The sequence below is a fragment of the Oliverpabstia intestinalis genome (assembly GCF_009696065.1).
GTDB classification, from domain to species: domain Bacteria; phylum Bacillota; class Clostridia; order Lachnospirales; family Lachnospiraceae; genus Oliverpabstia; species Oliverpabstia intestinalis.
In genome coordinates this window covers 55,601-113,271 of the sequence record NZ_VUMS01000009.1, presented here as the reverse complement: position 1 = coordinate 113,271, position 57,671 = coordinate 55,601, and the positions used below count along the sequence as shown (strand labels likewise).

At 45.1% G+C, this 57,671-nt stretch carries 53 protein-coding genes (2 of these 53 running past the window's edge); 2 read left to right on the top strand and 51 right to left on the bottom strand.

Annotated features, from left to right (window positions below):
* From rlmD to gpr, 15 genes are all read right to left on the bottom strand, one after another.
* Nucleotides 1-1,030 carry the 5' portion of a 23S rRNA (uracil(1939)-C(5))-methyltransferase RlmD gene (gene rlmD / locus FYJ57_RS06465; protein WP_154432081.1) on the bottom strand. It extends 131 nt beyond the left edge of the window, so only the first 1,030 of its 1,161 coding nucleotides appear in the window; the start codon lies at nucleotides 1,028-1,030; its stop codon lies beyond the left edge, outside the window.
* Between the two features lie 2 nt (nucleotides 1,031-1,032).
* The gene (locus FYJ57_RS06460; protein WP_022172357.1) at nucleotides 1,033-1,296 is read right to left on the bottom strand and encodes an HPr family phosphocarrier protein; all 264 of its coding nucleotides are present in this window, start codon (nucleotides 1,294-1,296) and stop codon (nucleotides 1,033-1,035) included.
* A gap of 12 nt (nucleotides 1,297-1,308) precedes the next feature.
* A complete protein-coding gene (locus FYJ57_RS06455) occupies nucleotides 1,309-2,595 on the bottom strand; it encodes a CdaR family protein (protein WP_154432080.1) in 1,287 nt (428 codons plus the stop codon).
* On the bottom strand, nucleotides 2,573-3,433 hold the full coding sequence (gene cdaA / locus FYJ57_RS06450) for a diadenylate cyclase CdaA (protein ID WP_154432091.1): 861 nt from the start codon (nucleotides 3,431-3,433) through the stop codon (nucleotides 2,573-2,575). Before cdaA ends, FYJ57_RS06455 begins: the two co-directional genes overlap by 23 nt.
* 43 nt (nucleotides 3,434-3,476) lie before the next feature.
* Nucleotides 3,477-4,442 carry a hypothetical protein gene (locus tag FYJ57_RS06445; protein ID WP_154432079.1) on the bottom strand — a complete coding sequence of 322 codons (966 nt, stop codon included), beginning with the start codon at nucleotides 4,440-4,442 and terminating at the stop codon, nucleotides 3,477-3,479.
* A gap of 22 nt (nucleotides 4,443-4,464) precedes the next feature.
* Nucleotides 4,465-4,854, bottom strand: coding sequence for a hypothetical protein (locus FYJ57_RS06440; protein WP_154432078.1), 390 nt, complete (start codon nucleotides 4,852-4,854; stop codon nucleotides 4,465-4,467).
* A 119-nt stretch (nucleotides 4,855-4,973) separates the two neighbouring features.
* Complete coding sequence (locus FYJ57_RS06435) at nucleotides 4,974-5,687, bottom strand: ComF family protein (protein WP_022172352.1); 714 nt, start codon at nucleotides 5,685-5,687, stop codon at nucleotides 4,974-4,976.
* The gene (recD2, locus tag FYJ57_RS06430; RefSeq protein WP_154432077.1) at nucleotides 5,677-7,938 is read right to left on the bottom strand and encodes an SF1B family DNA helicase RecD2; all 2,262 of its coding nucleotides are present in this window, start codon (nucleotides 7,936-7,938) and stop codon (nucleotides 5,677-5,679) included. Before recD2 ends, FYJ57_RS06435 begins: the two co-directional genes overlap by 11 nt.
* A gap of 3 nt (nucleotides 7,939-7,941) precedes the next feature.
* The gene (gene mreB / locus FYJ57_RS06425; protein ID WP_106491965.1) at nucleotides 7,942-8,931 is read right to left on the bottom strand and encodes a rod shape-determining protein; all 990 of its coding nucleotides are present in this window, start codon (nucleotides 8,929-8,931) and stop codon (nucleotides 7,942-7,944) included.
* A 125-nt stretch (nucleotides 8,932-9,056) separates the two neighbouring features.
* Entirely contained in the window at nucleotides 9,057-11,894 is a 2,838-nt protein-coding gene (gene uvrA, locus FYJ57_RS06420; protein WP_154432076.1) for an excinuclease ABC subunit UvrA, read from the bottom strand.
* A gap of 207 nt (nucleotides 11,895-12,101) precedes the next feature.
* Nucleotides 12,102-13,235, bottom strand: coding sequence for a radical SAM family heme chaperone HemW (gene hemW, locus FYJ57_RS06415; RefSeq protein ID WP_154432075.1), 1,134 nt, complete (start codon nucleotides 13,233-13,235; stop codon nucleotides 12,102-12,104).
* A gap of 92 nt (nucleotides 13,236-13,327) precedes the next feature.
* Nucleotides 13,328-14,647, bottom strand: a complete 1,320-nt coding sequence (locus tag FYJ57_RS06410) for a glycosyltransferase (protein ID WP_154432074.1) — start codon at nucleotides 14,645-14,647, stop codon at nucleotides 13,328-13,330.
* A 5-nt stretch (nucleotides 14,648-14,652) separates the two neighbouring features.
* Nucleotides 14,653-16,467, bottom strand: a complete 1,815-nt coding sequence (gene lepA, locus FYJ57_RS06405; protein ID WP_022172345.1) for a translation elongation factor 4 — start codon at nucleotides 16,465-16,467, stop codon at nucleotides 14,653-14,655.
* Between the two features lie 148 nt (nucleotides 16,468-16,615).
* Nucleotides 16,616-17,986: a stage II sporulation protein P gene (locus FYJ57_RS06400; RefSeq protein WP_235904457.1), complete on the bottom strand. Its 1,371-nt coding sequence runs from the start codon at nucleotides 17,984-17,986 to the stop codon at nucleotides 16,616-16,618.
* 181 nt (nucleotides 17,987-18,167) lie between these two features.
* Nucleotides 18,168-19,073 (bottom strand): GPR endopeptidase, encoded by a 906-nt coding sequence (gene gpr, locus FYJ57_RS06395; RefSeq protein WP_022172343.1) that lies wholly within the window; start codon nucleotides 19,071-19,073, stop codon nucleotides 18,168-18,170.
* A 278-nt stretch (nucleotides 19,074-19,351) separates the two neighbouring features.
* On the opposite strand from gpr, the gene rpsT reads away from it, so the two are divergent.
* On the top strand, nucleotides 19,352-19,615 hold the full coding sequence (gene rpsT, locus FYJ57_RS06390) for a 30S ribosomal protein S20 (RefSeq protein ID WP_154432072.1): 264 nt from the start codon (nucleotides 19,352-19,354) through the stop codon (nucleotides 19,613-19,615).
* Between the two features lie 199 nt (nucleotides 19,616-19,814).
* Here the strand turns inward: rpsT and holA are convergent, their stop codons facing one another.
* The 23 genes from holA to FYJ57_RS06275 all read right to left on the bottom strand — a co-directional run bounded on the left by holA (nucleotide 19,815) and on the right by FYJ57_RS06275 (nucleotide 48,928).
* Nucleotides 19,815-20,804 (bottom strand): DNA polymerase III subunit delta, encoded by a 990-nt coding sequence (holA, locus tag FYJ57_RS06385; RefSeq protein WP_154432071.1) that lies wholly within the window; start codon nucleotides 20,802-20,804, stop codon nucleotides 19,815-19,817.
* 107 nt (nucleotides 20,805-20,911) lie between these two features.
* A complete protein-coding gene (locus tag FYJ57_RS06380) occupies nucleotides 20,912-23,161 on the bottom strand; it encodes a DNA internalization-related competence protein ComEC/Rec2 (protein WP_408636462.1) in 2,250 nt (749 codons plus the stop codon).
* Nucleotides 23,162-23,202: 41 nt separating this feature from the next.
* On the bottom strand, nucleotides 23,203-24,123 hold the full coding sequence (locus FYJ57_RS06375) for a GerMN domain-containing protein (protein WP_154432069.1): 921 nt from the start codon (nucleotides 24,121-24,123) through the stop codon (nucleotides 23,203-23,205).
* Nucleotides 24,124-24,140: 17 nt separating this feature from the next.
* Nucleotides 24,141-25,577: a sensor histidine kinase gene (locus FYJ57_RS06370; protein ID WP_154432068.1), complete on the bottom strand. Its 1,437-nt coding sequence runs from the start codon at nucleotides 25,575-25,577 to the stop codon at nucleotides 24,141-24,143.
* A 113-nt stretch (nucleotides 25,578-25,690) separates the two neighbouring features.
* Nucleotides 25,691-26,380, bottom strand: coding sequence for a response regulator transcription factor (locus tag FYJ57_RS06365; protein WP_106491853.1), 690 nt, complete (start codon nucleotides 26,378-26,380; stop codon nucleotides 25,691-25,693).
* 10 nt (nucleotides 26,381-26,390) lie between these two features.
* Nucleotides 26,391-27,020 (bottom strand): ComEA family DNA-binding protein, encoded by a 630-nt coding sequence (locus FYJ57_RS06360; protein WP_205839928.1) that lies wholly within the window; start codon nucleotides 27,018-27,020, stop codon nucleotides 26,391-26,393.
* 103 nt (nucleotides 27,021-27,123) lie between these two features.
* Entirely contained in the window at nucleotides 27,124-27,555 is a 432-nt protein-coding gene (locus FYJ57_RS06355; protein ID WP_154432064.1) for a DMT family transporter, read from the bottom strand.
* Nucleotides 27,556-27,635: 80 nt separating this feature from the next.
* Nucleotides 27,636-29,903, bottom strand: coding sequence for a glycogen/starch/alpha-glucan phosphorylase (locus FYJ57_RS06350; protein ID WP_022399955.1), 2,268 nt, complete (start codon nucleotides 29,901-29,903; stop codon nucleotides 27,636-27,638).
* A 32-nt stretch (nucleotides 29,904-29,935) separates the two neighbouring features.
* The gene (locus tag FYJ57_RS06345; RefSeq protein ID WP_022172333.1) at nucleotides 29,936-30,964 is read right to left on the bottom strand and encodes a LacI family DNA-binding transcriptional regulator; all 1,029 of its coding nucleotides are present in this window, start codon (nucleotides 30,962-30,964) and stop codon (nucleotides 29,936-29,938) included.
* Between the two features lie 20 nt (nucleotides 30,965-30,984).
* Nucleotides 30,985-32,460, bottom strand: a complete 1,476-nt coding sequence (gene malQ / locus FYJ57_RS06340; RefSeq protein WP_022172332.1) for a 4-alpha-glucanotransferase — start codon at nucleotides 32,458-32,460, stop codon at nucleotides 30,985-30,987.
* A gap of 167 nt (nucleotides 32,461-32,627) precedes the next feature.
* Nucleotides 32,628-33,497: a DegV family protein gene (locus FYJ57_RS06335; protein WP_106491848.1), complete on the bottom strand. Its 870-nt coding sequence runs from the start codon at nucleotides 33,495-33,497 to the stop codon at nucleotides 32,628-32,630.
* A gap of 68 nt (nucleotides 33,498-33,565) precedes the next feature.
* The gene (locus FYJ57_RS06330; RefSeq protein ID WP_235904455.1) at nucleotides 33,566-34,819 is read right to left on the bottom strand and encodes a S41 family peptidase; all 1,254 of its coding nucleotides are present in this window, start codon (nucleotides 34,817-34,819) and stop codon (nucleotides 33,566-33,568) included.
* Between the two features lie 162 nt (nucleotides 34,820-34,981).
* Nucleotides 34,982-35,899, bottom strand: coding sequence for a permease-like cell division protein FtsX (gene ftsX / locus FYJ57_RS06325; RefSeq protein ID WP_154432062.1), 918 nt, complete (start codon nucleotides 35,897-35,899; stop codon nucleotides 34,982-34,984).
* The gene (gene ftsE / locus FYJ57_RS06320; protein WP_022172328.1) at nucleotides 35,889-36,572 is read right to left on the bottom strand and encodes a cell division ATP-binding protein FtsE; all 684 of its coding nucleotides are present in this window, start codon (nucleotides 36,570-36,572) and stop codon (nucleotides 35,889-35,891) included. Before ftsE ends, ftsX begins: the two co-directional genes overlap by 11 nt.
* Before the next feature lie 187 nt (nucleotides 36,573-36,759).
* On the bottom strand, nucleotides 36,760-37,845 hold the full coding sequence (locus tag FYJ57_RS06315; protein ID WP_154432060.1) for a PucR family transcriptional regulator: 1,086 nt from the start codon (nucleotides 37,843-37,845) through the stop codon (nucleotides 36,760-36,762).
* Between the two features lie 153 nt (nucleotides 37,846-37,998).
* Nucleotides 37,999-38,874 (bottom strand): YitT family protein, encoded by an 876-nt coding sequence (locus tag FYJ57_RS06310; protein WP_154432059.1) that lies wholly within the window; start codon nucleotides 38,872-38,874, stop codon nucleotides 37,999-38,001.
* Nucleotides 38,875-39,042: 168 nt separating this feature from the next.
* Nucleotides 39,043-39,381, bottom strand: a complete 339-nt coding sequence (locus FYJ57_RS06305) for a PqqD family protein (RefSeq protein ID WP_118576045.1) — start codon at nucleotides 39,379-39,381, stop codon at nucleotides 39,043-39,045.
* The gene (locus FYJ57_RS06300) at nucleotides 39,381-41,324 is read right to left on the bottom strand and encodes an OPT family oligopeptide transporter (RefSeq protein WP_154432058.1); all 1,944 of its coding nucleotides are present in this window, start codon (nucleotides 41,322-41,324) and stop codon (nucleotides 39,381-39,383) included. Before FYJ57_RS06300 ends, FYJ57_RS06305 begins: the two co-directional genes overlap by 1 nt.
* A 137-nt stretch (nucleotides 41,325-41,461) precedes the next feature.
* Nucleotides 41,462-43,240 carry a cobaltochelatase CobT-related protein gene (locus FYJ57_RS06295; RefSeq protein ID WP_205839927.1) on the bottom strand — a complete coding sequence of 593 codons (1,779 nt, stop codon included), beginning with the start codon at nucleotides 43,238-43,240 and terminating at the stop codon, nucleotides 41,462-41,464.
* Nucleotides 43,241-44,155 (bottom strand): AAA family ATPase, encoded by a 915-nt coding sequence (locus tag FYJ57_RS06290; RefSeq protein WP_154432057.1) that lies wholly within the window; start codon nucleotides 44,153-44,155, stop codon nucleotides 43,241-43,243.
* 658 nt (nucleotides 44,156-44,813) lie between these two features.
* Nucleotides 44,814-46,928 carry a glutamine synthetase III family protein gene (locus FYJ57_RS06285; RefSeq protein WP_154432056.1) on the bottom strand — a complete coding sequence of 705 codons (2,115 nt, stop codon included), beginning with the start codon at nucleotides 46,926-46,928 and terminating at the stop codon, nucleotides 44,814-44,816.
* Nucleotides 46,929-47,110: 182 nt separating this feature from the next.
* Complete coding sequence (fba, locus tag FYJ57_RS06280; protein ID WP_022172320.1) at nucleotides 47,111-47,974, bottom strand: class II fructose-1,6-bisphosphate aldolase; 864 nt, start codon at nucleotides 47,972-47,974, stop codon at nucleotides 47,111-47,113.
* A gap of 63 nt (nucleotides 47,975-48,037) precedes the next feature.
* Entirely contained in the window at nucleotides 48,038-48,928 is an 891-nt protein-coding gene (locus FYJ57_RS06275) for a diacylglycerol/lipid kinase family protein (protein WP_154432055.1), read from the bottom strand.
* Between the two features lie 262 nt (nucleotides 48,929-49,190).
* Between FYJ57_RS06275 and trxA the strand changes: the two genes are divergently transcribed.
* Complete coding sequence (trxA, locus tag FYJ57_RS06270; protein ID WP_117523987.1) at nucleotides 49,191-49,502, top strand: thioredoxin; 312 nt, start codon at nucleotides 49,191-49,193, stop codon at nucleotides 49,500-49,502.
* Nucleotides 49,503-49,711: 209 nt separating this feature from the next.
* Here the strand turns inward: trxA and FYJ57_RS06265 are convergent, their stop codons facing one another.
* From FYJ57_RS06265 to FYJ57_RS06205, 13 genes are all read right to left on the bottom strand, one after another.
* Nucleotides 49,712-50,383 carry a Crp/Fnr family transcriptional regulator gene (locus FYJ57_RS06265; protein ID WP_154432054.1) on the bottom strand — a complete coding sequence of 224 codons (672 nt, stop codon included), beginning with the start codon at nucleotides 50,381-50,383 and terminating at the stop codon, nucleotides 49,712-49,714.
* Between the two features lie 263 nt (nucleotides 50,384-50,646).
* Nucleotides 50,647-50,838 (bottom strand): hypothetical protein, encoded by a 192-nt coding sequence (locus tag FYJ57_RS06260; RefSeq protein WP_022172315.1) that lies wholly within the window; start codon nucleotides 50,836-50,838, stop codon nucleotides 50,647-50,649.
* Between the two features lie 52 nt (nucleotides 50,839-50,890).
* Complete coding sequence (locus tag FYJ57_RS06255; protein WP_154432053.1) at nucleotides 50,891-52,054, bottom strand: glycoside hydrolase family 27 protein; 1,164 nt, start codon at nucleotides 52,052-52,054, stop codon at nucleotides 50,891-50,893.
* 300 nt (nucleotides 52,055-52,354) lie between these two features.
* Nucleotides 52,355-52,891: a bL17 family ribosomal protein gene (locus tag FYJ57_RS06250; RefSeq protein ID WP_022172313.1), complete on the bottom strand. Its 537-nt coding sequence runs from the start codon at nucleotides 52,889-52,891 to the stop codon at nucleotides 52,355-52,357.
* Between the two features lie 130 nt (nucleotides 52,892-53,021).
* Nucleotides 53,022-53,981, bottom strand: a complete 960-nt coding sequence (locus FYJ57_RS06245; RefSeq protein ID WP_022172312.1) for a DNA-directed RNA polymerase subunit alpha — start codon at nucleotides 53,979-53,981, stop codon at nucleotides 53,022-53,024.
* An 89-nt stretch (nucleotides 53,982-54,070) separates the two neighbouring features.
* Complete coding sequence (gene rpsD, locus FYJ57_RS06240) at nucleotides 54,071-54,664, bottom strand: 30S ribosomal protein S4 (protein WP_154432052.1); 594 nt, start codon at nucleotides 54,662-54,664, stop codon at nucleotides 54,071-54,073.
* A gap of 18 nt (nucleotides 54,665-54,682) precedes the next feature.
* The gene (gene rpsK / locus FYJ57_RS06235) at nucleotides 54,683-55,075 is read right to left on the bottom strand and encodes a 30S ribosomal protein S11 (protein WP_022172310.1); all 393 of its coding nucleotides are present in this window, start codon (nucleotides 55,073-55,075) and stop codon (nucleotides 54,683-54,685) included.
* Between the two features lie 52 nt (nucleotides 55,076-55,127).
* Nucleotides 55,128-55,496 (bottom strand): 30S ribosomal protein S13, encoded by a 369-nt coding sequence (gene rpsM / locus FYJ57_RS06230; protein WP_154432051.1) that lies wholly within the window; start codon nucleotides 55,494-55,496, stop codon nucleotides 55,128-55,130.
* 347 nt (nucleotides 55,497-55,843) lie between these two features.
* A complete protein-coding gene (gene rpmJ / locus FYJ57_RS06225; protein ID WP_003497809.1) occupies nucleotides 55,844-55,957 on the bottom strand; it encodes a 50S ribosomal protein L36 in 114 nt (37 codons plus the stop codon).
* Nucleotides 55,958-56,362: 405 nt separating this feature from the next.
* Nucleotides 56,363-56,581: a translation initiation factor IF-1 gene (gene infA / locus FYJ57_RS06220; protein WP_106491835.1), complete on the bottom strand. Its 219-nt coding sequence runs from the start codon at nucleotides 56,579-56,581 to the stop codon at nucleotides 56,363-56,365.
* A gap of 16 nt (nucleotides 56,582-56,597) precedes the next feature.
* A complete protein-coding gene (locus FYJ57_RS06215) occupies nucleotides 56,598-56,864 on the bottom strand; it encodes a KOW domain-containing RNA-binding protein (protein ID WP_022172088.1) in 267 nt (88 codons plus the stop codon).
* A 10-nt stretch (nucleotides 56,865-56,874) separates the two neighbouring features.
* Nucleotides 56,875-57,630 (bottom strand): type I methionyl aminopeptidase, encoded by a 756-nt coding sequence (gene map, locus FYJ57_RS06210; RefSeq protein WP_022172087.1) that lies wholly within the window; start codon nucleotides 57,628-57,630, stop codon nucleotides 56,875-56,877.
* A gap of 3 nt (nucleotides 57,631-57,633) precedes the next feature.
* Nucleotides 57,634-57,671: the final stretch of an adenylate kinase gene (locus FYJ57_RS06205; protein ID WP_117523995.1), read on the bottom strand. The gene runs 607 nt beyond the window's last position; only the last 38 of its 645 coding nucleotides appear in the window; the start codon falls outside the window, past its right edge — the gene reads right to left on this strand; it ends in the stop codon at nucleotides 57,634-57,636.

The window sequence follows — 57,671 nt, the reverse complement described above, 5'->3', positions numbered from 1 at the left end:
CCGGATTGCAGGAAATATAAACTACTTTCTTTGGTGCCAGTTTTATAACAGACTGAAGAAATGCTTCGTCGCTTCCGGCTCTCGGAGGATCCATGAAGACTACGTCCATCTTTTCACCCTGTTCTGCCATGGAGACCATGAAGGCTCCCGCATCTGCCTGATAAAAACGAATGTTTTTCACACCATTCCCCTTAGCATTGCCGATGGCATCCCTGACCGCATCACGGTTTAACTCCACACCAGTCACTTCTTTTGCCTGTTTGGAAGCGATCATGCCGATGGTTCCGATACCGCAGTAGGCATCCAGAACTTTCTCTTTTCCCTTCAGGTCTGCCAGTCGGATCGCTTTCTTGTATAACCGTTCTGTCTGCACCGGATTGACCTGATAGAAGGAATGTGGTGAAATCCGGAAGGTATAGTCACAGAGTTCATCCTGAATATATCCTTTTCCATATAAGACGATATTTCGTTCTCCCAGGATCATACTGGTCTTCTTGTCATTGATATTGAGCACGATGGATGTGATCTCCGGATGCTCTTTTCTGAGAGCCTTCACAAAGTTATTCTTGGAAGGAAATACCGGAGAAACAACTACCAGAACTACCAGCATCTCCCCTGTCTTTCTTCCTGTACGGATCAGTACATGGCGAAGAAGACCGTAACCGCTGTCTTCGTTAAAAATCTTGATCTTAAAGGATTTTGCCAGTTTGCGGATGGTCTGGATCACTTCATCGGCTTTCTGATCTTCGATCTGGCAGGATTCGATGGGAACCAGTCGGTGACTGCTTTCTTCGTATCTTCCCACTGCAATATCACCGTTTCTCATATGCTTATAAGTAGCATGGACTTTGTTCCGGTAATAATAAGGATCTTCCATACCAAGGATCGGCTCCGGTTTTCCATAGTCCTTTAACAGTTTTCGTACTTTCTTCTCTTTTTCTTTCAACTGTTTTTCATATGGGATTCCCTGGTATTTACAACCGCCACATTTTTTCTCATAGGGACATTTTACTTTTTCTTCTGTTTTCATCTTTATTCGCCCAATCCTGCTTCTATGGCTTCCACCATTTTTTTCAGTGCTTCTTCTTCGTCCTCACCCTCGCAGATCAGTTCAATCTCATCTCCGCTTTTGACACAGGCTCCAAGTACGCTCAATACACTTTTTGCATTAGAAGTACCTCCTTCAAAAGAGAATGTGATCTTTGCTTTAAACTGCATCGCTGTCTTACATAATTCTCCTGCCGGACGCAGATGCAGTCCGGTAGGATTCTTTATTGTAACTTTCTTACTTACCATCTCAAACTTCCTCTACTCACTTGTTTTTTCTGCCTGATTCAGCTGTACGGTAGCCTGTACCTCTTCTACCTGTTCATAACCCTCCGGCAATGTTATGGTAACCGGAAGTGTATATTCCCCTGCTGTTTTTCCCGTCAGATCAATAACCGCTTTGATATCTTCCACCTTCAGCGCATTCAGATTTGCTTCCGTTCCTTTGACACGGATAGAAATCTTTTCTTTATTATAACTTACTCTCAGATCGGAACTCAGTCCCTGTACCTGAATTGCATCTGCTTTCAGGTCGTATTCCCGGCTGCCATATGGAAGGATACTGACTTTCACAGCTACAGACTGTCCTACTTCTTCCGGAATCTTCAGTTCCTCTTCCTCTGTGAGCAATGCGCTGAGTTTTACATTTGCTTCCAGATCGGAATTAATACCATCCACATTGATCAGTTCACCAGGAATCTCCAGGGTATTTCCATTGTCCTCCAGTTTTTTTAATGCTTCTTCACTTCCGGCGATTGAAATCGTCTCCGGCGTTGTAGTAATCTTATCCACCTGGTATCCTTTTGCCGGAGTACCGCTGTAATTCGCCTTGATCTTTACGTTATCTTTTACCCGCCATAATTTCATAGACACATTTACATAATGATCATCACTGATATTAAAAAACTGCAGATATTCTTCCGACATCGGTTCGCCATTCTGATCGATCAGTGTGATTTTCGCTTTTTTCGTAGCATCTGATGACAACCCGTCTGCCTCCACTGTAGCTACCACACTCTTAATTTTATTTACCACTGATTCCGGACCCTGAATCTGGATCTTCTCCGGATCTGTACTGCATTCTCCTACTACATAACCGTTTGCCGGTGTTCCTGTAGCCATACCGATGATCAGGAATTCCTTCGTGGCGGTATCCTCGATGGTTACCGGTATCGTCTTCGGAATAATGGTCACATCTTCTTCGGAGATTCCGCTGACAGACTTCAGTGTAACCGGTACATACGCCGGATTGGTATCCATATTAACGATCTGTGTCAGATCCGCCTCCACCGCAATATCCGTTCTTCCCTCAACCACTGATTTTTTTCCGGTCACATAGACCGTTACCGTCTGATATTCATCTGCGATCTGATAGGATTTTCCGGCATCATAGATATATCCGTCATTTTTCACTTCTACCTTTATTCCGGAATACCGTACGTTGGTTCTTACCGGATCGATTGTTCCTGAAACGAGGATCCAGATCACGCAGGCAATCAAAACGGAAATGATCTTCAGGCTGAGATTATTTGCCAGTTTTTTCTTCATGTTTTGCCCGTCCTTTCCATATTCTGGCAAGACCTGTTGTTTCTTTATGGTCTTTGCGTGTCTTCATACTGTTCAGGCGTTCTCTGAGTGCTCCCGGTGTCACACCGATTACAATCTTACCGCCGTACGTATAAGAAACCTTTCCGGTCTCTTCAGAAACAATAATTGTCAGTGCATCACTGACTTCACTGATTCCCACACCGGCACGGTGACGGGTTCCCAGACTTTTATTCAGTTCCAGATTATCTGACAGTGGCAGATAGCAGGTTGCCGATACGATCCGGTTATTTCTCACAATCACAGCTCCGTCATGAAGCGGTGTATTGTGTTCGAAAATATTAATCAGCAGCTGACTGCTGATCAGCGAATCCATGGCGATTCCGGTCTTCTCATACTCCTGAAGAATAATGTTCTGTTCCACAACGATCAGCGCACCGGTCTTTACTTCCCCCATTGCATATGCTGCATGGATCAGTTCACCGATTGTCCGGTCCGTGATACGCTCATCCATCTGCTTGCTGCTGTCAAAAGGAATCAGATTTGACAACATCTTTTTTTCTCCCAGCTGCTCCAGTGCACGGCGAAGCTCCGGCTGGAAAATGACCAGCACGCCGGTGATCGCAACCACACTCAGCTGTTGACAGATCCATAAAATCGTATCCATCCGTAAAATAGCCGCAATAATCAGAAAAACACTGACAATCAGAACACCTTTTAACAGTGTATACGCTCTGGTATTCTTGATCCATACCATCAGATAATATACAAAAATCGCAATCAGCAGAATCTGTACGATATCAATAATTCTAATAGAAGACGGCAGTGAAAACTTTGTCATACGCAGATGATATTTGATAAATTCTATAACATTTCCCACTGATTCACTCCCTTTCCCGGTTTCTTATAACAGCGGAATCCACCGGTACTTCTTCCGGTTTCCGTCCACTGCTTTTTTTCATATCTTTTATCTTTGGTACTGCTTTTACATAATAGTAATATTCATCATCTTCAAACTGCAGGCGTTCTGTCCGCTTATAATCCACATGAAAGAAAAAGAATTCCAGAATCTCCCCGACAAACACACTGACCATCGTTCCTGCCACCAGTGGTACCACCGGAATCGTTGCCTCAAGAAAAATTCCTCCGGCAGCCATAATGATCATATATGCAATACCGCCGCCAAAAACCGCAATATGCCAGGCATATTCCACTTCCAGTCTGCGTACCACATAGACGATCACCAGAACAGTAACAAATGCAATAATCGTAACCATCATCTCCTGATTTTTCATCAGTCCGTCCGAAAGAAACTGGAGATTCTGTATCTTTTCTTCTTTGTCTGCCCCGGTCAGAACCGAAGCATTGTCAGAAACAAGTTCCATAAAATAATATAAAATCACACCAAAGCCTGCACTTATTGCAGACGAAGGTGTTCTGGTCAGGCCGTAACCGATAGGGATCAGACACGGCACACCAAAAGAAAATGCTACCGGTGTCAAAAGTAATACCAACGCATCCTGGGGTGTAAAGCGCAGATACAGAATCACCATAATCACGATCAGCGCCAGTGCAAATCCTGCAATCTCTATGCCAATACCATAACACTGACCAACGATCAGTCCCATTCCCAAAAACACCATCAGATTCCACGGCATGATAGAACAGATCAATGAAGCAAGTAACACCACAAAAATCTGATCGAGTCCTTCCACATATGGCAGCAGCCCGTTGATTTCTTCAAATACAAGAAATGCCAGGAGAAACTTAAACAGTACCAGCAGATAGCTTCCATAACTGGCATATAACATTTTCAGTTTTCCCTTCAATTCCAGCAAAGCATTTTCCATCCTGCTGTCCTCCTGTTTATTCTTATTCCTCTTCGTACAGTGCTTCCAGCTCCCTGAGCCTCCGTTCATAAGCGGCTGCTCCTTTTTGGGCTCTTCCGTACCGGATCGTATGCAGCGTGTAAGTAACCACCGAATACACACCAATCGTCACCAGATATCCGCCAACGATCATCATACCGATCCAGGTTACATTCAGAGTATGTAGATGCTCAGCAAGAAATTCTGCAAAATAAGCTCCCACAAGTAACAAAATCACCAGATATCCGATACTTGCCAGGAAAAAATTGCGAAACAGTGCCAGACCGATATAATCACTGCGATAATACCGGGCAATCCGCAGTTCTTCTTTCCCTTCTCCGCTTTCATATCTTGCCAGCTTCGTCATCAGACGAATCTTTTCTTCCTTCAGCATGTGTCCTCACCTGACCGTTTCAACTGTTTTCCGTTATCTCTGATTCTTTTCTATGCCTTTTGGACAAAATCATACATGATTTATTTTACCATATCTTTCCGTGCATTAAAAGGGACTTTTTAAATTCCTTTACCGATACACAATGTCAGAACATAAACATTTTTCACCCCAACTGCCTTCAATTTTCCGGCAATTGCGTTCGCTGTACTTCCTGTGGTGTAAATATCATCTACAAGAAGAATATCCCGATACATTCCTGCCTCTTTTTTTACAACAAATGCCCGTTCCATATTCTTTTTTCTCTCTTTTCTACTCAGCTCTTTCTGTGCTTTTGTGGATTTTTTCCGCAGTACCAGATCGGTACGAAGGGGTATGGAAAACCCTCTGCTGATTTCCCGTGCAAGGACTTCTGCCTGATTATAGCCTCGCACACTTTTCTTTTTTCTGTGAATGGGAACCGGAAAGATCACCTGTGGATGTACCTGTCGGATAAAATCCGCTCCGTATAATCCCATCAGTCTCCCGAGAAAAATGCCGTATTCTTTCCGTTCTCTGAATTTCAGTCCCATCAGAGATTCTTTCAGTGGATCTTCATAAAGGAACAACCCTTTTGCCCGGGTAAATGATGGCTCCTGCCGGTTGCAGTCATAACAGTATTCCTGTTCTTCCCGAAGCAGCGGTTTCCCGCATTTTTTACAATTTGGCTCCCCGATCGGTTTCGGCATCCTGCGCCGGCAGCTGTGACACAGGTATTTTTCCATGCTTCCAAGCACCTCATCACAGAATGCACACCGCCTCGGATACAGCCAGTCCAATAATTTTTTACTGTTCATTTATTTCCTCGATCCGCTGACGCAGGCTGGTATACCGTTCCTTTTCCTGTTTGTTTCGGATCATCTCTTCAAAAGTCACTTCACTCCCAAGGATCGTCACGCAGGTACGTGCTCTTGTAACGGCCGTATACAGAAGATTTCTGCTCATCAGCATCCTTGGACCCCCGAGAAGTGGCAGAATCACTGCCGGATATTCACTTCCCTGAGATTTATGTATTGTGACTGCATAAGCAAGTTCCAGTTCATCCAGCTGTTTAAAAGAATACTCCACATACCGGTTTTCTTCAAAAACAACCGTCAATGTCTCTGCAAAGGTATTGATTTCTTCTATGATACCCATATCACCATTGAAAACACCGACTCCTTTATCCACAGCGATACCGTACTTCCCACGGATTTCCCACTCCAACTGGTAGTTATTCCGGATCTGCATGACTTTATCGCCCTCTCGAAACAGTCCTTTTCCGGTTTCTTTTTCTTTCTTTTTCGCATCCTGCGGATTCAGATATTTTTGCAGAACCTCGTTTAATCTTTCCACTCCGAGAAGCCCCTTCCGCATTGGTGTGAGAACTTGAATATCCAGAGATTTTGCTTTCACATATGGTGGCAGTTTTTTCTGTACCAGATATACGATACCGGCTACGATCACATCTGCATCATACCTCTTCAAAAAGAAAAAGTCTTTGCTTTTGTTATCGATTTTTACGGTTTCTCCACGGTTGATCTTATGAGCATTCATGACAATATCACTCTCCGTTGCCTGTCGGAAAATTTTATTCAGTTTCACTACCCTGAAGCACCGGGAATCGATCACATCTTTTAAAACCCTTCCCGGTCCCACACTTGGCAGCTGATTGACATCACCCACAAGAATCAGTCTGGTTCCCACCTGTACGGCACGAAGCAGTGCATGCATCAGGGAAATATCCACCATCGACATCTCATCGATAATGATCACATCTGCCTCCAGCGGATTCTCCTCGTTTCTTTCAAAATGTACTGCTGCAGATGAATCGTCCATCATTCCCGACAGTTCCAGAAGTCGGTGAATCGTAGATGCCTGATAGCCGGTTGTCTCCGTCATTCGTTTTGCCGCTCTTCCCGTAGGTGCCGCAAGAAAAATATCCATGCCTTCCATCTCAAAATACTGAATAATGGCATTGATCGTCGTGGTTTTTCCGGTACCAGGACCTCCGGTGATAATCAGAAGCCCATTTTTCACTGCCTCAACCACTGCATCTCTCTGCAGTTCATCCAGCTCCAGCTCATTTTTCTTTTCAATGTTTGCCAGCCGTTTCCGAATCGTTTCTTCATTTTCTTCCGATTGAATATTCAATTCACACAACCGTCGCGCCGTATCCAGTTCCAGATAATAGTACTGGCTGCCATAAACGATCCGTTCCGTCTCCGGTTCTCCATTTTCATTAACTGCGCCTTCCACCGGAATTTCTTTTATTACCACTTTCCGCTCAATGGCAAGATCCATAATATGTTTTTCCATATGCTGTGGCTCCACTCCAAGAAGCTCCGAAGCCTTTGCCAGAAGTATTCGTTCCGGCAGATAAACATGCCCGTCCTGAGCTGCCAGCGTCAGCGTATAAAACAGACCACTTCTGATCCGATAATCGGAATCGGTATGGATCCCGATTCTTCCGGCAATCTCATCTGCAATCCGGAAACCGATTCCCTGGATATCTTCTGCCAGCTGATATGGATTCTCCTTCAATACCGTATAGACACGGGAACCATATTTTCCATAGATCTTCACACCGAGACTGACGGAAATACCATATTGTTGCAGAAACATCATTGCACTTCGCATCTCTGATTTTTCTGCCACCTGCTCTGCGATCTCTCTGGCTTTTTTTTCACTGATTCCCTTTACTTCTGCAAGACGTTCCGGTTCCTCATCAATGATCCGCAAAGTATCGTCTTTAAACTTTCGCACAATTCTTGCAGCTAAAGCGGCTCCCACGCCTTTGATAGCGCCGGAGCCGAGATATCGTTCCATAGCGATGGAATCTTCCGGAAGTTTCGTTTCATAAGACTCCATTTTAAACTGCTGTCCATATGTGGCATGTTCCACATAGAAACCATGAAGTTCAAGAAGTTCCCCCTCGCCTACATATTCAAATGTCCCCACACAGGTCACTTCCGATCCTTTTACAATCAGATTCAACACTGTATATCCATTATCTTCATTTCGAAATATGATATGATCCACATACCCTTCGATTGTATCCTGTGACATGCTTTATTTTCCTAACTCTTCCATTACTTCCGCGTACCGTCCGGTTCCTTCGGCTACCACACACGCCGGATTCTCTGCTGTCATGGTGTTGATTCCCGTTCTCTGGCTGATCACCTCTTCAAATCCATCCAGAAGTGCTCCGCCTCCGGTCAGGACAATTCCCCGATCCACAATATCCGCAGCCAGTTCCGGTGGCGTCTTCTCCAGTACACTGTGCACTGCTTCCACAATTTTTGTGGTGCACTCCTGCAATGCCTCCCGTACCTCCTCTGATGTAACAGTGACAGTCTTCGGAAGACCGGTGATCACATTTCTTCCCTTCACTTCCATCGTCTCTGCCTGCGGCCGCTTGCACACTGTTCCGATCTTCATCTTTATGGCTTCTGCAGTCTGCTCTCCGATAAACAGATTGTGTGCCTTTCGGACATGGCGGATGATTGCTTCATCAAAATCATTGCCCGCTACCTTGATAGATGCGGAAACCACCACACCCCCAAGGGAAATTACCGCAATATCTGTGGTTCCTCCCCCGATATCGACAACCATATTGCCAAACGGCTTGGTAATATCAATACCGGAACCGATTGCTGCTGCAATGGGTTCCTCAATGATATATACTTCTCTCGCTCCCGCCTGGTAAGTAGCTTCTTCCACAGCTTTACGTTCCACTTCTGTCACGCCGCTTGGCACACAGATGCTGATCCTTGGCTTGCGAAACGCCTTTCTTCCCATTGCTTTTTGTATAAAATGTTTCAGCATCTTCTCTGTGATCGTATAATCGGAAATCACACCCTGCCGCAGCGGACGGATTGCCATGATATTTCCCGGTGTTCTTCCGATCATCTGACGTGCTTCCTCCCCGATGGCTTTGACCTTGTCTGCATCCTTATCATACGCTACTACGGAAGGCTCTTTTAAGACGATTCCTTTTCCTTTTGTATAAACCAGAATACTTGAAGTACCCAGATCAATTCCAATATCTGCTGCTGCCATAATAATCCCCTTTCTTGTACACTGCCTGTTCTCCCTCGGCGAATCCTGCATGGCCGCCCTTTTCGTTCCCTGTAACAGGCTTTCAGTTTATTATAATCAATTCCTGTTGAAATGAAAAGTTTTTTTTAGAGGTATTTTTCGACATACTTTCCGGTATATGAGATCGGACTTTTTGCTATTTCTTCCGGTGTTCCCTTCGCAATCACCGTACCTCCCCGGTCTCCGCCTTCCGGTCCGATATCAATAATATAATCCGCTGTTTTGATCACATCCAGGTTATGTTCGATAACCACAACCGTATTGCCTCCTTCTGACAGACGCTGCAGAATCTCTATCAGCTTGTGCACATCTGCAAAATGCAGCCCGGTAGTCGGCTCATCCAGAATATAGATCGTCTTTCCGGTACTTCGTCTCGATAACTCCGTGGCCAGCTTCACCCGCTGCGCTTCTCCGCCGGAAAGTGTCGTGGATGGCTGTCCAAGACGAATATAAGAGAGTCCGACATCATAAAGCGTCTCGATCTTTCTTCGGATAGACGGGACATTTTCGAAGAACTTCACAGCTTCTTCCACCGTCATATTCAGCACATCATAGATGCTTTTTCCTTTATATTTCACTTCCAGTGTCTCCCGGTTATAACGTTTTCCCTGGCAGACTTCACAAGGAACATAAACATCCGGAAAAAAGTGCATCTCGATCTTGATGATACCGTCACCGCTGCATGCCTCACACCGTCCTCCTTTTACATTAAAACTGAATCTTCCCTTTTTATACCCTCTGGCTTTCGCATCTGCGGTTGCCGCAAACAGATCTCTGATCTGGTCAAAAACACCGGTATACGTAGCCGGATTGGATCGCGGCGTTCTTCCGATCGGTGACTGGTCAATATTAATAACTTTATCCAGCTGTTCCATACCGAGAATCTCTTTATGTTCTCCCGGAATCGTCCTTGCACGGTTCAGTTTCTTTGCCAGGCTCTTATACAGTATCTCATTGACCAGAGAACTTTTTCCTGATCCGGATACTCCGGTCACGCAGGTAAAAACACCAAGTGGAAACTTCACATCGATGTTTTTCAGATTATTCTGTTTTGCCCCTTTTACCGTCAGCCAGCCGGTTGGTTTTTTCCGTTCGGCCGGTACCGGAATCTTAATCTTTCCACTCAGATAAGCGCCTGTAATAGAATTGTCATTCTTCATCAGTTCTTCTGCCGTGCCGATTCCTACCAGTTGTCCACCGTGTTCCCCAGCTCCCGGTCCGATATCCACGATACAGTCTGCCGCACGCATGGTATCTTCGTCATGTTCCACCACAATCAATGTATTACCGAGATCGCGCAGATGGCACAGTGTCTTTAACAGTTTATCGTTATCTCTCTGATGCAGTCCGATACTCGGCTCATCCAGGATATAAGCTACGCCCACCAGTCCGGAGCCGATCTGTGTGGCAAGACGGATTCTCTGTGCTTCCCCACCCGAAAGTGTTCCTGTCGCACGAGCCAGTGTCAGATAATCCAGTCCTACATCTACCAGGAAGCCAAGCCGGGCACGGATTTCCTTTAATACCTGTTCTCCGATCAGTTTCTGGGACTTCGAAAGTTCCAGTTCACTCATAAACCGATTCAGATTCTCGACAGACATCTCTGTGATCTGAGAAATATTTTTTTCTCCAACTGTCACTGCCAGTGCTTCCGGTTTCAGACGCTGGCCTTTGCAGGTACGGCACGGCGTGATCTGCATAAAAGTCTCGTATTCCTGTTTGGAACTTTCCGAACCGGTCTCCCGGTATCTGCGCTCCACATTTTTTATCAGTCCTTCAAAGGCCACATCGTACACACCTTCTCCGCGCTGGCCCTTGTAGTATACTTTTACTTCATGACCATTGGTTCCATGAATCAGAATATCGTGGATCTCCTTCGGATAATCCTGAAACGGCGTGGACAGATCAAAATGATATTCTTTACACAACGCATCCAGAATCGCTCTGGTAAAGCTTCCCTTTGTTGCACAGGACTGCCAGCCGAGTACTGCAATCGCACCTTCCTCGATGGACAACGACGGATCCGGGATCATCAGTCGCTCATCAAATTCCATCTTATATCCGAGCCCCAGACAATCCGGACAGGCTCCGAACGGATTGTTAAAAGAAAAACTTCGCGGCTCAATCTCATCAATGCTGATCCCGCAGTCCGGACAGGAAAAACTCTGGCTGAAGTTCAGATAGTTTCCATCCATCGTATCTACCACCAGCAGTCCGTCCGCCAGTGCCAGCACACTCTCAACAGAATCCGTCAGACGCTTTTCTATCCCCGGTTTTACCGCAAGCCGGTCCACCACGACAGCAATCGTATGTTTGATATTCTTATCCAGTTTTATCTCTTCAGACAGTTCGTACATATTGCCATCGATCTGCACCCGTACATAACCGCTTCGCTTTGCCTGATCCAGTACCTTTTCATGACGTCCTTTTCTTCCTCGCACAACCGGTGCCAGCAGCTGGATCCTGGTACGTTCCGGCAATTCCATGATCTGATCCACCATCTGATCCACCGACTGTTTTGCGATAACCTTCCCACACTTCGGGCAATGCGGGACACCGATTCTCGCATACAACAGACGAAAGTAATCGTAGATCTCCGTCACCGTTCCCACCGTAGAACGAGGGTTTCTGTTTGTAGACTTCTGATCAATAGAAATTGCCGGTGAAAGTCCCTCGATACTTTCCACGTTCGGTTTTTCCATCTGCCCCAGAAACTGACGGGCATAGGAAGAAAGACTTTCCATATATCGCCGCTGTCCTTCTGCATAGATGGTATCAAAAGCCAGTGAACTTTTTCCTGATCCGGACAATCCTGTCAGAACAACAAATTCATCTCTCGGAATATCCACATCCAGATTTTTCAGATTATTTTCATTGGCTCCACGAATCTTTATATATTGTTTTCCGGTCTTACGCACTGCCATTGTATTTTTCTCCTTTTGTTTTCCATGTGCTCCGCATAATCATACACCTGTAGATTCCGGGAGCGATCTGGCTCCTTTACATCCTGTTCCCTTTAACCTGCTCCGCACATTTTCTATGGTTTCTCCATATGTATCAGAACAGATGTTCTTTTAATTGTACGATATTTTTTATTCACTGTCAATCTGCCGTTTTTATTTTCCGCCTCTTTATTCATCCAGCAGAAAATCTGCCATGATCGGATTGCTGACACTGATTCCGGCTCTTGTCAGAGCGATCCTGTCTCCTTCTATTTTCAACAATCCCATCCTACTGTATTTTTCCAGCACCGGTCCGTATACTTCTTCTACGGATCTTCCGAAATTTTTCCTGAATTCGTTCCGTGATACACCACAAAGCAGCCTCAGGCCCAGAATCATGGTTTCTTCCATCTGATCCCCTACTGTCAGTGTTTCCCGGTCCCGTCGGATCGATTCCGGATTGCCGTTGAATGCCCCATACACCCTCATGTCTCTCAGGTTGGTAAACCGCTGATTTTGAAACAGAGATGCACTTCCCACACCAAATCCCAGATATTCTTTTCGTGTCCAGTATCCCAGGTTGTGCCGGCATTCTTTTCCTTTTTTGGCATAATTAGAGATTTCATACTGATGATATCCATATGACTGTAAAATCTCCCATGTCCGCTCATACATCCGCCGTTCTTCCTCCTCGTCAGGAAGTTCCGGTTTTTTCTCTGCAAAAGGGGTTCCCTCTTCGATAATCAGGCTGTAGGCCGAGATATGCTCCGGTTCCATTCCTGCGATCACCTCCAGACTCTTCTCCCAGGAAGTCAGATTCTGTCTGGGCAGACCGGACATCAGATCCACATTCAGATTGGCAAATCCCGCTTCTCTCGCCATTTGAAAACTTTCCTGAAACTGTGCCCAGGTATGAATCCGTCCCAACAGTTTCAGTTCCGTATCGTCTGTAGACTGACAGCCAAGACTCAGCCGGTTGATTCCCGCTCTGTGATATCCTGCAAGGTTGATTGCTGTCAGCGTTCCCGGATTGGCTTCCATCGAGATCTCAGCATCTTTTTTCAGACAATATGTGTCCCTTACCATCTCCATCAGTTCCTCCATCCAGTCCCCCGGAAGAAGAGAGGGCGTACCACCGCCAATATAAACAGATATAACTTCATATTCTTTTGCCTGAGGTCCCACCGCTGCAAGTTCCCGCAGCATGGCATCCAGATATACCCGCCGGCTCTTCTCATCGGCAGGTCCGGATAAGAAATCACAGTATTCACATTTTCGGATACAAAACGGAATATGTAAATATAATTCCAATTCTTTTTTCATCTTACTCTTCCTCAACTTTGGCTCGTTAATTTTCCCTGTAACGTAAAAAACTGCAGGCAGAACGTTGATCCTGCCGCAGTTTTTTTGCATATTTATTGTAGTACCTTCTGCATATTCTTTTTGATTTTTTCCGTCAGATATGCATATTGCAGCAGTTCATCCTCACTGAAACTCTGGTAGCAGGTCTCATCGTACTCCCGCTGTACATTAACAAGTGCTTCTTCCACCTGCGCGGCTTCCGGCAGCATCCAGACGGTGATTCTGCGATCCTGAGTTTTTTTCTCTCTGCTTTCCTGTATACGGATATACCCTTTTGCCATCAGCTTCTGCAGATGCAGCGACAGACTTTTTCTGGTCATATTGGTATAATCACTTAACTCTCTTCTGCTGACCGGCTGTTTCAGATGGCTGAGATAAAGAAGCAGACGGATCTCCGGAAAAGTAAGATCAAACTGGCTTGCCACCGGTTCAAGATACCTGTCAAAAAGTTTCCGGCTCCGGTATTCATCCATCAACACTCCTTCTCCTTCTACGGCTTCCAGGTACAGACTGCTTCGCTCTTCCCCAAGCTTCTGAGAACCTGGCAGAATCGTCGGTGCAACCATCCCGTCTCCCGCCGCATCGATCAGAAAACGATATACCTGCAGACGGTTTTTCTCGTATTCCTCTTCATCCAGAACATTTTTATAAAAATCCTTATAGTAGGTAAATACCGTCAGCTTCATCTTGATCGTTTTCGACAGATTCATTCCCTGGCTTGCCAGAGAACCTTTCGTCTTCACATAATAATAAATCGGTGTATGCAATGCATAGAATCTTCTGGCATGTCGGATATACTCCAGATTGAACATAAAATCCTCACACCAGCTGATCTCCGGATTCATCTGCAGGTGATGTTTCATGATAATATCCCGCCGGTACAGCTTGTTCCACAGTACACCGTAATAAAAATCTGCCGGTTTTTCCATCATGCAGCCCACAAACGCTTCCTGATCCATCACGCCATTGATTTCGATATCTCCTTTATGAGACAGCCTCTCCCCGATCACCCGGTAGAAATCAGCAATCACAAGATCCGCCTGTTCCTCTTTTGCCGCCCTCACCAGAAGTTTCGTCGCATCCGGTGTGATCCAGTCATCACAGTCCAGAAACTGCAGATACTCCCCGTGTGCCTGAGCAATCGCCATATTTCTGCTCTCAGACACACCGGAATTCTCCTTGTGGATCACCAGGACCCTGTCATCCGCAGCAGCGTACCGTTCACAGATTTCCCTGGTTTTATCGCTGCTGCCGTCATTGATCAGAAACAGTTCAAAATCTTTATATTCCTGTTTCAACACACTGTCCACGCATCGTTCCAGTGTCTTTTCTCCATTATAAACCGGAACGATAATACTTACTGCAGGTTTCATAGTTTTTAATCCTCATCCAGCTTCAGTACACTCATAAATGCTTTCTGTGGGATTTCTACATTTCCCACCTGACGCATTCGTTTCTTTCCTTCCTTCTGTTTTTCCAGAAGTTTCTTCTTACGGGAAATATCTCCACCATAACATTTTGCCAGTACATCTTTTCGCATTGCGCGAACAGTCTCTCTGGCAATGATTTTTCCGCCTACCGCTGCCTGAATCGGAATCTCAAACAACTGTCTCGGAATTTCTTCTTTCAGTTTCTCGCACATTTTTCTGCCGCGCTCATAAGCTGATCCCTCAAATACAATAAAGGAAAGTGCATCCACTTCTTCTTTATTGACCAGAATATCCAGTTTTACCAGTTCGCTTCTCTCATAGCCGATCATCTCATAATCAAAAGACGCATATCCTCTGGAACGGGATTTTAATGCATCAAAGAAATCATAGATAATCTCATTCAACGGCATATGATACGTCAGCAGTGCTCTGGTTGTCTCCATATATTCCATTCCCTGATACTGTCCACGCCGCTCCTGACAAAGATCCATGATCGGTCCGATGAATTCTGTCGTTACCATGATCTCTGCTTTTACCATCGGCTCTTCCATATATTCAATAGTTGACGGATCCGGCAGATTGGACGGGTTCGTCAGATCCATTACTTCACCGTTGGTCTTGTGTACTTTATAGATAACACCCGGTGCTGTTGTCACCAGATCCAGATTATATTCTCTCTCCAGACGTTCCTGGATGATCTCCAGATGCAGCAGTCCGAGGAATCCACAGCGGAAACCAAATCCGAGGGCTATAGATGTCTCCGGTTCATACTGCAGCGAGGCATCATTTAACTGCAGTTTTTCCAGTGCATCACGAAGATCTCCGTACTTTGCTCCGTCTGCCGGATAGACACCGCAGTATACCATCGGGTTAACCTTTTTGTAGCCCGGCAGCGGTTCGCTGCACGGTCTGCTGTTATCAGTTACGGTATCACCGACACGGGTATCTTTTACATTTTTGATACTTGCGGTAAAATATCCTACCATACCGGCGGATAACTCCTCACACGGAATAAACTGTCCGGCTCCAAAATAACCGACTTCCACCACATCTTCCACAGCACCGGTCGCCATCATGCGAACAGTTGTTCCTTTTCGGATCTTTCCTTCTTTGATCCTGCAGAATACGATAACACCTTTATAGGAATCGTACACGGAATCAAAAATCAGTGCCTGCAGTGGTGCTTGCGGATCTCCGGTTGGTGCCGGAACTTTTTCTACAATCTGTTCAAGAACCTCTTCTACGTTCAGTCCGGTCTTTGCGGAAATCTGTGGGGCATCCTGTGCCTCGATACCGATCACATCTTCGATCTCGTTGATAACACGCTCCGGCTCTGCACTTGGCAGATCGATCTTATTGATCACCGGCATAACATCCAGGTCATGATCCAGTGCCAGATATACATTTGCAAGTGTCTGGGCTTCAATTCCCTGTGCCGCATCCACCACAAGGATCGCGCCATCACAGGCTGCAAGGCTTCTGGAAACCTCATAGTTGAAGTCTACATGCCCGGGAGTGTCGATCAGGTTGAAGATATATTCTTCCCCGTCTTTTGCCTTATATACGGTTCTCACGGTCTGTGCCTTGATAGTAATTCCTCTCTCACGTTCCAGATCCATATTATCCAGTACCTGGGACTGCATCTCTCTTTCTGTCAGCAGACCGGTCATCTCAATGATCCGGTCTGCCAGGGTAGATTTTCCGTGATCAATATGGGCTATAATACAGAAATTACGAATTTTACTTTGATCAAAATCTGCCACTTTAGTACCTCCGATTTCTTTCTTTATACTCAGGTGCTTGTCACTGTTGAACTTTTTCTTCTTTTGGTGCCATCTACCTGATTCTCTGATTGCATCGGGTATCCGGACACTATGTAATTTTACATTGCCTTTTATTATAGCATAGTTTTTACTGTCCCTTCAATACTTTATCCAGAATCACACTGAAGGGTTCCATCGCATTCATCGCCTCTTCCACCGTATTGGTCTGTGCGCCCACTTCCAGGAGGATCGAGCGCGGCCGCACATGAAGATTATACCGATATCCTTTGAGATAAATACACCGTGTCAACTGTGGATAGTACCGCGCCGCCTGATAAGACAGCTGAAACGAAAATGAGAGATTATCTTCGATATAAGGATTGGGAAGTGTATCCAGATTCCCGTTTTTTACCGTTCTGCTGAGTCCGTTAAAATACATGATCTGCGCTGTCGGTTTTCCGTTGATTTCCGTCACCAGATGCTTTCCTTCCGGTACTCCATCCCTGTGCAGATCGATCACCACCTGAATCGTAGGATTTTCCTCCAACACCTGCCCGATCACCGGAAGTGCATAGTTATATGCCTTGCTCCGGTCCAGCTGACCTTCCATCAGATCGAAAGTATCCTTTCTGTGGATCACCTGATATCCATAAATGTCCCGCAGAATACTCTCAAGATAATTTCCCACACCGACCACGCTTGTTGCCTCATCTCCCTCGATAGAATCGGCAAATCCTTCCTGCGAATGAGTATGGTAAATAAGGATCTGCGGAACGCTGCTGTCTTCTTCCAGTGTCAGCGAATCTCCCAAAAATGTACTGGCATTGATCTGTGACCCGTCCACTGTTGTGTTCGGATCTACCACAAAGAAATTGTTCAGCAGATAGTGAAAATCACTGAGCCGCTCCATGGAAAGGTCTATCTTTGGTGTCGACTCTACTGCTGTAGTCCACGCCGGAAGCTGTGCAGTTGCTGTACCTGCATTCTCTGTTGTCTGTGGCTCATTCTCATCTGTTTTTCTCTCCTGTTGCTCTTCTTCATTCCCGTTTTTTTCCTGTTCTCCCTCCTGTTGGCTACTCATATCATTCTCTTCATTTTCCCTGGCCGTCTCGTTCTCCCGGGTCACTGCCTGACTCTGATTTTCTCCCAACAGCCGGTCAGCGATCGTATTGCCATTGGCATGGATCATCTCATAACAGGTACTTTCATCCTCAATCACCGGATGTTGTTCTTCTTCCTGATGCTCTTTCAGATACATGCCCAGCGGATACCAGTTTTCGATCTTTGTCCACAATTTTGTTATCAGCGGAGTAGTAGTCCCCTCCTCATAAAAAATCCCCGGCATATACCACAGATACGCTTCCCGCTCTGTCTCCATACAGATATCCCCGAGTATCTGCTGTGCGCGTGTTCCCGGAGACTGCCTAAGATGCAGATATCCCCGTGCCGCGAGATATCCGCCAAGGCAGACACACAATCCCCACACCGTTGCTTTTACAATCCGTTCTGATCTTCTCATCTTTCCCTCTATGATCTTTCCTGACTTTCACCATACATATTTTTTTCGGATAAATATATATTACATTCGCATAATTAAGAAAGAACCGGCGTTCCTTCACGACCTGTCCTAAAATGTGTTCTTACTTTTACTTCTGATTTTCCTGGAGTACATACTTGTATTATATGAATTCCCCTGCTTCTTATGCCTCCATCGCGATATTGATGCCCTCTGAGATCGTATAACTGAGCCTTTTGACTGTCTCATCCACATCTTTGGGCGTAACAAACATTCTGTGCAGCCGCGGCGTGATCAGTTCCTGCAAAAACTCTTCCATCTCCGCCTCTTCCAGATTTTCCAGCAGATGAGCGATGGCATCATGAACAATCGTGGCGCCGTCTACTACAGTCGGCACACCGATACCGATCACCGGGATCCCCAGTGTTTCTTCATTCAATCCGCATCTGTGATTACAAACACCGGATCCCGGATTGATTCCCGTATCCGTTATCTGAATCGTGCAGTTTAATCTCCGTACACTGCGTGCCGCCAGTGCATCGATGGCGATCACTGCATCCGGATCCGTCTCCCGGATCACACCACGGATAATCTCCATTGTTTCCATCCCTGTCTGTGCCATAACACCGGGAACCAGACTGCTGATCTGATGTGCTTTTCTCTTTCCCATACCTGCCTTTCCATATTCTTTAATAATGTGTCTGGTGATCTTCAGATTCTGAATCACCTGTGGTCCCAGTGCATCCGGTGTGATCTCCCGGTTGCCAAGTCCCACCACCAGAATGGATTTCTCTTTCTCCAGATGAAGAAGTTCTTTCAGATGGTGCGCAAGTACCTGAGAAATCCCCCGGTGATAATCCTCATCCGGCACAATCAGATTCGGGGCTTCCATGGTAATATACGTACCTTTCGGCTTTTCCATCGCTTTCGCTCCCTGCTCCGTCTGAATCCGCACCACCGTTGTATTCAGGTCCAGAGCCTCCTCATATTTCTCCTGAATCGCCACACCCTTAATCTCCACATTGTCCTTCTCATACTTCTCCTTACTCTCCACTGCAAGATCCGTTCGTATCCCAAAATTTCCGGACATCGTTGTCACCTTTCCTTTCTGAACACCTTTTCCTGCCTGCGTTCTTTTCTCCTTTTAGATTTCCCTTTTCCTTTCGATTTATCCCTGAAAATCATTACTGTTCGCTCCGTTCACAATAACTGGTTCAAAATACATTCCAAAATGCCTTTTTTTCGGAAAAACCATTGACAAACCACGATAAATGGCATAAACTATATGGGTATTTTGAGATTAGCCTGTCCGTGTCTGGGCTGATGAATATGATAAATGATGGAATAATTTATTGGAGGTTATGGAAAATGGCAAACATTAAATCCGCTAAAAAAAGAGTTATCGTAAACAGAACAAAAGCTGAAAGAAATAAAGCTATCCGTTCTGAAGTTAAAACATCTATCAAAAAAGTAGAAGCAGCAGTTGCAGCAAAAGATCTGTCCGCAGCTCAGGCAGCTCTGAAAGTAGCTACCGCTACAATCGAAAGCGCTTGCTCTAAAGGTGTATACCACAAAAACAACGCAGCAAGAAAAGTTTCCCGCGTATCCAAAGCAGTTAACTCTATTGCTTAATTCTAATTGATAGAATAAATGTAACTGTTCAGTACCTTCACAGTTACGAATAAATAAAGAATTTAAAAAGAACAGTCATCCCGTCAGTGACTGTTCTTTTTTGTTGCTCTGTATCCGAAGGAAACTGCCAGTGGTAACTTCTGCAGGTATTCGAAAATCCCGGAAACTGTCCATTTCGGACAGCTCCCGGGATTTTTAATCACACCGGATTCTTCCGCGCATATTTTACAATTAGAAGTTCCACACTCAACACATCGCTCAGCCTTCCGGTTTTCACCTCTTCCTCTGTCTGAGTAAAATCTTCCACCGCCTGACGAAGCTGAGCTGTTGTGTATCTTCCGGTACAGCCGGTATAATTTCGAACCACGAAACTCTGCAGTCCGGTCCTTGATGCAATCGTTTTCTGATCGCATCCAAGCAGCTGCAGTTCTTTCACCTGTAACAGAAGATTAAACTGTCTTGCCAGCAAAAAAAGAATCCTCATCGGCGGCTCCTTCAGCGCCAACAGATCATAATACAGATCCAGCGCTTTCTTCTGGTTCTGCTCTGCCACCGCCTGTACCATCGCAAAGATCCGGTTATTGATCTGCGTAGTACATACCGCATCGATATCTTCCCCTGTGATCACAGATCGATCCATGGTATAACATAACAGTTTTTCCAGTTCTTTTTCGATATTACTCATATCCGTACCGGTTTTTGACAGAAAATGCTCCATATCTCTCTGAGTGATCTGTTTTCCCTCCCGTTTCATGATACCAAGCACCCAGCGTATCAGTGTTTTCTCATCCTGCACCGCAAAATCCACCACCCTGCCGATCTGCTTGACTGTTTTAAACATTTTGCTTCGCTTATCCACCTCTTCTTCAACAAACAGAAGATACAGATAATCCGGAAGATTGTTCAGATATTCTGCCAGTTCCGGGCACTGATTTTTGAAAAATCCGGTATTCTCCAGCAAAATGATCCGTCGATCAGAAAAAAACGGCATGGTTTCTCCAAGTGAGATTACTTCTTTCACATCAATTCCCTTTCCTTCGAATCTGGATTCATTCATCGTATCTCCATCCGGATTCCATGCCTGAAGCAACTTGTTGCGATACTGTTTTTTCAGATAACCTTCTTCCCCGAAAAAGAGATATGCCTGCTTATACTCCTGATTTTTTATATCTTCCAATACACTTTTCATCAAATCTTCTAACCTTTCACCCAATTTTCCTCATCTGAATTTATTATACTGTTTTTTTCCTGTTTCGGCAACCGGCATCATCAGCAAAACTCCGGAATGGTTACTGCTCAGTTACTGTTCACTCCGTGCCCTGCAACATGCTCTAGATATTCTGTTACCAGAACCTCCCTCCCCCTCTTCCTTATCGTAATCGCACCACTCTTCATCGTATACCGGATCTCACATCCGGTTTTTTTTAACCGATCTACCGTATCCGGTGACGGATGTCCATACCTGTTTTTCATTGCACAGGAAATTACTGCTAACGACGGTTGTACCTGTTCCAAAAACTCCCGGCAGGTGGATGTAGCTGAACCGTGATGTCCTACCTGCAGGATCTCGCAGGCAGGCAGATTCTGCAGCAATTCCCTCTCTTTCTCCTCCGGAAGATCTCCGGTAAACATCGCCCGGACTCCCTCCCATTTCCAGAAAAGTACCAGCGAACCCGCATTTGGTTCTGCAATCTTTTCCTGTTCTTTCGGGTAAAGAACCACGGCTTCTGCCTTTCCGATTGTCAACCGGTCCCCTGCCCGGATCTTCCTACAGGAGGCTCCCGCTTCTTCTGCCAGCTTTTTCAGTTGTTTTCCCTGTTCCGTCCCTTCCATCCAATATGGATACATAAGATTTTTTACTGTTAGCCAGCCTTTTTTTCCCTCCTCCAGTACTTCTGTTACGCCATTGATATGATCCTGATCTGTATGAGTGAGAACTACTGCTTCCAGACAGGATATTCCCTGCTGCTTTATGTATGGAAGAATCACATAAGTTCCCACATTTTTCTGACTGGTACTTCCCCCGTCAAGCAAAAGTGTCTGTCCGCCGCTCTGTAACAGGCTGGCATCTCCCTGTCCCACATCCAGAAATGTAATCTTTTCTCTCTGCTGCCAGGGATGTGCCATCAGCAAAAGCAGCAGTAGCATACTGCATAGTTCCATTCCCGGAAATATTTTCCACCGTTTTTCTCTTTTTATCAGCTGTTTTTCCACTAAAACCAGCAGAAAAATCACCAGATAATACCCTGCAATCACCGGTTTTGACGGTTGACCCGGAGTCCACATACCAACCGGCAGCTTCTCGGATATGTTCCCGATTTCCTGATATAGCTGCAACATTCCATAGGCCGGACTTCCCGCAAGACTTCCCAGAAATATATTCCATCCTGCCAGAACCACTCCCAATCCCCCGGAAGCAATGATTACCGGAAGTAAGGGAATCGCCACAAGGTTCCACAATATCCCCACCACTGACACCTGATAAAAAGTATCCAGCATTACCGGAAGAGTAAAAAGCCACAGATACCAGCCGGCCCGTATGTTTTCCAGTATTGCTCCGGCACTGCTCCCTTTTCCTCCTTTCCCTCTGTTCTTTCTTTTTTCTTTCTCCCCGATGCTCCGAAAGATTTTGTTCTTTTCACTGACATACCACCCCACACCGATCACAGCACAAAAAGACAGTCTGCACCCACCATCCAATATCAGATCCGGGTTATCCAGGAGCATCAGAATCCCGGCAAACGCCAGCGCAGACAGCAGATCGTAGGAACGCCCGAGAAGTCTTGCACCCTGAAGTACAAAAAACATCAGTAAAGCCCGTACCGCTGTGGTGGGCTGTCCGATCAGGATACCGTACCCCGCCAGCACACCAACAGAAAGTATCACCCAAATCGGCATGGGAAAACCCAGCCGTCGGAGAATCCCGGCAACTGCCAGGGCAAGAAGGCTGATATGCAAACCGGAGATGACAAGCACATGGCTGATTCCCGCTGCCTGATAAAGTTCTTTGATGTCCCCGGACAGTTCCCTCTTTTCACCAAACAACATAGCCTCGAGTATACCTGCCTCCGCATCCGGATAGATTTTCTCACATCGGTTCATCATTTCTGTCTTCCATATTTCTACAACTTCCCTGACACCGGATCTCTGTTCTTTTACTTCCAAAACAGTCGGATTCTCCAGATAAAAATCAATTTTCTTCCCGCTTTCGTAGATTCTTCGGTTAAATTGTCCCGGGTTGCGCGGAAGTTCCGGCAATACAAGCATCCCCTCCAGTCGGACATGCATTCCTTCCCGCAGACTGTTTATTTTTTCTTCTTTTCCTGTACATTTGATATTTCGAATGGGATAATTTTTTGTCGATCCGGAACGGATCAGAATTGCTTTTTTCAGATAAATAACTGTGCGGGTGGTTTTTTCAATACGGTACACCACTCCTTCCGCCTGTACCTTCTGCTCTTGTTCTGCCCACTGCCATGGTTTCTTCCCGGCGGGAGATTTCCATATCCAGGAACCTCCACACCAGTCCGTCACCAGAATAATCAGGATCAGTCCTGCAAACAGCAGGCAGAGAGGACGTTTTCCCGTCAGTCCTCTCCTCCTTTCTCCAATTCATGATTGACCTGGAACAGTTGATTCATATCCACTTTATCTTTAAATAGCAAAGAAGTATCTCCGTTAATGGAAATCTGTACCTGACTTACATTGCCTGCATCAATCAGAGAATTGACAATCGAGTATATCGGAATCTGTGCATCTACCGACAGTGCCTCATCAACAAACTGTTTTCCAAGATTCACATAAGCGATTCCATCTGCCACAGATACACCGACGATTCGTGTATCGGACGGAAGGGTGGCATAATGTCCACTCTCTCCCGGACCACGAAGCAATTGTTCTACGATAACCTTTTCAATCGGCGTGTTACCATTATAATATACCTGACGTGCCTCCGGTATCAGTTGATTGCCTTCTTCATTGGTAAAATAAAGGTTGAGTTCCTTATACTGATATGCCATAATTTCTTTTCCTGTGTTTTCCAGAAAGCTGTCCAGACTCATGGCTCCTATCTCCTGCCCCTGGGAATCAACGATAGGTGTTCCTTCCGCAGTAATCGTAACCAGATAAATATTTGGAATCTGTACATAATCTTTTACAATGGAAGCTCGCAAAAGCACCTCATCTACCGGATTCAAATCATGATATTCCTGATTAAAATCTACCCGAATCATCCCGTCGTCATCCACACAGCTCTGTATCTCAATATTCTCCGGGAGCAGTGTATGCCCTTCTGCATTTTTCTTATTCAATTTTTCTGTCATCTCTTCCAGCATGGTCTGCGTTGTCTCCTCGGACGGTACAAAACTTTCCGCAAGGACTTCTCCCTGTTCTTCATTGACATAATAAATTTTGTATTTACTCTCTGTCTCTTTCTTTCCGCAGCCGGAAAAAGCAACAGTCCCAAGTACCAGTGTCATCACCAATGCTGTTATTTTTCTTTTTTTCATATTCTCACCATCCTCGATCAGTCAATAAACGTCAGCGGGATCCGCACTGAAAATGTAGTTCCTTCACCCACCTGACTCTTCACACGGATTGCCCCGTGATGCATCATGATGGCACTTCTTGTAATCGCCAGTCCAAGACCGGTTCCTTCGATCTCTGCGGAATGCGATTTGTCTACCCGGTAAAATCGTTCAAAGATATGATCAATGGATTCCTCCGGAATTCCAAGGCCGGAATCAGTTACCGTCACATAAAAATACTTATGATCTGCATTCAGTGATACTCTTACCCAGCCTTCATCCTTATTATATTTGATTGCATTTTCCACCAGATTGCTGATGGCAAGTGACAGTTTTGTCTCGTCAATCTCCGCATCCACCTGACGGAAGCCTTCCAGAATCAGCTCAATATTTCGTTTCGCAGCGATCGGATGCAGACGTTTTAGGATCATATCCAGGAGTTCATTGATATTGACCAGTTCAATGTTCATGTTGGAAGCTTTCTTATCCAGTTTTACAAGCGTCAGCAAATCTGTGATGATCTTACTTTCCCGGTCAATCTCCGCTGCGATATCCTGCATAAATTCCTGATACAGTTCCACCGGTACATTTTCCTGCCCAACCAGTGAATCTGCCAGCACTTTCATGGATGTCAACGGTGTTTTCAGCTCATGAGACACATTCGATACAAACTCCTGACGGGAAGTATCCAGGGATTGTACTCTTCCAAGCATCTTGTTAAACGCATCTGTGATCAGCTCTGTTTCCGTATAATCCGGAACTGAAATTTTCTCATCCTGGAATCCATCTGTGATATCCTCAATAGCCTTTGTGATTTTTGCAAACGGCTTTATCAGGATTCCGGCCAGAATATATCCGAAGATCAGCACCAGGACACCGCTGATCACAAGAATCCGCAGTCCTTTCTGCTCAAGAATATCAATACTTGAGACAATTTCTTCCGTTGAAATACTGATCAGCAGAACTCCCTGTGCCCGTTCTCCATCTGCACCGGGAATCGGCATAGTCATCTCAATATAACTGTTTTTCCTGTCATAATAGCTGCTCTCTTTCAATTTCTGAAAGCACTTGACCACTTCCTTGGAAATCATATATTTTCCTTTGTCAAGATCATATGTATCCTTGATTACCTGAAAATCCTGATTCACAATCAGAATACGGCCACTATATACATTAGAGAGCATTGTCAGCTCACTGTTGATTCCCTCTGAGGACGGATCCTGGAGATAATTCTCTTTTGCCAGCTGATTCACCAGGATATCACACTGATTCTTTACATTCAGCTGTCGGTTTGATACCGCCCGATCCTCGTAACTGTTTACGATTCCCTTTTCCACAATGATACTTGGCACAATACCAATAATGATCAGAATCACTAAAATTCGAAATCGCAGACTTTTTACAAACTTAAATCTGACTTTCCAATTGACTTTCATACTGTTCCTCACTGCTGTTTTTTTATACGGACTTTGACTCGTTGCTCGCGTAAACAAAGAATGCAGGTTTACACGCCTGACATACCGGCTGTGTTTGACCTGCATTCTGGATCTTACGCCTGAAAATAATATCCTACACCCCATTTGGTATGTACGTATTTTGGTTCGCTGGGATTGCTTTCGATCTTTTCACGCAATCGACGGATATGTACATCCACCGTCCGCACATCTCCGGGATATTCATATCCCCATACGATATTCAACAGATTTTCACGGCTGTATACTTTATTGGGATTAAATACCAGAAGTTCCAGTACATCGAATTCTTTCGCAGTCAGATTGATCTCTCTGGTACCGATAAAGACTCTGCGGCTTTCACAGTCCAGTCGTAATTCTCCGACCTCTACCACTTTTGCTTTTGTCTCCTGTGTGGCATTCTTACCGGCACGGCGCATAATGGCTTTAATTCTTGCTTTTACTTCCAGAATATTAAAAGGCTTGGTAATATAGTCATCCGCTCCATACTCCAGACCAAGGATCTTATCCATATCCTCGCCCTTTGCTGTCAGCATAATAATCGGAACATCTGAAAATTCACGAATCTGCTGGCATACCTCAAGTCCATTCATCTTCGGAAGCATCAGATCCAGCAGAATCATATCATATTCTTTATTCTTTGCACATTCCAGGGCTTTCTCCCCGTCGTAGGCACAATCTACTTCCATACCGTCCTGCTCCAGACTGAACCGGATTCCTTTTACGATTAATTTTTCATCGTCTACAACCAATACTTTCTTCGCCATTCTTTACTCCTCAATTGATCCTGATCTGATCTTTCAGCTTTTCATATGTTTTTTCTTTGATGCCTTCCACCTGCATCAGCTCCTCCACACTGGAAAAGCTGCCATGTGTCTCACGATATGCAAGAATTGCCTGTGCCCTTGTTTCTCCAACTCCGGTCAGTGTCATCAGCTCTTCCTTTCCTGCCCGGTTGATATCTACCCGATCATCCAAAAGGGGATCTTCTTCCTGCAGCTTCTTTTCCATCTGCCCGGCTTCCTCCTTGGTATAGATCCGGATCTTCTGACCATCTGTTAAAAGATCTGCCTGATTCACTGTCTCTAATGAAGCCTTCTCTGTACAGCCGCCCGCCTGTTCCAACACCTGAAACACACGGCTTCCGGCCTCGATCCGATAGACCCCCGGATTCCTGACTGCACCGCATACATCCACATAGATCCATTCCTGCAGAGGTTTCTCTTCCTGTTCCGGCTTTTCATCTTGCGTCTCTGACTCCACGTTGTATACCGTTTCCGTATCCTGCTGTTCTTCCAGCGAACCGGTTTCCGGTTGGCCTCGTTTCAATATGCTGTCCTGCGTACCACAACCGACAAATATCAGCACCGGCAAAAGCATCCATAGAATTTTCTTTTTCTGTTTCATCTGCACGCTCCTTATCGCTTTCGCTCTAAGGCTCCCTCCATGCATACACAATTTATTTTACCCAATTTTCATCTGAATTACAAGACTGTAAACCCGAAATAATTCACTCCCACTTAAAAAGAACAATTCCTGCAACAACAATTGCCGTACCTGCCAGTTTTTTCCATTCAAAAGGCTGTTTTTCCACACCGAAAAGTCCGAACATCTCGATCAGATAGGAAACCACCAGTTGTGCGATCACAATCAACATCGTTGCCTGTGCCGGTCCCAGTTTTCCCATACTCCTGATCACGGTCACAGTGATAAATGTTCCCAGAATTCCTCCAAGCAGTGTATATTTGTTTTCAACCTGCCACAGTGTTCCAACCGAATCTCTTCCTGTAAAAAACCATGCTGCCACACAGACCAGAAACGCCGTCAGCTGCACCCAACCTGTCGATACCCACAGACCGGACTGTTTTGTCACCTGTGTATTCCACACTCCCTGAATACTCATCAGTGTTCCTGAAAGAATTGCAATCCATATTCCAATCATAAAAAATCCCTCCATACCATAGATCTGTTTTTTACTATAGTATGGACGGATTTCTTACTTTTATGATTACTGGAATCGCATTATTTTAATTTCCAGATGTCCTCATTGTACTGCGCGATCGTTCTGTCAGATGAGAAGAATCCCGCTTTAGCAATGTTGATCAGTGCTTTTTTGTTCCAGGTCTTACGATCTTCATAATCTGCATAGACCTTTTCTTTTGTTGTGATATATTCTTTTGTATCCAGCAGTGTCATAAACCAGTCTTTTCCGATCAGTTCTCTGTGCAGACGGGTCAGACTTTCTTCATCACCGATCGCAAGCAGTTCTTCTCCTGTGATAAAATCTACCAGTTTGTGGATAAGCGCATCCTCTTCATAGATTTCTTTGGAACTGTAAGTACCTGCCTCGTACAGATCGATGACATCCTGTGGTTTTCTGCCGAAAATATAAATATTCTCTTCGCCAACCAGATCCCGGATCTCCACATTTGCTCCATCTTCGGTTCCCAGCGTCAGCGCGCCATTTAACATGAACTTCATATTACCGGTTCCGGATGCTTCTTTGGATGCCAGCGAAATCTGTTCGGAAATATTGGCTGCTGGAATAACCTTTGCTGCTTTGGAAACATTATAGTTTTCAATCATCAGTACGCGGAAATACGGTCTTACCTCCGGATCTTTCTCAATCAGTTCCTGCAGACACAGGATCAGATGAATAATATCTTTTGCAATCACATACGCCGGTGCTGCCTTTGCTCCAAAGATCATTGTGATCGGTGTGGACGGCTTGTTGCCCGCTTTGATGTCCAGATATTTGTAGATTGCATAAAGTGCATTCATCTGCTGACGTTTATACTCATGAAGACGTTTTACCTGTACATCAATGATGGAATGTTCATCAATAGTCAGTCCCTGGGTTTCTTCCATGTATTCTTTGAATTCCAGTTTCTTTTCCATCTTGATTTCTTCCAGCTTGTTCAGCACTGTTTCATCATTTTCAAAAGCCAGCAGTTTTTCCAGTTCTGTGGCATCTTTCTTGAATCCGTTTCCGATCAGAGATTCAATATATCTGGTCAGTATCGGATTACAATGCATCAGCCAGCGACGGAACGTGATTCCGTTTGTTTTGTTGTTAAAACGTTCCGGATAGAGGTCATAGAAATTTTTCAGTTCTGAGTTTTTCAGAATCTCTGTGTGGAGTGCTGCCACGCCATTGACAGAAAATCCGTAATGAATATCCATGTGTGCCATGTGCACTCTGTCCTGCGCATCGATGATGTAAGTGGACTCATCTTTTACTGTTTTTCGCACTCTTTCATCCAGTTCCTTGATGATCGGAACAAGATTCGGAACCACTTCTTCCAGGTATTCCATCGGCCATTTTTCCAGTGCTTCCGCAAGAATGGTATGATTGGTATATGCACAGGTCTTACTTACCACTTCCACTGCCTCATCCATAGTAAATCCTTTTTCTTCGGTCAGCAGACGGATCAGTTCCGGAATCACCATGGAAGGATGGGTATCATTGATCTGGATCACTGCATGATTATTTAATTCATGCAGATCATATCCTGCATCCTCCATCTCTTTTAAAATCAGCTGTGCCCCGCAGCTTACCATAAAGTACTGCTGATAAATGCGGAGTTTGCGTCCGGCGTCATCAGAATCATCCGGATACAGAAAGAGCGTCAGATTTTCCTGTACTTTTTTCTTATTAAAATTGATACTGTTTTCCGGTACGATACTTTCATCAATAGTATCCACATCGAACAGATGCAGGCGGTTACATCCGGAATCATATCCCGGCACATCGATATCGTACAGAACACCGTCCATTGTGAAATCTTTAAATGGTACTTTACAGGTAAAAGACTGTCTGTTTAACCAGCTTTCTTTTGTGATCCACGGATTTTTCAATTCCTGCTGTTTGTGATTGGTGAATTTCTGCTGAAACAGACCAAAATGATAATTCAGTCCGATACCGTCTCCCGGAAGACCAAGCGTAGCAATAGAATCCAGGAAGCAGGCAGCCAGACGTCCCAGTCCGCCATTTCCAAGAGAAGGCTCCATTTCCAGTTCCTCAATCTCACACAGTTCATATCCATGAGATTTCAGGACTTTTTCTGTCTCCTCATACAGACCCAGGTTGATCAGATTGTTAGATAACAATTTACCGATCAGGAATTCTGCAGAGATGTAATACAGTTTCTTCGATCCCTCATTTCTCTTCAGGTTACCGGTCGCTTCTTTCGTGATCTCCATCAGTGCATGAAACAGTTCTTCTTTTGTACATGTATCCAGTGTCTTATGAAATCTTTTTTCCAGTACTTCCTGCAATCTTTTTTCCATAATAATTTTCTCCTCTAAATAATCTCCTCAATTTACTGTTTACATCGGGCAGTTGACTCCCTTTGTATTAACTCCCCTTCATAGATCAGCTGCCGTGGCTTTTCTTTTCCTTTGATCAGATCAAATAAAAGTCCTGCCGTTGCCTTCCCGATCTCTTCCACCGGCTGACGGATCGTTGTAAGACTCGGAATATAAAATCTTCCGGCATCCATACCGTCAAATCCCGCCACAGAACACTCCTCGGGAACAGATATTCCCGCCTCCTTCAATGCCCTGCAGGCCCCGATCGCCAATGTATCTGCCGTCGCATAGACGGCGGTAAATGTTTCTCTTTTCAAAAGCTCCTGCATCAGCCGGTAACCGGACTGATAAGAGTATGTGTCCCTTTTTTCATCCATGTAACACACCAGTTCTTCCCGGTAAGGGATCTGATACTGCTCCAGTGCTGTCCGGTATCCCATCAGACGCAGCTTTCCGATACTGGCATCATTTTTCGGGGCTGTAATAAAAGCAATTTTTTTATGCCCCAGCCCGATCAGATACTCCGTCATCTTATAGCTTTCCTTAAAGTCATCCACCGATACGGAAGCCAGGGATGCACCCGGCATCCCCACCGTACAGATGGTACTGAGTACACAGGGAATCTCCATCTGACTGATCTTTTCCTGACTCTGAGAAAAACTTCCTCCCAGAAACACCAGCCCACGCAGTCTTTTTTCTTTTCCCACACGAATCGCCACGTCCCACTCATCTTCCTGTTCGTCCACATATTGCAGGATACAGCTGTAACCCTTCTTTTCGCACTCCCGTTCCAGAATTCCTACCAGTTCACTGAAAAAGGTATTGCCGATACCTTTGACAAGCACCGCGATAGCCTTTGCATCATTTCGTTTCAGATTTCTGGCACTGTTATTCGGCACATAGTTGGCTTCCTCAATGGCTTTTAATATTTTTTCCTTGGTTTCCGGATTGATATCCGGATGATTATTCATAGCCCTGGACACGGTACTGACGCCAACATGGCATTTTTTTGCGATATCTTTGATTGTCATGCCTGCCACAAGACCACTTCCTCTCTCTTTTACAATCTTCCGAACAGCTTGTTCAGATGACACATCTTTTCAAGCATCTCGTCCGTTACCTGCCCCGGCACCAGACGCCACTTCCAGTTGTTGCCAAGAGTGGACGGAAGATTGATTCTTGCCTCTGTTCCCAGACACAGATAATCCTGCAGCGGAATCACCGCAAGGTCAGCCACGGAACCGAGTGCCAGACGGATGAACTCCCACGGACGTTCATCTTTCGGTGTATCCGCATTGTTCATGTAATCTTCTGCCAGTGCGTTGTCTTCCTCACACATATCGTCCAGCCATCCACGAACCGTATTATTATCGTGAGTTCCGGTGTAAACCACACAGTTATGCGGATAATTATGTGGCAGATAGTTACTTTCCTCTCTTGAATCAAATGCAAACTGTAATACTTTCATTCCCGGATATCCTGTATCTTCCACCAGTTTCATAACACTTTCCGTCAGATATCCCAGGTCTTCTGCAATGATGTTTGCATCGCCCAGTTCTTTTTTCACTGTATGGAACAGATCAATTCCCGGACCCTTTTTCCAGACACCGTTTTCTGCTGTCTTGTCACCGTACGGGATCGCATAATACTCATCAAATCCGCGGAAATGATCCACACGAACCACATCATACAGTGTAAAACAATGTCTCAGACGGCTGATCCACCAGACATATCCTGTCTGTGCGTGGTAATCCCAGCGATACAGCGGATTGCCCCAGAGCTGTCCGGTAGCTGCAAAAGCATCCGGCGGGCATCCTGCCACTGCCAGCGGTGTACTGTTCTCGTCAAACTGGAACAGTTCCGGATTCGCCCATGCATCTGCACTGTCAAATGCAACGTAGATCGGAATATCACCGATGATCTGGATATCTTTTTCATTGGCATACTGTTTCAGTTTCTCCCACTGTTTTGCAAATTCATATTGCTGAAAACAGATAAAATCCATCTGTTCTTTTAATTCCACTCGTTTTTCTTCCAGGGCAGCTTCCTGTCTTGTCTTCAGTGGTGCCTCCCACTCGCTCCAGGCAATTCCGCCCAGGCTGTTTTTGATCGCCATATACAGACTGTAATCTTCCAGCCATTTTTTATTTTTTTCCACAAAGGTTTCATATGCCTGATCCGGTACAAATCTGTGGAACGCTTTCTCCAGAAGTTCAAATCTGCCCATATATATTTTTTCGTAATCCACATATGCCGGATTACTTCCAAAATCCACACTGTCACACTCTTCTTTTGTCAGCAGTCCTTCCTCGATCAGTGTTTCCAGATCAATAAAATACGGATTACCCGCATAGGTGGAAAAGGACTGATACGGGGAATCTCCATATCCGGTCGGTCCCAACGGCAGAATCTGCCAATACTTTTCACCGCCTTTTTCCAGCTGGTCCACAAACTCATAAGCTTCCTTTGAAAAACAGCCGATACCATACGGAGACGGCAGGGATGTTACAGGAAGTAAGATACCACTTGCTCTCATTTTTTATCCTCCTTTAAATTTCCAGTACTTTCGGAAACGTTATCGGTAACGTTTCCATTCCTTGTAATCTGACAGTATCATATTATATGAAAAAAAGCAAGAAAAAAATGTAGATTTATCTCACATTCTTTTCCTGCTTTTTATATTTTGCTTTTGTAACCTTTTTCCTACCGATATTCTCCCATAAAGAACAGCGCTACTGTTCCCGGTCCGGAATGGGTTCCGATCGTAGCCCCGATCGTATTGATCAGAAAACTTTCATATCCGAACTTTTCTCTGACCAGTTTTGCCACATACTGTGCATCCTCCTCACAGTCACCATGACTGATAAAGATAATATCATTTTTATCTTTCCAGCTTCCGATGCGCTCTTCCATCATGGAGACCAGCGTCGCCAGAGATTTCTTTCTTCCCCGTACCTTACTTAATGGAATCAGATGTCCCTCGTCATCCACGTGAAGCAGCGGTTTCAGATTGATCATTGTTCCCACGATAGCTGCGGCTTTTGATACTCTGCCACCTCTGTACAGATGGAACAGATCATCTACGGTAAATACATGGCAGAAGTTCTGTTTGTGTTCTTCCAGCCATGCAGCCACTTCATCCACAGATGCCCCCGCTTCTTTCATCTGTACCGCTTTGTAAACGAACAGGCCTTCTCCAAGAGAAGCACACAGCGAATCGACTACCAGAATCTTTCTGTCCGGATATTCTTCTTTCAGTTCTTCTGCTGCCAGACGTACACTGTTATAACTGCCACTCAGCCCGGAAGAAAATGCCAGATGCAGCACATCATTTCCGGCCTCCAGAAGCGGTCGCAGAACGTCTTTCGCTTCCTCACTGTTGACCTGGGACGTGGTCGGCATGGATCCTGCTCGCATCCGACTGTAAAACTCTTTAAAATCCAGCTCATTTTCTTTATTATAAGTGATTCCATCCAGCTGGTATGTCAGATACATATATTCTACCTGATGTTCTTTATAGTAAGAATAAGGCAGATCTGCTGTATTCTCTGTCGTAATTACATATTTTTCCATACTCTGTCCTCCCCGCACTTTTATGTATTACCGGAAAGCTCCCGAAATACATTTTTTTCATTTTACCATCACTGTTCTGCCTGTGCAACCTTTTCCGAAAGAACCTCTCTTGCTTTTTTCATCTGTGCATCCTTACTCTCCCATTCCTCCTGAGAAAGCTCGTTAAACTGATTCGGATTGGTAAATTCTTCTGCATTCTCCGGCCAGTCACTCTCCACATCCGGAGTGATTCCGGTTCCCTGGATATTCACACCGTTTGGGGTATAATATCTGGAAGTGGTCAGTTTTACTGCACTGCCATCTCCCAGTGAAAAAGTCTGCTGAACAATTCCTTTCCCAAATGTCGTGGTGCCCACCAGCGTTCCCACACCGTGATCTTTCACCGCTCCGGAAAAGATCTCTGCAGCACTGGCACTGTTTTCATTGACCAGAACCACCAGAGGAATATCGATCGGTGTTTTTCCTTTACAGGTATGCTCCGTCCGATGTCCGCTCTTATCTTCGGTATACACGATCATACCTTTCGGAAGAATCTGTTCCAGCGTATCACATACCGCTGTCAGAAGTCCCCCCGGATTTTCCCGCAGATCAACCAGAAGTCCTTTCATTCCCTGTTCATTCAGTTCACTGTAGGCTTTCTTAAACTGTTCCGAAGTGCCATCGGTAAATTCTGTAATCTGAATATATCCAAGGGAATCGTCAAGCATCCGGCTCTTTACTACCGTTACTTCCACCTTTTCCAGAGATACTGTGATATCGGCAGTCGTTCTATCCCGTTCCACAGTCAAAACCACCTGCTTTTTGTTATCTTCCCGGATGATTGTGGAGATCTCTGACAGTTCTTTTTCAGTAATATCCTTTCCATCCACTGCCGTCAGGATATCTCCTTTCTGAATCCCTGCCTGCTCTGCCGGGCCGCCTTCTGCCAGATCCACCACACTGACAACTCCGCTGTCCGGATCCTTGGACATCGTAAGTCCCACACCTGTATACGCCCCCTGTGTGGACTCCTGCAGCAGCTTGTAGGCATCTTCGGAATAGTAGCCGGAATAAGGATCCTGCAAACTGGCTACCAGTCCACTGTACATACCTTCTTCCATCGTATACTGGCTGTCTTCATCACCTTCTTTGTAATCCAGATAATATCTATCCACTAATTTTGCTATTTTGGATGCTTTACCAAGATCACTGAGGCTCAGACCCTGTTCTCCGATCATTGGAACGGATCCAAAGCAGATAAAGTATCCGATACCACCCACAATCACGGTTACTGCCACACCCCCGGCAAATCCTTTGATCCAGGTTTTCATTTTTTCTGTCATCTCTGTTGTCTCCTGTCTGTTACTGTCTTCTCCTGCAATTTCTCAGTTTTTACAGAAACTCATTCATATACAAAGGGGGCTGCCGCTTTCCTGCTGCACCCCCCTTTGTATTATTTCCAATCACCTTCGGTGATGGCATTTTGATTTCTCTTTTGTTATTTATCAGACTCTCAGATGTTTGCGGATCGTGATCACACTTCCGAACAGTCCGATACCCATACCAAGGATCAGCGCCACCGGAGTCAGTACTTCGAATACCTTTGTAACGCTCATAAACTGTACCACACTGCTCAGCATACTGAACTTTGTAAGAACATATTCAATCACTTTCTTGTACATGACAAAAAGTAATACCAGCGGAATGATGGCTCCGATCAGACCGATGATCATACCTTCGATCAGAAATGGTGCTCTTACAAAGAAGTTGGTCGCACCGATAAGTTTCATGATACCTATCTCTTCTTTACGAATGGAAATACCGATCGCTACCGTATTACTGATCAGGAAGACCGCCACACAAAGCAGGATCAGAATGATTGCCACGGATATGTAGGTCAATAAGGTGTTAAAGGAAGACAAGGTCTGTGTCGCGCCCTTTAACTGATTCACTTCCCGGACACCATCAAGCCCCTCGATATATTTTACCAGCGCATCCTGATGCTCGATCTTATCCACATAGACGGAATAACTGGAAGAATTCGCCAGCGGATTATCATTCTTAAATCCTTCTGCCATCTCAGATGCCAGTTCTGTATCCCCAAAATACTGTTTTGACCATTCATCCCACGCCTCTTCAGCGGATACATATTCAACCTTCGTTACGCCTTTATACGCCTTGATCTGCTCCCCGATACTGTTGATCGTCGCCTGATCCACACCATCATCAAAAAGAACGGTAACCGCAACGCCTTCCTCTGCATTCTTTACAATATACCGAAAGTTGATCAACAACGAAAAGAACAGACCAAATAAGAAGATACATGCTGTCATAGTGGCTATGGAAGCCGCGGAGAACATGATATTTCTCCATATATTTTTGATTCCCTGTTTGGCACTGTAGCCGATTGTACTAATCCTCAAGATATCCACCTTCCTCTTCGTCGCTGACAATTACACCTTTTCTCATGGTAATTACACGCTTTCTGAATGAATTGACGATTTCTCTGTTATGGGTTACTACCAGAACTGTAGTTCCTCTCTCGTTGATCTCTTCGAGCAGTTTCATAATCTCCAGTGAATTCTTCGGATCCAGATTACCGGTAGGTTCATCTGCCAGAAGAATATTCGGACGGTTGACCAGTGCACGGGCCAGTGCCACACGCTGCTGTTCACCACCGGATAATTCTCTCGGAAATGATTTGTACTTTTCTGCCAGTCCTACCAGTGTGAGAATCTCCGGCACACGCTTTTTGATCACCCGGTTCGGCCTCTCGATCACGCGCTGTGCAAATGCTACATTCTCATATACATTTCTATCTTTCAACAACCGGAAATCCTGAAATACAACGCCTACCCCACGACGGTATTTCGGAACCTTTCTGCGTTTCATCTTGCCGAGATTCTGATCGTTAACAATGATTGTTCCGGAAGTCGGTTCCAGTTCCTTCAACAGTAATTTGATCAGCGTAGATTTCCCGGAACCGCTGTTTCCTACTATAAATACAAATTCCCCTTTATCAATGTGCAGCGATACGTCGTTTAAAGCCGGTTGGCCCTTGGCGTAAGATTTGCTTACATTTTCCAACGTAATCATATACTCCTCCTGTTTCTATTATGTACTCTCTGAATCTTTCTGTGCCTGATTTTGTGAGATGATTTTTGTCAGTTGTGCCAAAATTTCTGAGGCATACGCAGTGCGTACATTGCGGAAATTCGGGTGCGACCTGCGGAAAATCATCCACAAAAGCAAGTGCAGAAAGACTCAGATAGTACATTATTAATCAATAGTCTAAGGTTTCCATATACTTCATATATCGTACAACCATAAGAGCGATCTTGAAGGTGATTGCATCTTCAAACACTCTCAGATCAAGACCGGTGCTCTTCTGGAGCTTATCCAGCCGATATACCAATGTGTTTCTGTGAATGTACAGCTGACGTGATGTCTCAGATACATTCAGACTGTTCTCAAAGAATTTGTTGATGGTCGTGATGGTTTCCTCGTCGAAATCATCCGGCGATTTATTCTCGAAGATCTCCTTTATAAACATCTTGCACAGCGGAATAGGAAGCTGATAGATCAGCCGGCCGATTCCCAGTGAACTGTAGGCAATAATTTCTTTTTCATCAAAGAAAATCTTTCCGACATCCAGGGCCATCCTTGCTTCTTTGTAAGAACGTGAGACCTCCTTAAGTTCTTTTACAATGGTTCCGTATGCAATATGCACAAGTTCATCCTTCTCGCGTACCGCCTGCAGAATCGATTCTGCGATCTTTTGCATCTCTGCATAACCGTCGCCGGGATTTACTTCCTTCACCACGATAATACTCTTCTCATCCACAACGGTGATAAAATCGCCCTTTTTCCCCTGAAAAATATTTTTTACATTTTCAAGAGCCGTATAATCTTTTCCCTGACCGGTTTCCAGGATAAACACCACACGTTTTGTTTCCACATCAATGTGCAGTTTTTTTGCTCTGTTATAAATATCCACCAGAAGCAGGTTATCCAGTAACAGATTTTTGATAAAATTGTCTTTATCAAAGCGCTCTTTGTAGGCCACCAACAGATTCTGGATCTGAAATACTGCCATCTGACCGATCATATAAGTATCTTCACTACCCCCGCTGACAACCAGTACATATTCCAGCCGATTTTCATCATATACTTTGAAAAACTGGTTTTCCTGTACCACCTGACTGTCCGCAGGAGACGCGGCAAATCCTAAAATATCACTGCTGCTTATTTCCGGATTCTGTGCTGTGAATGCCAGGATTTTCCCCTCTGTATCGGCCATACAGAAATCACTTCTGGTAATATTTTTCAAACCATCCAGTGTGTTTTGCAGTATCTGATTTGAAATCATAATCATACCCTCTTTCAGTACATAGTTTATTTAGAATCTGCTATCCACCCCTGATAAGCAAAGTCTCTTAAATCATATTCTAATATAAAATATACAAAAAATAAAGAGAAAAACATGAAAAAGTAACAATCAGAGCAGATTTTCACATTTTGTTCACACCTTATATTCCTGAAATCCTTCTCCCAGAACCTCCCTGGCATCTGTAACGATCATGAATGCTTTCGGATCCACCTGTGCAACCACTTCTTTCAGCTGCACGATCTGTTTTTTACCTACAACGGAAAAAAGCATCAGCCGTTCTGTGCCGGCATACATACCCTGTGCATGGACGCCGGTCACCCCACGGTCCAGATCTTCGAGAATTCTTCTCGATACCTCTTCCTGATGATCCGTAATAATATATACTGCTTTCGCATAATTCAGTCCTTCCTGAAGACCGTCGGTTACTTTTCCCACGATATAAATTGCCACGATGGCATACATTGCTTTGGTCGGTCCGAAAACAAAAGCTCCGATCACCACTATCATCCCGTCGATCACCTGCATGATTCTCGCAATCGAGATGTGTTTTACATACCGTTGGATCAGAGATGCCACCAGATCCGTTCCCCCGGTGGTTCCACGCCCTAAAAATACCAGACCGATACCGGTTCCCTGGATAACACCACCGATCAATACTGCAAGCACCATATCCCCCTCCACCAGTGGAATCACCGGGATCACGGTCAGCCAAAAAGACAGACTGACCGTACCCCAGATGGTTTTTGCCATAAAACCGAAGCCCATAATTTTGATACCAAGGAAAAACATGGGGATATTCAGCAACAGGTTGGTCACCCCCAGCGGAATACCACCCGGAAGCAGCGGTTCCGTCACCGATTTTACAATAATTGCGATGCCGCTGAACCCTCCGTCTACGATCCCGTTGGTATCAAATGCGGATTTCAATGCGATCGACATAAGTGCCGTACCGATAAAAATCAGCAGATAATCTCTGATCCATGGTTTTTGTTTGATCATACTCTTCATTTCTTCACCACGCCTTTTCTTTACCTCAAAAAAGTATCCTGAAAACCAAAATTGGTCCACTGAACCACATTATGCCCGCTGTCTGAAAGCTCTGTCCTCCCGGTTATTCTACCCGAAATACAGGTTTTCATTATTTTGCATAGTAATGATTCAGTGAACCAATTTCAGTTATTTTTTATAAGTGATATATTTGTTCTCTGCCAGAATGCGAAAAAACGTTGTCAGCCGTTCATAAAGAGGTTCTGCCTCTTTGCCGAAATGTTCTTTCACTTTCTGTCCGATCTCATAGATGTTCTGTTCTCCGTCAATTTCTTTCCAGATAAAACTTCCGAATGCATCCATGTGAATATGGCTTACCTTTGGGCGGTTGAAAGCAATCTGTGCCACTTTGGCGGCAAGGCCACGGTGAGTGACCTCCACCGTGACGATTGCCCCTTCATCCTCCTGCCAGGGAAGCTGTGGATTCTTTACAGGAACAAAATCCAGATAATTTCTTTTATCTCTCATTATTTGCTTTTTGTCTTACTCCATACAGAGAATTTCAGCAGACTCAGGATCATCAGAGCCAGTACGATCAGTCCGACAATGTTTCCTGCTGCACCGGACAGATTGAACAGACCACCGATGATAGCACCGATACTGTTGTCACCCACTTTAATGATAGCAAGAACTGCCATCAGGATACCAACCAGACCTTCGCCGGCGATCATACCGGCACAGTACAACGTACCGTTGCTGATCATTTCTTTCTTCTTCGCTTCTGCTTCTTTCTTCTTATCCAGGAACAGACGAACCACACCACCTACCATAATACCGCAGGACAGGTAGATCGGCAGATACAGACCGATGGCAAACGGCATAACCGGTACACGAAGTACTTCCAGAGCCAGAGCCAGGAATACACCCATGAATACCAGTACCCACGGGAGTTTTGCATCCATGATACCTTCCACGATCATTTTCATCAGAGTAGCCTGTGGTGCAGGGATCTCTGCGGAACCAAAGCCCCATGCTTTGTTTAACAGAGACATAACGCCTGCAATTGCAAAACCGGAAGCAACAACACCGATCAGCTCACCTACCTGCTGTTTTGCAGGAGTCGCACCTACGATAAATCCGGTCTTTAAGTCCTGAGAAGTATCACCTGCGATCGCTGCGATGACACAGATGATAGAACCGATTGCGATAGCACCGGTCATACCTGCCATACCGGTGTTACCGGTAGCTTTCAGTACAAATGTGGAAATCAGCAGAGTTGCGATCGCCATACCTGAAACCGGGTTGTTGGAACTTCCGATCAGACCAACCATTCTGGAAGATACGGTTGCGAAGAAGAAGCCAAAGATTGCGATCAGGAATGCACCCAGAAGGCTTACCGGTACAGACGGTACCAGCCAGATCAGGATGATCACGATCAGAATGATTCCGAGAACAACCGGCATCTTCAGGTCACGGTCAGTACGGACATTTGTTCCACCGGATGTATTTTTCAGACTCTTCATTGCTCCGGCAAATGTTTTTATGATCAGTGGCAGAGATTTCAGAAGGCTGATCACACCACCGGTAGCGATCGCACCGGCACCCACGTATTTGATAACGTTAGACCAGATAGCACTTGCTCCGTTTGCTTCGTAAACTTCTGCGATAGTCTGACCTGCCAGACCGGTGTTGCCCAGTGTGGCAAAATCGACGCTTCCGCCGAAGAAAACAACTGCCGGAATCAAAACCAGCCATGCAATGATACCGCCGGCAAACATATAAGAGGAAATGGATGGTCCACAGATGTAGCCAACACCAATCAGTGCCGGGTAGATCTCCACACCGATCTGTCCTGCATATCCTTTAATATTCGGGGTTGTAATATCGGACGGAACAATTTTCAGGCCGTCTACGATAAATTTGAATGCAGCACCAAGTCCCATACCTGCAAATACAGTAGAAGCGTTAGAACCTCCCTCTTCACCTGCCAGCAGAACCTCTGCACATGCCATTCCTTCCGGATACGGCAGGGTACCGTGTTCTTCTACGATCAGTGCTTTTCTCAGCGGGATCATGAACAGAACACCCAGGATACCACCAAACAGGGCGATCAGGGTAATCTCCAAGTAACCGGGCATAGCAATTTTTCCTTCCTCTGCCCACAGGAATAATGCCGGCATGGTGAAGATTGCACCTGCCGCTAATGACTCACCGGCTGAACCGATAGTCTGGACCATGTTGCTCTCCAGAATGGAGTTCTTTTTCATGATCACACGAATCACACCCAGGGAAATAACTGCTGCCGGAATGGAAGCAGATACAGTCATACCGACTTTTAATCCCAGGTATGCGTTTGCTGCGCCGAATACCACTGCCAGAATAATACCCATCAGGATCGATGTCACGGTAAATTCCGGAAGAACTTTGTCCGCACTGATATAAGGCTTGAAGCTTTCGTTCTTCTTGTCCATTTTTCTTTTCTCCCTTGTCTCATCCTCCGAACGAAGAGGATTCATATTCAGTCTCCAAACTGTTACTAAAGCTTTAACAGCTTAGAGTCATACTAACTTACTATAACAAAATCCTCTGTCGGATTCAATGAGAAATATTAACAATTTTCTTCTATTTGTTTGTTCAAATAGCTACCAACGATGCGGGAAAATCTGGAAATATCACGAATATAGGCAAAGTCCCGGCCAAAGATCTTTTTTTCTGCCTCCAGATCCTTCTCTTCTCCCGCGAACACGCCCAGTACAGACACTCCGAGATTTCTTAACCGTCGTACCTCTGTTCCGGTATCCCGCACCGCATATTTTCCCTGATACGGCTGGGGATTTCTCCCATTCGGGCGGTTTAAAATCACATCGTAAGGTCTTCCGTCACTGAGAATGATCATAATCTTACGCTCCTCTTCCCGTTCAAGGAGGCCCAGAGAAGCTGCCCGGATGGCCAGTCCATCCCGGTTATTGGAAGATGTGGTAAAATTAAAAATCTTTTCATTTGCCGATGCATCTTCATCATATTCCCGGTATCGCTGCAGGATCGTATGATCCCAGAAGGTACAAAAGCTCATCACACGATGCGGGATATGCACGCTGCTCAAAGCCTGCATGATGATATATGCCTGCAGTGCCACCTGTTCCTGCCGCACCCTCTGGGAACCGCTGGCATCGATCAAAACATCCACCACAAAGGTGCTTCCGTCTGCCGGACAGATCTGGGAAAACAGTTTGGCATCCCGGCTCCTCCCAATCTTCCAGAGTCTTTCCGGGCAGATCTTTCCCCTGTCGGAAAGGATTGTTATCTCTTCCTGTCGCATGGCCATAGCTTTTTTCAGGATTCCGGAAAGAATCACAATATTCTGTTTTACCGTCCGGTGATTGTCATAATAAGCGTATTTATTTTTCCCCTGTTGTTTTTTTGCATACTCCAGCTGATAATTTTTCTTCACCGGATTGGCCAGAATTCCATCCGTAAAATACAGTCCACAGTCTGCATGGATACCGCGGCATAACTGAAAATTAATCTTTTTTTCTTCCAGCGGCGACAGATAGGTTTTCCCGAAATTCAGTTCAATATACGTATATACTTTTTTCAGATCTTCTTCTGATACCCGGACGATCTTTCTCTTCTTGGAACTTTCTTTCTCGTCTTTTTTTTCTTCTGCGTGATTCTGTCCTGTGGCAGTCATCTGCTGGCTCATCTGTTCCAGGTAGGCTTCAAAGTTTTCTTCATACATATCTTCTGTCAGAAAATCCTGCCAGCTGTATTCCATCAGTTCTTCCACTGTGACAGCAAGCACTTTGGACAGATCACCGTGTATCTGTTCGAATTCAGGATCTACCCAGGCATTATAGCAGTCGTCGATCGTGCGGATCACTTCCATCGTATCAGCTGCCTTCTCCAGCGGTTCGATCCGGTCCAGCTGTTTCCGGATCTTCTCTTCACACCGTCTTTCCCCGGTCAGTACCTGCCGCATCATCGCCAGCTGCAGCCGCCCGAACTCTGATTTCACCATCATATCCATCTCGTGATCCAGCACATATTCATATGCTTTTTTCTGAATCGAAGACACACCTTTTCGCTCCCGGGCGATCCGGTCTCCCACCGCTTTTTCCATACACAGCTGCGCGATTGCCACCAGCGCATCCTCACGGGCACCCAGATAGACTTTTTTTACCAGATACATACTGAGCTTTTCTTTTTCAAAATATTTTGCAAAGGCTCCCTGTTTGATCCCGTCGTACAGGGCAATATATTTTGATTTCAAAAAGGCTTCCACATCCGGCTTCGCCTCAAGCGTGTAATCGCCGCAAACGGTCCAGATGATGTTTTTCATTCTGTTTGCAATCTCTAACTGTCTTTCTTCCAGTTCCTCTCTGTTCATCTAAAACACCTGCGCTGCGGTCCATTCTTCCGGAATTCTGGTCATGACCACATCTTCTACAATCTCTTTTTCAAATCCGTCAAAACACTTATTGATCACACCCATCCTCACAGCCAGAGACGGTTTCAGTCCCTGGCGGATCGCCCGCAACGAAGCAAGGATTCCTCGAAGATCCAGAGCTTTTGTGGATATTTCTCCGTTCTCCGCCTTTTTTTGCAGATCCAGAAAAAGTCCGATAAACTGTTCGATGGCTTCCGGTTTTCCCTCCGGGAATGAAGTGGTAAATATTTTTTCCAGGGTTTCTTCGTTCTGGTCCGGCATCTGAATCACAAGAAAACGGGATACCAACGCTTCGTTCAGTTCCTTGGTCCCCGCATAGCCGTAGTTCATCGTTCCGATAAAGCGTGCCGCGGGATGCAGCTCAATCTTATCATATCCCGGCACATCGATACTTCTTCGATAGTCCAGAGTTGCATGCAGCACAGATACCGCATCGTTTTTTGCCATATTGATTTCATCCAGTATGCCAAATCCACCGTATTCCGCACATTGATAGATGCTTCCTTTTCGCAGTTTGACCTGATTATCTTCAAAGGTATCCGTTCCTATCAGATCACCGCTTCCTGTGTTGACATGGAAAGAAATGTTATAAGTGGGTCTTTGGAAGATCCATGCCAGATTTTCCGCCAGAACATTTTTTCCGGTGGCTTTGGAACCGGAAAGTAACAGGTTTTCTTTCTGCAGCAATGCGGCAATTCCCATCTCCAGAATCTCGGTTCCGTAGAAAGGCATCATAGGATCGCTTACCCGGTATTTTACTTTTTCTTCTACCCGGTACTGATTTCTGAATTCTTCTACTGCGCGGATTAATTGGGGATGAACTTGCTGTTGTTCCAGATATGTTCGTACATCCATCGTTGTTTTTTCTCCTTTATTCACAATTTGTTCATTTTTCTTTCAAAATACATTCACTTTTGCATCATTATTTTTTCATTTCTGTTGCATATAATACATTATAACAAATCAAAAGAAAGATACAAGCGAATTACTTTTGATAACACTTTTTCATAATTGTGCCAGGTACCTTTGGAAGGAGGTAGCTGGCACCCTCCTTTTTATGGAGGAAATGAGTTGTGAATATGCGGACGCCGACAGAGGGCACACAGCCAGGGGCAGGGAACGTGGGCAGGGCAACTTTGAGCTAGCCGCCAACTCCGACTATGATTCACGAGGGTCGGCTGACCCTCGCGAAAGTCTGCGTAGGCGTCGGATCTCAAAGCTTGCCCTAAACGCCCACAAAGTGTTCCCTGCCCCTGGCTGTGTGCCCTCTGTCGGCTGGGTATTGACAACTGGGAGGGATGACGTTGTCGTATGTTATACGTTTTTTCCATAATATTATGGATTTAAATGAGTAACTGATTTACGTATTTTGGAGTGATTGTTTCCTCTCCTCATAGTGTTGCCATTTTCATACACTGACAGATTTTATGTTCTACGTAAGAATGCCCGTAAGTGGAAGGGGATTTTTCCACTTGCGGGCATTTATTTTTATATAATTGGTTTGATTTTTTGTTTAGACTTCGAACATCAGGTCGCCGTAGGATGGCATTGGCCACATTTCTTTGTCTACGATCATTTCCAGCTGGTCGATTGGTTTGCGCAGAGCTTCCATGGCGGTGTTTACTTCATCGTGGTAGTATCTTGCCTGGCGCTCGTTGTTTTCGATCAGGGATGCAGCTTCCGTTTTTTCCTTGAGGGTCTTGAGGGCTGTCTGGCTTTCTCTCAGGAGTTTTGTGGTTTCTTTCAGAAGTTCGGTCTCCACGCTCACGTCCATACCCGGGATGGTCTGGATGGAGATAATGGCATCAGCCAGATGCTTTGCGTATTTGATCACGGCAGGGATGATCTGTTTTGCGGCAATGTCGATCATGGCTCTTGCTTCCACGTTGATTTCTTTTGCGTAAGTCTCGTATTTGACTTCGGTACGGGACTCCAGTTCTGTCTTTGTAAATACATGGAAGTGTTCGAACATGGCGATGGATTTCTCTGTGGTCAGCGCTGGAATGGCATCTACCATGGAGCGGATGTTTGGCAGACCACGGCGTTTTGCTTCTTCTACCCATGCATCGGAGTATCCGTTTCCGTTGAAGATGATTCTCTGATGTTCTGCGCAGTTTGTCTTGATCAGATCATGAACTGCCACATCGAAATCTTCCGCATTTTCCAGAATCTCGCAGGCTTCCTGGAAAGCTTCTGCCACGATGGTATTCAAAACGATATTCGGTGCTGCCACAGAATCCTGGGAACCTACCATACGGAACTCAAATTTGTTTCCGGTGAAAGCAAATGGTGAGGTGCGGTTTCTGTCGGTAGCATCTTTTGCCAGATCCGGCAGGGTACGCACACCGGTCATCAGACGGCCGCCTTTTAAGCTGTGATCTGCAGTACCAGTGCTTACCAGCTGTTCTACCACATCTTCCAGCTGTTCGCCCAGATAGATGGAGATGATAGCCGGCGGAGCCTCGTTTGCGCCCAGACGGTGATCGTTACCGACATCGGATGCGGATTCGCGCAACAGATCTGCATGACGGTCTACAGCTTTCAGGATACAGCTCAGTACCAGAAGGAACTGTACGTTCTCATGCGGTGTTTTTCCCGGCTCTAACAGATTGATACCATCATCGGTAACCAGAGACCAGTTATCGTGTTTTCCGGATCCGTTAACACCTGCAAATGGTTTTTCATGCAGGATGCATTTGAGACCGTGTCTTCTTGCCACACGTTTCAGAGTCTGCATGATGATCTGGTTGTGGTCTACGGCGATGTTTGCCGGTGCGTAGATCGGAGCAAGTTCGTGCTGTGCCGGCGCAACTTCATTGTGCTGGGTCTTTGAAGATACACCCAGTTTCCACAGCTCTTCGTTGACATCTTTCATGTAACCGGCGATCTTCTGACGGATGGTTCCGAAGTAATGATCATCCAGCTCCTGACCTTTTGGAGGCATCGCGCCGAACAGGGTTCTTCCGGTATAAATCAGATCTTTTCTCTTCATAAATTTTGCCGCATCTACCAGGAAATACTCCTGTTCCGCACCAACAGATGGGGTCACTTTTTTGGAAGTAGTATTGCCAAACAATCGGATCAGACGAAGGGCTTCTTTGTTGATGGCCTCCATGGAGCGAAGCAGTGGAGTTTTCTGATCCAGTGCTTCTCCTGTATATGAACAGAATGCTGTTGGGATGCAAAGGGTTGCACCTGCAGCATCCTGGCGCACAAACGCCGGTGAAGTACAATCCCATGCTGTATATCCTCTTGCCTCAAAAGTCGCACGCAGACCACCGGACGGGAAAGAAGATGCATCCGGTTCACCCTTGATCAGCTCTTTTCCTGAAAAGCTCATCAGTACCTTTCCGTCTGCTTTCGGTGCTGTAATAAATGCATCGTGCTTTTCTGCAGTTACACCCGTCAGAGGCTGGAACCAGTGACTGTAATGGGTAGCGCCTTTTTCAATCGCCCATTCTTTCATCTCATGAGCGACCACATCAGCAATCTCCAACGTCAGTTCTTTTCCCTCTTCCATCGTCTGTTTCAGTTCTTTGTACACTTTTTTAGGCAGGCGGGCCTGCATGACCGCATCGTTAAATACATTTTCTCCGAAAATCTCAACCACGTTTACATACTCACTCATTTTTCCTATCCTTTCCGTCTTACCCCGATTTCCATCTCCATGTTTTCCGCTGCCATGTTCTCCGCCATGGCCCATCGACTGCTGGCTTCAAAAAAGGCAGTCCACTTTTTTGATAAGCAGACTGCCTACTTGTTGCCATGTATATCAAAGCTGGTCTGACCGACCAATTTTGATTAGATTTCTCAAGCTTTGTTTACAGAACCGAACAGTTCCATTTTTTCTTTTACAGTAGCTTTGATTGCTTCTGCTCCCGGAGCCAGAAGTTTTCTTGGGTCAAAGCCTTTACCTTCCAGGTCTTTTCCAGCTTCGATGTATTTACGTGTAGCATCAGCAAATGCCAGCTGGCACTCTGTATTTACGTTGATTTTGGATACGCCCAGGTCGATTGCTTTTTTGATCTGATCAGCCGGGATACCTGTACCACCGTGCAGTACCAGAGGCAGTTCTCCTGTCAGTTCCTGAACTGCTGCCAGAGTTTCAAAACTCAGACCTTTCCAGTTTGCCGGATATTTTCCGTGGATGTTACCGATACCTGCTGCCAGGAAATCAACACCCAGATCTGCGATCATTTTACATTCCTTCGGATCTGCACACTCGCCGGCACCGATAACGCCGTCTTCTTCACCACCGATGGAACCAACCTCTGCTTCCAGAGACATTCCGTGTTCTGCAACGATCTTAACCAGTTCTTTTGTTTTTGCAACGTTCTCTTCGATTGGGTAATGAGAACCGTCGAACATGATAGAAGAGAAACCTGCTTCTACACATTTCAGGCATCCTTCATAGCTGCCGTGATCCAGATGCAGAGCAACCGGAACAGTGATATTCAGCTCTTCCAGCATTCCGTTAACCATTCCTACAACAGTTTTATAACCTGTCATATATTTTCCGGCACCTTCGGATACACCAAGGATTACTGGAGAATTACATTCCTGTGCAGTCTGCAGAATCGCTTTTGTCCACTCAAGATTGTTGATGTTGAACTGTCCTACTGCATAGTGACCTGCTTTTGCTTTTTTTAACATTTCTGTAGCTGATACTAACATAATCAAACCTCCTACGTTCACGTTTTAATTTCTTGTATATTATAACCCATCAACTTCTGAAATTCAAGAGTTGATAAGAATATCAAGCGCCTGCTTTCTGTTTTTTATTCTTACCTCTTTATGCTCGCCGCCGAATTCACCGTCAAGCGTCCAGGAAATCGCTTCATCTCCGTGGATATACAGGCTGTTCGCCTTAAATGCATCGATCATATTCGTGTCATCGTACGCATTGATCAGTGCGGCAATGATCTCGTTTAATTCCAGCGGATTTTTCGGCTTTTTGATCAGTGTAACTTCAAACAGACCGTCATCCATCTCCACATCGTTTCCCACCAGATTACGAAATCCTCCTATGGAATGGGAATTTGTGATCATTCCATAGATATAATCGCCCTCATGGACTTCTCCGTTGGCTTCCACACACAGATGGTAGGTCTTTATATCAAAGATTCTCTTTGCGCCTTCCATCACATAGGCAAGATGTCCCAGAATATTTTTCAGATCCTGACTTGTTTCATACGAAACATCAGTAAACATGCCGAAAGCTGCCACATAGATAAAATTATCTTCATTAAAGCTTCCCACATCCACGGAAAACAGGTGGCCGTCCACGATATCCTGCGCTGCTTTCACCATATCCCGCGGGATCTCGAGGCTGCTTGCAAAATCGTTTGTACTTCCCGCCGGAATATAACCGAGTGGTACATTCGCACCGATTTCCATCAGACCGGTAACCACTTCATCAAGAGTTCCGTCTCCGCCGCTGCACACGATCAGGTCGACCTCTTCAGCCATGCTCTTTGCTATTTTTTCCGCATCCTTCGCCCCCTGGGTCGGATGCACCACTACTTCATAGCCGCCCTTGACAAAAACATCGATGATGTCCATCAGTTTGTTGCGGATCTGGCCTTTTCCGGATCGCGGATTGAAGATAAACAGCATTCTTCCTTTCATAGTACACCTCATCTCTTCATTCTTTCTTACAGTTTTCCCACGATAAACCCTCTTTTTCACAGACATTTCCCTGTCTGCCCGTTTGGGCTCATTATACCACGCCTTTTGTCTTTTGTAATCAGTTTGATTTCTAAAATTTTACAGAAAATTCACGAAAATACCGTCATATTTTCTTCGGATTTGTATTTGTGACTTAATCACAGAATCTTTCCCGGCAGATGTGGTATCCTATTATCATAAAAATACAGGAGGTCATAGTACTATGGAATATACATTTACAACAGACAATTTTGAAGCAGAAGTGCTCGGCTCCGATGTGCCGGTGCTGGTTGATTTCTGGGCTACCTGGTGCATGCCGTGCCGTATGCTTGCCCCCGTGATCGAAGAGATTGCTTCGGAAAATGAAGGCAAAATCAAAGTAGGCAAAGTCAACGTAGACGAAAACCCGGATCTGGCAAGAAAGTACCGCGTGATGAGCATTCCTACCGTTCTGGTATTTAAAAACGGCGAGCTGACAGCTACCAGCGTCGGCGTGGACAGTAAGGAAAATATTCTGAAACTGCTGGAGAAATAAACAGATCACTACAGAAAAATCCCCCGGTAAGCGGAATGTCGTCCGATACCGGGGGATTTTCTGCTGTTACAGCCTCCAGAAGAATCTGATCGCCCGGTTCATACACATGATAGCACACCAGATTGACCTCTTCTTTTCCCTGTTCTGACACAATCTCTCTTCCCTGTTGCTCGATCACTTTTTTGCAAAAAATCGTGCATATTTTCTTCTTATATTTTTTTATATAATTCTTTCCGATTGACCACACGGACGCCACCGCGGAACAACTCCACACAGCCACCTTTTACCAGACCTTTCAGTGTTCTGCTAACTGCTTCTCTGGCACTTCCAATAGTTCTTGCAATCTGCTCCTGCGTCATATAAATCTTTCCGTCTTTTTCTCCGGCCGCCTCATCCAGAAGAAATCCGACCAGACGCTGCTCCAGACTGGCAAACAGAATTTTCTGTATCGCGGCGATAATATCAGAAAAACTCTCATTGATCTTTTTATAGATAAAGTTCTCCAGATAGATATTCTTTTCCATGATCTGTCGCAGGATACCCGTCGGAAGCAGATATACTTCACTGTCCGTCTCAGCATCGATCTGAATATCAAAAGGAAGGGCCGGAAGCAGGCAGGATGCCGAAATCACACAGAGTTCTCCCGGATGTATCCGGCATACAGTAGCTTCTTTTCCGGCTTCCGATACCAGATTGGCACGCAGGATACCATCACATACCAGAAAAATCCCCAGACAGTCTCTTCCTGTGTCCGTGACCATCTGCCCTTCTTCGTAGGTACACCATCGAATCTGTTCCTGAAGCATCTTCTTTTCCTCCTCCGAAAGATGTCTCCAGAAAGAATAATTTTCAAATAACTGCTCTATCTTTGTCCGTTCCATGCCGTCTCCTTTTTCCGATCTTTTCTGTCTGCATTATAAAACAGTTGTTGAATTACTGTCAACAAACACAATATCGGACTGCCCCATAGTAAAACTTTGCTTTTTACCTGCATAAACGAGATAAAACACACTTCACGAATTCTACTTGATATCGTGTCAGTCGCAAAGGTCTCATGTAAGCATGAATTTTGGCTCGTTGCTCGCGAAAACACCAAAGCCCTCTTCACCGGAATTATACTTTTCACGGTAAAGAGGGGCTTTGTTTATCGAAACAGCACACAATTGCCAGATTCCCGATAATATCGGATGCGCTCTTCAATCGCTTTTCGTTCGCAGTGTAACGCTTCCGCCAGACAGTCCATGCACAGAAAACTCGAAGCATTTCGAGATACCAGTTTCATATAGATGGCTTTCTCATCTGTGGTGAGATGTGCACCGCATTTTCTGCAATCCATTTACTTTTCCACAACTTTCTCTTTATTTTCCTAATTATTCAGCACTGTTCTTCTACTTTTCTACAATGCGCGCGCGCACAACCACACAGCCATGGGATGGTACAACCGGTGCAAATCGCTCGGTAAATTCGCCCAGTTCTTCCCCTGTAATGCAGTCGTGCAGAGACAGGGATACTCCGGCAGCATATGGAATACCCATATCCCAGAATTCCAGAGACAGTTCCCTCTGTGTATCACTGAAATTAAAGATACCGATCGCAAGATCTCCATCTGCCAGAGGTTTTACCAGAATAAATGCTTCATTCTCGTTATAAACATCCGGAAGTGGTTTGATCACATAAGCCCCGCGTGCTTCCAGGTCCTGATTGATAGCAATCAGATCTTTGTTTAACAGGGTTTTCTTTGTCTCTTCGGATGCTTTTCGCAGATCACAGCCCATGATCAGCGGGGATCCCATGATCGCCCACAGGGCAAAATGTGTCAGATATTCCTGATCGGTACAGCCACCGATCTTACTTCCGATAAATCCGTCATTGCTGGCACCGTGCATTCCTACAACCAGCATGTCCATATCGTTGTGGCAGAAATTGCCGGTATAGGGCTCTTTTCCCATCTGAGAGATTGCCAGATTTGTAATGGATTCCCAGTTATCCTGAATATCCACGGTAGAACGATAGGTATGCGCTCCGGAAGACCGGATCCAGTCGTAGACTCCGTCAGTTCCCCAGTTACATGCAGCAAACAGGATTTCTCTGCCACAATTCTTTAAAGCAAGGCTCATTCGTTTATACAGGATTTCACCCGGAATCTGCCGTGGCTTGAAGCAGTAGTCGTATTTCAGATAATCCACGCCCCACTCTGCAAATTTCTTCGCATCCTGGAATTCATGTTCAAAACTGCCCGGATAACCGGCGCAGGTATGGGTTCCTGCACAGGAATACATGCCGAATTTGAGTCCTTTTCCATGTACATAATCACTGACCCACTTCATTCCATGCGGGAATTTTTCCGGATCCGGAACGAGATTACCGTCCGCATCACGCTGTTTCAGGCTCCAGCAGTCATCGATGACCAGATATTCGTATCCGGCCTCCAGATATCCGTCTTCTACCATGCGATCTGCCATCTCACAGATCATTTTTTCATTGATATCCCAGGTAAAGGTATTCCAGGAATTCCAGCCCATCGGAGGGGTCAGTGCGATTGGTTTGTTCATTTTGTTGTCCATCCTTTCTTATAATCCGTTATCTCTTCTGTCATTCATCCCTTCCTTCGCTGATATGATGTATTTTTGTAAAATCTCAGCTGTCCTGGATGCATTTTCAGAATCTTTGATGTCTCTATCATACCTGTTAACCTGATAATTTTATATGGTAATTTGTTGATTTTTATATGTAAAAAGATGCAAAAAAATACTGGACAGAGCGTAAACAGTCTATGCAACGCAGCAAAAAAGACACCGATCTATGTTTCCACAGATCGGTGTCCTGTTAATTATCGTTTGAACACTCTGAAATTATACCAACTCCAGAACTACTTCCATAGCTGCGTCACCTTTACGCGGTCCGATTTTGATGATTCTTGTGTAACCACCGTTACGGTCAGCATATTTTGGTGCGATTTCGTTGAACATTTTGTCTGCCATGTCAACGTCTTTTGTGTTTTTCTTTCTTCCAGCAGCTTCTGTCGGAACAGCTTTTACCGGATAGAATACTTTCATCATCTGGCGTCTTGCATGCAGTCTGGAAGGAGCGTCTTTCTTGATTTCTTTCTGTACTTCATCGTAAACAGTTACTTTCTTTCCGTCTACAACTTCTTTTACTCTTTTGCCATCAGCATCTTTACGAGCAACTTTAGCTGTAACAGTTACTGTTTCAAAGTTGTCTTTTTCTTTTACAGCCAGAGCGATCAGGCCTTCAGCAACTTTGCGGATTTCTTTTGCTTTTGCTTCTGTAGTAACGATTTTACCATGATATAACAGATTTGTTACCTGGTTTCTGATTAACGCTTTTCTCTGTGCAGATGTTCTGCTCAGTTTTCTATATCCTGCCATTTTATTTTCCTCCATTTGTGGAACAGCCGGTCATGCTTCTTTGGTCTTACTGACGGACTGCTTTATCTTCTACAAATATTCCTTTACCCTACCGGCCAGTTACCGGCAGTTGCAACAAACAAGCTGCTTCTTATTCTTCACCAGGATTTAACTGCAATCCCAGTTCTTTTAATTTTGCAAGTACTTCTTCCAGAGATTTACGTCCCAGGTTACGGACTTTCATCATATCTTCAGAAGTTCTGTTGCAAAGTTCTTCAACGGTATTGATACCGGCTCTCTTCAGACAGTTGTAGGAACGAACGGACAGCTCCAGCTCGTCGATGTTCATTTCCAGAACTTTTTCTTTTTCATTGTCCTCTTTTTCAATCATGACTTCTGCAGTCTTTGCATTTTCAGAGAGGTCAATGAACAGTTTCAGATGCTCGCTCAATACTTTCGCAGCCAGGCTGACTGCTTCATCCGGATCCAGAGTTCCCTTTGTATAAACATCCAGTGTCAGTTTATCGTAGTCAGTGATCTGGCCGACACGAGTGTTCTGAACTGTCAGGTTTACACGCTCTACCGGTGTATAGATTGCATCTACAGCTAATACGCCGATCGGCATATCATCTGTTTTTCCTTTATCTGCACTGACGTAACCACGACCTTTTGTAATGGTCAGTTCCATATACAGCTTGCTGTCTGGTCCGCCGTTTAATGTAGCGATTACCTGGTTTGGATTCATGATCTCGATATCCTGGTCAACCTGGATATCAGATGCTCTTACCACGCCTTCGCCTTCGAACTCGATGTATGCGATCTTCGGATCATTGCTTTCGCTTGTGTTCTTGATCGCAAGGCTCTTCAGATTCATGATGATTTCGGTTACATCCTCTTTTACACCCGGGATGGAACTGAACTCATGCAGAACGCCTTCGATTTTTACCTGGCTGACTGCAGCACCCGGCAGAGAGGACAACATGATTCTTCTCAGGGAGTTACCCAGAGTAATACCATAGCCACGCTCCAACGGTTCTACTACAAAGCGGCCATATTTTTTATCATCGGAAATTTCTGTAATCTCAATTTTTGGTTTGTTAAAATCAAACATACCAGGCCCTCCTTATTGGGATAATTATTTTCACTGAGGGTAACATATGGGAAATGGCCCACACGTAAACGGTGAGCCACAACTCACAATTATTTAGAATACAACTCGACGATAAGCATTTCGTTTACAGGTACGTCAATTGCATCTCTTGCAGGAACTTCTTTAACAGTTCCTTTTAATGCTTCCTGATCAACATCCAGCCATTCCGGAACCAGTCTTCCACCGGTCACTTCCAGAATGTCTTTATATCTCTGAGAAGATTTTTTAGCTTCTTTGATCTCAATCTGATCTCCGGCTTTTACCAGGTAAGACGGAATGTTTACCTGTTTGCCGTTTACCAGTACATGTTTGTGGTCAACGATCTGACGAGCTTCTCTTCTGGTTCTTGCGAATCCCAGACGGAAGATTACGTTGTCCAGTCTCATTTCCAGCATGGCCATCAGGTTACTACCTGTCATACCAGGCATCTGGTCAGCTTTCTTGTAGTAGTTACGGAAAGGTTTTTCCAGAACACCATAGATGAATTTTGCTTTCTGTTTTTCTCTCAGCTGCAGACCGTACTCAGACATTTTACGGTTTGCTCTTTTTAACTGTCTTGTGGATTTTTTGTCAATTCCTAAATAGATAGGATCCAGACCCAGGGATCTACATCTTTTCAGAACTGGTACTCTATTTACTGCCATAATCTACTGACCTCCTAATTAGACTCTTCTACGTTTTGGTGGACGGCAACCATTGTGTGGTACCGGAGTTACGTCTTTGATACTTACTACATCAAGTCCGCATGCGGAAAGAGCACGGATTGCTGCTTCTCTTCCTGATCCCGGTCCTTTTACGAATACATCAACAGTTTTCAGACCATGAATTAACGCTGCTTTAGTAGCTGTTTCTGCTGCTACCTGAGCTGCATAAGGAGTAGATTTTCTTGAACCTCTAAATCCCAGACCACCGGCACTTGCCCATGATAAAGCATTTCCTTCAGCATCTGTCAGAGTAACGATTGTGTTATTGAAAGATGACTGGATATGTGCCTGTCCGCGTTCAACGTTTTTCTTTACACGACGTTTTGTCGTTTTCTTTGTCACTTTAGCCATTTTAAAAACTAACCTACACTTTCTTCTATTCTATGTTACTGGTTGCCACGAATTATTTCTTCTTGTTTGCTACAGTTCTCTTAGGACCTTTTCTTGTTCTTGCGTTGGTCTTTGTTTTCTGACCACGAACAGGCAGGCTCTTTCTGTGACGGATACCTCTGTAGCATCCGATCTCCTGCAGACGTTTGATGTTCATAGCGATCTCTCTTCTCAGATCACCTTCTACAGTCTGAGTCTCATCGATTATAGCACTGATTCTTTTTACTTCTTCGTCCGTGATATCTCTAACACGGGTGTTCGGATCTACATTAGCTGCTTCCAGAATACGGGTAGCGCTTGTTCTACCGATTCCGTAGATATAAGTTAATCCGATTTCAATACGTTTTTCTCTTGGTAAGTCTACACCAGCAATACGTGCCATGTAATTTTCCTCCATCTTCTACTTGACCAGTCGGGGCAGCCCATATGTCACCATATGTCTGAAATGTGTGTCCTATCCGGTCATATTAATATTTTCCTAATTGGGATGCCGGTATGTGAAGCATCCAGCCATGTCTCCATGACCTTTCCGGCTTAGCCGGTATTAAGCAATATTATAAGGGATGCAACGCTCTCTACGGCGTTCATCCGCCGGAGGCTCTCCGGTACACCACTCCGGAGCACTCTCATTATAATATCTAAACAGTACAACACATCCAGATGTGTCCTACTGCAGCCGCACTTAATTTTGAAGCTCTCGCTTCCAAACAGTCAGATCTAATTGACGGATTAGCCCTGTCTCTGTTTGTGTTTTGGATTCTCGCAGATTACTCTGATACTACCTTTTCTTTTGATGATCTTGCATTTCTCGCAGATCGGTTTAACAGATGATCTTACTTTCATGTGAATCCTCCTTTCTCCTTCTTAGCTAAGACGCATTCTTGCGCCTGCTCATGGTGGAAGAACCCTGTTTTTTGCGCACAAAAAAAGAACGCATTCACAAAAGTTCGTCTTACAGTATAGCATTCTCTTTTCAAAAAAGCAAGCCATTTTTTCAATTTTTTTCCTGCTTTTTCAGCCTTTCTCCCCGTTATCCCAAAACCAGCACCAGCCGGATACTTTCCTCCGTCAGCAACACTTTGTGGGCGCCTAGGGTAAGCTTTGAGATCCGACACCTACGCAGACTTAGGCTCGAGCGCTCTCGCGAGAGTCTTAGTCGTAGTTGGTGGCTAGCTCAAAGTTACCCTGCCCACGTTGCTTACGGAGGAAAGTATCCGGCTGGTGCGTACCCTTCGGGATAACTATTCTTTATTTATCTCTCCAGATAATTCTACCCTTAGACAAATCATACGGAGAAAGTTCCATAGTAACCTTATCTCCCGGTAAGATACGAATAAAATTCATTCTCAGCTTACCACTGATATGTGCCAATACCACATGTTTATTTTCCAGCTCAACCTTGAACATTGCATTTGGCAATTTTTCAAGGACAGTACCTTCTACTTCAATAACATCTGCCTTAGACATTGCATTCCCTCCTGTTTTACTTTTCGCCGTATTCTCTTCTTCCACGGATGACATCCGAATCCTGAAGATCTCTTCCTTCCCGGATCACATTCTGGATCCATTCAGGAATATGCCGATCCACCTGAACATGTTTGATCCTTTTCTTTTTCGGATGATCCAGTGTACGGATCTTCCCGTCCACCAGATACACAAAAGGCTCTTTCACATCCAGAACCATATAGACCTTTCCCTTATCATGACCGGCAAGGGATCTGGCCATCATGCCAACACCATATCCTTCCATCCGGGCACCTCTATTTCGTAAAGGTCAGGATTTCAGGTTCGCCCTCAGTGATGAGAATCGTATTCTCATAGTGAGCGGCCAGTGATTCATCTTCAGTCACAACCGTCCAGTCATCATCCAGCCAGCAGACTTCCGGTCTGCCCATGGTGATCATAGGTTCAATAGCAAGTGTCATACCAGGCACCAGACGGATTCCTCTCCGCTTCTGTGCAAAGTTCGGAATCTGCGGATCTTCATGAAGGCTGGTTCCGATTCCATGACCAACCAGATCTCTGACCACACCGTATCCAAAACTTTCTGCATAATTGCCGATCGCAGCGGAAATATCATACAGATGATTTCCTGCTTTTGCCATTTTGATTCCTTCAAAGAAACTCTGACGGGTTACATCAATCAGTTTCTGAGCTTCAGGGCTGATCTCCCCAACTGCATGGGTACGGGCAGCATCCGAATGATAACCTTTGTAGATGAGTCCGGCATCCAGGCTGACAATGTCTCCTTCTCGAAGAATTCTCTTCTTACTCGGGATTCCATGTACAACCTCATCATTTACAGATACACAGATGGATGCAGGATATCCATTGTAATGAAGGAAATTCGGGGTGCATCCGAAACTTCGGATCATTTCTTCACCCAAATGATCGATTTCCCAGGTTGAAATCCCCGGTCTGATTGCTTTTGCAAGTTCGTCATGAACTTTCTCAAGCAAATGGCAGGATTCCCTCATTAATTCAATTTCCCTGGCAGTCTTTATTGATACTGACATGTTTTACGCTCCTAAGATTTCAGTGATAGCCTGGAACACAT

Bases quoted from the DNA above. Each gene is read 5' to 3' on its own strand.
- FYJ57_RS06370 (WP_154432068.1), bottom strand. From the start codon at position 25,577: ATGAAAGTCAATTGGAAAGTCAGATTTAAGTTTGTAAAAAGTCTGCGA.
- ftsE (WP_022172328.1), bottom strand. From the start codon at position 36,572: ATGATTACGTTGGAAAATGTAAGCAAATCTTACGCCAAGGGCCAACCG.
- uvrA (WP_154432076.1), bottom strand. From the start codon at position 11,894: ATGGCAGTGCGTAAGACCGGAAAACAATATATAAAGATTCGTGGAGCC.
- FYJ57_RS06360 (WP_205839928.1), bottom strand. From the start codon at position 27,020: ATGAAACAGAAAAAGAAAATTCTATGGATGCTTTTGCCGGTGCTGATA.
- FYJ57_RS06285 (WP_154432056.1), bottom strand. From the start codon at position 46,928: ATGAGTGAGTATGTAAACGTGGTTGAGATTTTCGGAGAAAATGTATTT.
- FYJ57_RS06215 (WP_022172088.1), bottom strand. From the start codon at position 56,864: ATGGAAGGATATGGTGTTGGCATGATGGCCAGATCCCTTGCCGGTCAT.
- FYJ57_RS06445 (WP_154432079.1), bottom strand. From the start codon at position 4,442: ATGGAAAATGCTTTGCTGGAATTGAAGGGAAAACTGAAAATGTTATAT.
- FYJ57_RS06315 (WP_154432060.1), bottom strand. From the start codon at position 37,845: ATGATTTCAAATCAGATACTGCAAAACACACTGGATGGTTTGAAAAAT.
- holA (WP_154432071.1), bottom strand. From the start codon at position 20,804: ATGAAAAGTGTATTGGAAGATATAAAAAATCAGGAGTATAAGCAGGCA.
- FYJ57_RS06335 (WP_106491848.1), bottom strand. From the start codon at position 33,497: ATGGAAAAATATGTAATTACGACAGAGAATACAGCAGATCTGCCTTAT.
- rpmJ (WP_003497809.1), bottom strand. From the start codon at position 55,957: ATGAAAGTAAGATCATCTGTTAAACCGATCTGCGAGAAATGCAAGATC.
- FYJ57_RS06350 (WP_022399955.1), bottom strand. From the start codon at position 29,903: ATGGAAAAAAGATTGCAGGAAGTACTGGAAAAAAGATTTCATAAGACA.
- FYJ57_RS06455 (WP_154432080.1), bottom strand. From the start codon at position 2,595: ATGAAGAAAAAACTGGCAAATAATCTCAGCCTGAAGATCATTTCCGTT.
- mreB (WP_106491965.1), bottom strand. From the start codon at position 8,931: ATGGCAGCAGCAGATATTGGAATTGATCTGGGTACTTCAAGTATTCTG.
- FYJ57_RS06310 (WP_154432059.1), bottom strand. From the start codon at position 38,874: ATGAAGAGTATGATCAAACAAAAACCATGGATCAGAGATTATCTGCTG.
- FYJ57_RS06265 (WP_154432054.1), bottom strand. From the start codon at position 50,383: ATGGAACGGACAAAGATAGAGCAGTTATTTGAAAATTATTCTTTCTGG.
- gpr (WP_022172343.1), bottom strand. From the start codon at position 19,073: ATGTCCGGAAATTTTGGGATACGAACGGATCTTGCAGTGGAGAGTAAG.
- FYJ57_RS06460 (WP_022172357.1), bottom strand. From the start codon at position 1,296: ATGGTAAGTAAGAAAGTTACAATAAAGAATCCTACCGGACTGCATCTG.
- hemW (WP_154432075.1), bottom strand. From the start codon at position 13,235: ATGAAAAAAGAATTGGAATTATATTTACATATTCCGTTTTGTATCCGA.
- infA (WP_106491835.1), bottom strand. From the start codon at position 56,581: ATGTCTAAGGCAGATGTTATTGAAGTAGAAGGTACTGTCCTTGAAAAA.
- FYJ57_RS06260 (WP_022172315.1), bottom strand. From the start codon at position 50,838: ATGGATTGCAGAAAATGCGGTGCACATCTCACCACAGATGAGAAAGCC.
- FYJ57_RS06330 (WP_235904455.1), bottom strand. From the start codon at position 34,819: ATGACAGAAAAAATGAAAACCTGGATCAAAGGATTTGCCGGGGGTGTG.
- FYJ57_RS06355 (WP_154432064.1), bottom strand. From the start codon at position 27,555: ATGATTGGAATATGGATTGCAATTCTTTCAGGAACACTGATGAGTATT.
- FYJ57_RS06400 (WP_235904457.1), bottom strand. From the start codon at position 17,986: ATGAGAAGATCAGAACGGATTGTAAAAGCAACGGTGTGGGGATTGTGT.
- FYJ57_RS06275 (WP_154432055.1), bottom strand. From the start codon at position 48,928: ATGAAAGGAAGAATGCTGTTTATCTTCAATCCGCGATCCGGAAAAGGC.
- FYJ57_RS06250 (WP_022172313.1), bottom strand. From the start codon at position 52,891: ATGGCAGGATATAGAAAACTGAGCAGAACATCTGCACAGAGAAAAGCG.
- recD2 (WP_154432077.1), bottom strand. From the start codon at position 7,938: ATGTCACAGGATACAATCGAAGGGTATGTGGATCATATCATATTTCGA.
- FYJ57_RS06305 (WP_118576045.1), bottom strand. From the start codon at position 39,381: ATGAGAGATAAAAGAAATTATCTGGATTTTGTTCCTGTAAAGAATCCA.
- FYJ57_RS06245 (WP_022172312.1), bottom strand. From the start codon at position 53,981: ATGTTTGATTTTAACAAACCAAAAATTGAGATTACAGAAATTTCCGAT.
- rpsT (WP_154432072.1), top strand. From the start codon at position 19,352: ATGGCAAACATTAAATCCGCTAAAAAAAGAGTTATCGTAAACAGAACA.
- FYJ57_RS06365 (WP_106491853.1), bottom strand. From the start codon at position 26,380: ATGGCGAAGAAAGTATTGGTTGTAGACGATGAAAAATTAATCGTAAAA.
- FYJ57_RS06375 (WP_154432069.1), bottom strand. From the start codon at position 24,123: ATGAAAAAAAGAAAAATAACAGCATTGGTGATGACACTGGTACTTGGG.
- fba (WP_022172320.1), bottom strand. From the start codon at position 47,974: ATGTTAGTATCAGCTACAGAAATGTTAAAAAAAGCAAAAGCAGGTCAC.
- FYJ57_RS06440 (WP_154432078.1), bottom strand. From the start codon at position 4,854: ATGCTGAAGGAAGAAAAGATTCGTCTGATGACGAAGCTGGCAAGATAT.
- FYJ57_RS06300 (WP_154432058.1), bottom strand. From the start codon at position 41,324: ATGGACAAGAAGAACGAAAGCTTCAAGCCTTATATCAGTGCGGACAAA.
- rpsM (WP_154432051.1), bottom strand. From the start codon at position 55,496: ATGGCACGTATTGCTGGTGTAGACTTACCAAGAGAAAAACGTATTGAA.
- FYJ57_RS06435 (WP_022172352.1), bottom strand. From the start codon at position 5,687: ATGAACAGTAAAAAATTATTGGACTGGCTGTATCCGAGGCGGTGTGCA.
- trxA (WP_117523987.1), top strand. From the start codon at position 49,191: ATGGAATATACATTTACAACAGACAATTTTGAAGCAGAAGTGCTCGGC.
- FYJ57_RS06290 (WP_154432057.1), bottom strand. From the start codon at position 44,155: ATGGATGTACGAACATATCTGGAACAACAGCAAGTTCATCCCCAATTA.
- FYJ57_RS06295 (WP_205839927.1), bottom strand. From the start codon at position 43,240: ATGAACAGAGAGGAACTGGAAGAAAGACAGTTAGAGATTGCAAACAGA.
- malQ (WP_022172332.1), bottom strand. From the start codon at position 32,460: ATGAGAGCAAGTGGTATCTTACTTCCTGTAACATCCCTGCCGTCTCCG.
- FYJ57_RS06255 (WP_154432053.1), bottom strand. From the start codon at position 52,054: ATGAACAAACCAATCGCACTGACCCCTCCGATGGGCTGGAATTCCTGG.
- FYJ57_RS06410 (WP_154432074.1), bottom strand. From the start codon at position 14,647: ATGAAACCTGCAGTAAGTATTATCGTTCCGGTTTATAATGGAGAAAAG.
- rpsD (WP_154432052.1), bottom strand. From the start codon at position 54,664: ATGGCAGTAAATAGAGTACCAGTTCTGAAAAGATGTAGATCCCTGGGT.
- cdaA (WP_154432091.1), bottom strand. From the start codon at position 3,433: ATGACAAAGTTTTCACTGCCGTCTTCTATTAGAATTATTGATATCGTA.
- rpsK (WP_022172310.1), bottom strand. From the start codon at position 55,075: ATGGCTAAAGTGACAAAGAAAACGACAAAACGTCGTGTAAAGAAAAAC.
- map (WP_022172087.1), bottom strand. From the start codon at position 57,630: ATGTCAGTATCAATAAAGACTGCCAGGGAAATTGAATTAATGAGGGAA.